General features: G+C 62.6%; 50 protein-coding genes and 2 tRNA genes. 21 read left to right on the top strand and 31 right to left on the bottom strand.

From position 1 onward, the window contains the following. Positions 1-404, bottom strand: a 404-nt coding sequence (locus tag AAC023_RS02165; RefSeq protein WP_339737649.1) for a hypothetical protein, incomplete at its 3' end; no start/stop codon positions are given. Positions 405-576: 172 nt separating this feature from the next. Here AAC023_RS02165 and AAC023_RS02160 point away from each other — a divergent pair. From AAC023_RS02160 to AAC023_RS02150, 3 genes are read left to right on the top strand one after another with little or no spacing between them, the layout of a single operon-like run. Then, complete coding sequence (locus tag AAC023_RS02160; RefSeq protein WP_339737647.1) at positions 577-1,887, top strand: MFS transporter; 1,311 nt, start codon at positions 577-579, stop codon at positions 1,885-1,887. After that, positions 1,871-2,269 (top strand): peptide-methionine (R)-S-oxide reductase MsrB, encoded by a 399-nt coding sequence (msrB, locus tag AAC023_RS02155; protein ID WP_339737645.1) that lies wholly within the window; start codon positions 1,871-1,873, stop codon positions 2,267-2,269. Before AAC023_RS02160 ends, msrB begins: the two co-directional genes overlap by 17 nt. A 47-nt stretch (positions 2,270-2,316) precedes the next feature. After that, positions 2,317-4,599, top strand: coding sequence for a S9 family peptidase (locus tag AAC023_RS02150; protein WP_339737643.1), 2,283 nt, complete (start codon positions 2,317-2,319; stop codon positions 4,597-4,599). Between the two features lie 75 nt (positions 4,600-4,674). Here the strand turns inward: AAC023_RS02150 and AAC023_RS02145 are convergent, their stop codons facing one another. The 9 genes from AAC023_RS02145 to AAC023_RS02105 all read right to left on the bottom strand — a co-directional run bounded on the left by AAC023_RS02145 (position 4,675) and on the right by AAC023_RS02105 (position 12,213). Then, entirely contained in the window at positions 4,675-5,292 is a 618-nt protein-coding gene (locus tag AAC023_RS02145; protein WP_339737641.1) for an energy transducer TonB, read from the bottom strand. A 383-nt stretch (positions 5,293-5,675) separates the two neighbouring features. After that, on the bottom strand, positions 5,676-7,211 hold the full coding sequence (locus AAC023_RS02140) for a tetratricopeptide repeat protein (RefSeq protein WP_339737639.1): 1,536 nt from the start codon (positions 7,209-7,211) through the stop codon (positions 5,676-5,678). Between the two features lie 139 nt (positions 7,212-7,350). Continuing rightward, complete coding sequence (locus AAC023_RS02135; RefSeq protein ID WP_339737637.1) at positions 7,351-7,968, bottom strand: energy transducer TonB; 618 nt, start codon at positions 7,966-7,968, stop codon at positions 7,351-7,353. 12 nt (positions 7,969-7,980) lie between these two features. Then, on the bottom strand, positions 7,981-8,385 hold the full coding sequence (locus tag AAC023_RS02130) for a biopolymer transporter ExbD (RefSeq protein WP_339737635.1): 405 nt from the start codon (positions 8,383-8,385) through the stop codon (positions 7,981-7,983). A 17-nt stretch (positions 8,386-8,402) separates the two neighbouring features. After that, positions 8,403-8,813 (bottom strand): biopolymer transporter ExbD, encoded by a 411-nt coding sequence (locus AAC023_RS02125; protein ID WP_339737633.1) that lies wholly within the window; start codon positions 8,811-8,813, stop codon positions 8,403-8,405. After that, complete coding sequence (locus AAC023_RS02120) at positions 8,810-9,346, bottom strand: MotA/TolQ/ExbB proton channel family protein (protein ID WP_339737631.1); 537 nt, start codon at positions 9,344-9,346, stop codon at positions 8,810-8,812. The genes AAC023_RS02125 and AAC023_RS02120 overlap by 4 nt, the downstream gene beginning before the upstream one ends. A gap of 14 nt (positions 9,347-9,360) precedes the next feature. Further along, complete coding sequence (locus AAC023_RS02115) at positions 9,361-10,749, bottom strand: MotA/TolQ/ExbB proton channel family protein (protein WP_339737629.1); 1,389 nt, start codon at positions 10,747-10,749, stop codon at positions 9,361-9,363. 24 nt (positions 10,750-10,773) lie between these two features. After that, complete coding sequence (locus AAC023_RS02110; protein ID WP_339737627.1) at positions 10,774-11,520, bottom strand: DUF3450 domain-containing protein; 747 nt, start codon at positions 11,518-11,520, stop codon at positions 10,774-10,776. A gap of 618 nt (positions 11,521-12,138) precedes the next feature. Beyond that, a tRNA-Gln gene (locus AAC023_RS02105) sits at positions 12,139-12,213 on the bottom strand. Positions 12,214-12,469: 256 nt separating this feature from the next. Between AAC023_RS02105 and AAC023_RS02100 the strand changes: the two genes are divergently transcribed. After that, a tRNA-Pro gene (locus tag AAC023_RS02100) sits at positions 12,470-12,546 on the top strand. A 189-nt stretch (positions 12,547-12,735) separates the two neighbouring features. Further along, a complete protein-coding gene (gene sppA, locus AAC023_RS02095; protein ID WP_339737625.1) occupies positions 12,736-14,520 on the top strand; it encodes a signal peptide peptidase SppA in 1,785 nt (594 codons plus the stop codon). A gap of 69 nt (positions 14,521-14,589) precedes the next feature. Here sppA and AAC023_RS02090 read toward each other — a convergent pair whose 3' ends face one another. Both AAC023_RS02090 and AAC023_RS02085 read right to left on the bottom strand, forming a co-directional pair. Then, on the bottom strand, positions 14,590-15,843 hold the full coding sequence (locus tag AAC023_RS02090; RefSeq protein WP_339737622.1) for a DUF3667 domain-containing protein: 1,254 nt from the start codon (positions 15,841-15,843) through the stop codon (positions 14,590-14,592). Between the two features lie 70 nt (positions 15,844-15,913). After that, complete coding sequence (locus AAC023_RS02085) at positions 15,914-17,548, bottom strand: peptide ABC transporter substrate-binding protein (protein WP_339737620.1); 1,635 nt, start codon at positions 17,546-17,548, stop codon at positions 15,914-15,916. Positions 17,549-17,679: 131 nt separating this feature from the next. Here AAC023_RS02085 and AAC023_RS02080 point away from each other — a divergent pair, with 131 nt between their 5' ends. Both AAC023_RS02080 and AAC023_RS02075 read left to right on the top strand, forming a co-directional pair. Then, positions 17,680-18,288 carry a hypothetical protein gene (locus tag AAC023_RS02080; protein WP_339737618.1) on the top strand — a complete coding sequence of 203 codons (609 nt, stop codon included), beginning with the start codon at positions 17,680-17,682 and terminating at the stop codon, positions 18,286-18,288. Between the two features lie 20 nt (positions 18,289-18,308). Continuing rightward, entirely contained in the window at positions 18,309-19,010 is a 702-nt protein-coding gene (locus AAC023_RS02075) for a hypothetical protein (protein WP_339737616.1), read from the top strand. A 140-nt stretch (positions 19,011-19,150) separates the two neighbouring features. On the opposite strand, the gene AAC023_RS02070 is transcribed toward AAC023_RS02075, so the two are convergent. Genes AAC023_RS02070 through AAC023_RS02060 form a run of 3 tightly spaced genes read right to left on the bottom strand, consistent with a single transcriptional unit; the run spans position 19,151 to position 21,262 of the window. Next, on the bottom strand, positions 19,151-20,059 hold the full coding sequence (locus tag AAC023_RS02070; protein WP_339737614.1) for an ABC transporter permease subunit: 909 nt from the start codon (positions 20,057-20,059) through the stop codon (positions 19,151-19,153). Beyond that, entirely contained in the window at positions 20,059-20,991 is a 933-nt protein-coding gene (locus tag AAC023_RS02065; RefSeq protein WP_339737612.1) for an ABC transporter permease subunit, read from the bottom strand. The genes AAC023_RS02070 and AAC023_RS02065 overlap by 1 nt, the downstream gene beginning before the upstream one ends. 55 nt (positions 20,992-21,046) lie before the next feature. Next, complete coding sequence (locus AAC023_RS02060; RefSeq protein ID WP_339737610.1) at positions 21,047-21,262, bottom strand: hypothetical protein; 216 nt, start codon at positions 21,260-21,262, stop codon at positions 21,047-21,049. 92 nt (positions 21,263-21,354) lie between these two features. Between AAC023_RS02060 and AAC023_RS02055 the strand changes: the two genes are divergently transcribed. Next, entirely contained in the window at positions 21,355-22,299 is a 945-nt protein-coding gene (locus AAC023_RS02055) for a hypothetical protein (protein WP_339737608.1), read from the top strand. Next, complete coding sequence (locus AAC023_RS02050; RefSeq protein WP_339737606.1) at positions 22,296-23,204, top strand: MBL fold metallo-hydrolase; 909 nt, start codon at positions 22,296-22,298, stop codon at positions 23,202-23,204. The genes AAC023_RS02055 and AAC023_RS02050 overlap by 4 nt, the downstream gene beginning before the upstream one ends. Here AAC023_RS02050 and AAC023_RS02045 read toward each other — a convergent pair. Then, positions 23,195-24,001 (bottom strand): DUF1499 domain-containing protein, encoded by an 807-nt coding sequence (locus AAC023_RS02045; protein WP_339737604.1) that lies wholly within the window; start codon positions 23,999-24,001, stop codon positions 23,195-23,197. The two genes, AAC023_RS02050 and AAC023_RS02045, sit on opposite strands and share 10 nt — an antisense overlap. 25 nt (positions 24,002-24,026) lie before the next feature. Further along, positions 24,027-24,695, bottom strand: coding sequence for a pyridoxamine 5'-phosphate oxidase (gene pdxH / locus AAC023_RS02040; protein ID WP_339737603.1), 669 nt, complete (start codon positions 24,693-24,695; stop codon positions 24,027-24,029). 88 nt (positions 24,696-24,783) lie between these two features. On the opposite strand from pdxH, the gene AAC023_RS02035 reads away from it, so the two are divergent. The 4 genes from AAC023_RS02035 (at position 24,784) to AAC023_RS02020 (ending at position 28,896) form a co-directional block, all read left to right on the top strand. Further along, positions 24,784-25,290, top strand: coding sequence for a hypothetical protein (locus tag AAC023_RS02035; protein ID WP_339737601.1), 507 nt, complete (start codon positions 24,784-24,786; stop codon positions 25,288-25,290). A gap of 47 nt (positions 25,291-25,337) precedes the next feature. Continuing rightward, on the top strand, positions 25,338-26,429 hold the full coding sequence (aroC, locus tag AAC023_RS02030; protein ID WP_339737599.1) for a chorismate synthase: 1,092 nt from the start codon (positions 25,338-25,340) through the stop codon (positions 26,427-26,429). Between the two features lie 108 nt (positions 26,430-26,537). Further along, positions 26,538-27,998 carry a hypothetical protein gene (locus AAC023_RS02025; protein ID WP_339737597.1) on the top strand — a complete coding sequence of 487 codons (1,461 nt, stop codon included), beginning with the start codon at positions 26,538-26,540 and terminating at the stop codon, positions 27,996-27,998. Positions 27,999-28,188: 190 nt separating this feature from the next. Continuing rightward, complete coding sequence (locus AAC023_RS02020; RefSeq protein WP_339737595.1) at positions 28,189-28,896, top strand: hypothetical protein; 708 nt, start codon at positions 28,189-28,191, stop codon at positions 28,894-28,896. A 19-nt stretch (positions 28,897-28,915) separates the two neighbouring features. Here AAC023_RS02020 and AAC023_RS02015 read toward each other — a convergent pair whose 3' ends face one another. From AAC023_RS02015 to AAC023_RS01955, 13 genes are all read right to left on the bottom strand, one after another. Next, positions 28,916-29,653, bottom strand: coding sequence for a TlyA family RNA methyltransferase (locus tag AAC023_RS02015; RefSeq protein WP_339737593.1), 738 nt, complete (start codon positions 29,651-29,653; stop codon positions 28,916-28,918). Beyond that, positions 29,653-30,108: a GNAT family N-acetyltransferase gene (locus AAC023_RS02010; RefSeq protein WP_339737591.1), complete on the bottom strand. Its 456-nt coding sequence runs from the start codon at positions 30,106-30,108 to the stop codon at positions 29,653-29,655. Before AAC023_RS02010 ends, AAC023_RS02015 begins: the two co-directional genes overlap by 1 nt. Before the next feature lie 14 nt (positions 30,109-30,122). Then, positions 30,123-32,048, bottom strand: coding sequence for a 1-deoxy-D-xylulose-5-phosphate synthase (gene dxs / locus AAC023_RS02005; protein WP_339737589.1), 1,926 nt, complete (start codon positions 32,046-32,048; stop codon positions 30,123-30,125). A gap of 15 nt (positions 32,049-32,063) precedes the next feature. Next, positions 32,064-32,951 carry a polyprenyl synthetase family protein gene (locus tag AAC023_RS02000; protein ID WP_339737587.1) on the bottom strand — a complete coding sequence of 296 codons (888 nt, stop codon included), beginning with the start codon at positions 32,949-32,951 and terminating at the stop codon, positions 32,064-32,066. A 107-nt stretch (positions 32,952-33,058) separates the two neighbouring features. Further along, on the bottom strand, positions 33,059-33,403 hold the full coding sequence (locus tag AAC023_RS01995; RefSeq protein WP_339737585.1) for a tRNA-binding protein: 345 nt from the start codon (positions 33,401-33,403) through the stop codon (positions 33,059-33,061). 4 nt (positions 33,404-33,407) lie between these two features. After that, the gene (locus AAC023_RS01990) at positions 33,408-33,656 is read right to left on the bottom strand and encodes an exodeoxyribonuclease VII small subunit (protein WP_339737583.1); all 249 of its coding nucleotides are present in this window, start codon (positions 33,654-33,656) and stop codon (positions 33,408-33,410) included. A 60-nt stretch (positions 33,657-33,716) separates the two neighbouring features. Beyond that, the gene (locus AAC023_RS01985; protein ID WP_339737581.1) at positions 33,717-34,319 is read right to left on the bottom strand and encodes a histidine phosphatase family protein; all 603 of its coding nucleotides are present in this window, start codon (positions 34,317-34,319) and stop codon (positions 33,717-33,719) included. A gap of 65 nt (positions 34,320-34,384) precedes the next feature. Next, the gene (locus AAC023_RS01980) at positions 34,385-35,320 is read right to left on the bottom strand and encodes a histone deacetylase family protein (RefSeq protein ID WP_339737579.1); all 936 of its coding nucleotides are present in this window, start codon (positions 35,318-35,320) and stop codon (positions 34,385-34,387) included. A 71-nt stretch (positions 35,321-35,391) separates the two neighbouring features. Next, entirely contained in the window at positions 35,392-36,264 is an 873-nt protein-coding gene (locus AAC023_RS01975) for an NAD(P)-dependent oxidoreductase (protein WP_339737577.1), read from the bottom strand. Positions 36,265-36,308: 44 nt separating this feature from the next. After that, a complete protein-coding gene (gene lepB / locus AAC023_RS01970) occupies positions 36,309-37,088 on the bottom strand; it encodes a signal peptidase I (RefSeq protein WP_339737575.1) in 780 nt (259 codons plus the stop codon). 1 nt (position 37,089) lies between these two features. Continuing rightward, complete coding sequence (gene lepB, locus AAC023_RS01965; RefSeq protein ID WP_339737573.1) at positions 37,090-37,854, bottom strand: signal peptidase I; 765 nt, start codon at positions 37,852-37,854, stop codon at positions 37,090-37,092. After that, positions 37,851-38,171 carry a YbjQ family protein gene (locus AAC023_RS01960; protein WP_091765926.1) on the bottom strand — a complete coding sequence of 107 codons (321 nt, stop codon included), beginning with the start codon at positions 38,169-38,171 and terminating at the stop codon, positions 37,851-37,853. The genes lepB (AAC023_RS01965) and AAC023_RS01960 overlap by 4 nt, the downstream gene beginning before the upstream one ends. After that, positions 38,168-38,410, bottom strand: a complete 243-nt coding sequence (locus AAC023_RS01955; protein WP_339737570.1) for a hypothetical protein — start codon at positions 38,408-38,410, stop codon at positions 38,168-38,170. Before AAC023_RS01955 ends, AAC023_RS01960 begins: the two co-directional genes overlap by 4 nt. A gap of 220 nt (positions 38,411-38,630) precedes the next feature. On the opposite strand from AAC023_RS01955, the gene AAC023_RS01950 reads away from it, so the two are divergent. From AAC023_RS01950 to AAC023_RS01940, 3 genes are all read left to right on the top strand, one after another. Continuing rightward, on the top strand, positions 38,631-39,014 hold the full coding sequence (locus AAC023_RS01950; protein WP_339737568.1) for a hypothetical protein: 384 nt from the start codon (positions 38,631-38,633) through the stop codon (positions 39,012-39,014). A 209-nt stretch (positions 39,015-39,223) separates the two neighbouring features. Continuing rightward, positions 39,224-39,478, top strand: coding sequence for a GlsB/YeaQ/YmgE family stress response membrane protein (locus tag AAC023_RS01945; RefSeq protein WP_339737566.1), 255 nt, complete (start codon positions 39,224-39,226; stop codon positions 39,476-39,478). A gap of 180 nt (positions 39,479-39,658) precedes the next feature. Next, complete coding sequence (locus AAC023_RS01940; RefSeq protein WP_339737564.1) at positions 39,659-39,784, top strand: entericidin A/B family lipoprotein; 126 nt, start codon at positions 39,659-39,661, stop codon at positions 39,782-39,784. 121 nt (positions 39,785-39,905) lie between these two features. Here AAC023_RS01940 and AAC023_RS01935 read toward each other — a convergent pair whose 3' ends face one another. Further along, positions 39,906-41,666 (bottom strand): acyl-CoA dehydrogenase, encoded by a 1,761-nt coding sequence (locus AAC023_RS01935; protein WP_339737562.1) that lies wholly within the window; start codon positions 41,664-41,666, stop codon positions 39,906-39,908. Positions 41,667-41,797: 131 nt separating this feature from the next. On the opposite strand from AAC023_RS01935, the gene AAC023_RS01930 reads away from it, so the two are divergent. The 5 genes from AAC023_RS01930 to AAC023_RS01910 form a co-directional block, all read left to right on the top strand. Next, positions 41,798-42,409 carry a YceI family protein gene (locus AAC023_RS01930; protein WP_339737560.1) on the top strand — a complete coding sequence of 204 codons (612 nt, stop codon included), beginning with the start codon at positions 41,798-41,800 and terminating at the stop codon, positions 42,407-42,409. Further along, positions 42,406-42,987 carry a cytochrome b gene (locus tag AAC023_RS01925; protein WP_339737558.1) on the top strand — a complete coding sequence of 194 codons (582 nt, stop codon included), beginning with the start codon at positions 42,406-42,408 and terminating at the stop codon, positions 42,985-42,987. Before AAC023_RS01930 ends, AAC023_RS01925 begins: the two co-directional genes overlap by 4 nt. 5 nt (positions 42,988-42,992) lie before the next feature. Next, positions 42,993-43,541 carry a YceI family protein gene (locus AAC023_RS01920; RefSeq protein WP_339737556.1) on the top strand — a complete coding sequence of 183 codons (549 nt, stop codon included), beginning with the start codon at positions 42,993-42,995 and terminating at the stop codon, positions 43,539-43,541. A 38-nt stretch (positions 43,542-43,579) separates the two neighbouring features. Next, positions 43,580-44,530 carry an L-threonylcarbamoyladenylate synthase gene (locus AAC023_RS01915; protein WP_339737554.1) on the top strand — a complete coding sequence of 317 codons (951 nt, stop codon included), beginning with the start codon at positions 43,580-43,582 and terminating at the stop codon, positions 44,528-44,530. A 13-nt stretch (positions 44,531-44,543) separates the two neighbouring features. Next, on the top strand, positions 44,544-45,979 hold a 1,436-nt coding region (locus AAC023_RS01910; protein WP_339737552.1), incomplete at its 3' end, for an FAD-binding oxidoreductase.

Below are 45,979 nucleotides of genomic sequence, written 5' to 3'. Positions count from 1 at the left end.
TCCCGGTCCAGCCAGACCAGCACCAGCGAGAGTGCGAAGAAGGGCAGCGCCATCATGAACAGCATCGGGCTGAACGCATAGCCACCGCCGGGGGCGAAGGCGACCGGGGCGTTGATCCCGAGCCAGGGCGAGAGGTGGAAGACGAGGGCGCCGCCTGTGACCCCGGCGGAGATCAGGGCACCGAGGCCGCGCAGGCGGCCGGTGAAGGTGGCGAGCAGGATGAGGGCGGCGGCGGTGATCTCGCTGACGCCGACGGCGAGGCGGATCACCGGCTCGAATAATTCAATGCCGGATGTCGCGGCGATATAAGCGAAGACCGGGTTGGCGGCGCCGAATTTCTGCACGCCCATGAAGAGCAGGAAGGCGGCGACAAGGATACCAAGAAAAGCGGGTCGATATTTCATGTCATTCGCTCCAGACAGTGCGGAAGAGTCGGGTCTTTTGTCCCGGGAGTGGTTCGAGAAAACTTGCTTCACAGCAGCATGTTGCTAGACAGTCCATGATGCCAGTCACATTCACTTACCAAAACAATGATATAATCGTGATCGCCGTTGCAACCTGATTGAAGCTCTGTCCTTGCCCCTGTTTGAGACCCTCGCCCGCAACCGGAAGCTCCGGCTTCCGCCCTTCGGTGCCTATCTGGCATTGGTGGCCTGCTGGTTCTTCAGCTTCGGGCTGCAGACCACCCTGTTTCCCGGCGTCATCACCTTCACCCTCGGCGAGAGCCCGGAAAGGCTGGGCATCGCCCAGGCGGCCCTGACGGCGCCGATGATGTTGCTTCTGCCGCTGGCCGGCGTGCTGGCCGAACGCCGCGACCGGCGCGGCATCCTGTTCTATTTCTACATTTTCGCCGGATTGAGCGCGCTGGCCCTGGCCGGCCTGCTCTTCACCAACCGGCTCTCCTATTGGGCGATGGTGGGCTTTGCCCTGCTGATCGGTGTCGCCGGTGGCTTCGTCATGCCGGCCCGCGACAGCGCCATCAATCCGGTCGTGCGCATCACCGGCCAGACCCGCCATGGCCGGGTTGATTTGCAGCGCGCCGTCGTCCTGACCTCAACGGTGCAATTCGCCTCGCAGATCGCCGGCATGGGCGTGGGCTATTTCGCCGCCTGGACCGGGCCGGCGGCCCTGTTCGCGCTGCAGGGTTTCGGCCTGGTCATGGGCGGGGTCGCCGCCGCCTTCATCCCGCGCCTGGTGTCCAATCGCGGCCGCTCCACCGCCCACCCGCTGGCCGATCTGGTCGATGGCTGGCGTGCCGTGGTGCATTCGCCGGTGCTGATGCCGATGACGGCGATTATGGTCGCGATCGGTTTTCTCGTCGTCGGCGGCGGTTTCCTGGTGCTCATCCCGCTGCTGATCCGCGAGACCTATGGCGGCGGTTTCCAGGAGATTGCCAGCCTGATGGTCTGTTTCTGGCTCGGCGCCCTGGCGGCCAATATCGCCCTGGTCAAATTCCGCCAGATCGAACGGCCCGGCCGCGCCGTTGTGCTGGCGCAATGCGTTACCGTGCTGGCGCTCGGCGCCTTTGCCCTGCCCATGCCGCTGTGGACGCTGTATCTGCTGGTCTTTTTCTGGGGCCTTGGCGCCGGTGTCGCCATCTCGCTGAGCCGTTCGGTCGTGCAGGAACAGGCGCCGCCGGCCAAGCTGGCGCGGGTGATGTCGGTCTATCAGCTCGGCCTGTTCGGCGGCATGCCGGCCGGCGCTGTCATCATGGGTTTTGTTGTCGGCGCGACGGGTCCGCATATTGCCGCGCTGATCCCGATGGGCGGGCTGGCGCTGGTCTTGCTGGTCATCAGCCTCACAACCCCCATATTATCAGTCAGACGCGCTGGCCATGCCATCGCGGCCATGACTGGCGAGGAAATCGACAATGCCCCGGCTGAATGAAACAGAGATTGCGCGCCTGCGGGACGCGCTCGACGCCACCACCGAGGCGATTGCCTTTGCCGAAGGCACCGAACCCGCCTTCTCCCACCCGCTCAATACCGAAAAGCGCGCCGGGACCTATCATTGCGCCGTCTGCGGCGAAGCGGCCTTCGCCTCGGACCATAAATACGAGTCCGGCTCCGGCTGGCCCTCCTTCTGGCAACCGGCCGCACCGGATGCGATCGAGACCAAGACGGACTACAAGCTGCGCTATCCGCGCACCGAGATTCACTGCGCCAATTGCGGCGCCCATATGGGCCATGTATTTTCCGACGGTCCACCACCGACCGGCCAGCGCTATTGTACCAATGGCGGCGTGCTGGATTTCAAAGCGGATGCGTAGCAGAACCAGTGGCCAACGCTAAACCAACGGGTAATCAGGGGGGAATAATGACATCACTTACAGCAAGCCAACGGGTGATTCGGATCGGTGCGGGGCTCGTCGCCCTGCTCGCCGCAGCCTGCAGCCCGGAGACCACCATGACCGCTGACAATACAGCTGCGACGACGACCTCCGCCCTGATCGACCGCGCCCGCGGGATCGAGGCGCCGATGGCCGAGCAACGTCCTGTCGAGATTGAACAACTCGGCTTCACCCGGATCGATGAATACCAGTGGATCAAGGATGAGAACTGGCAGCAGGTAATGCGCGAGCCCGAAGTGCTCGACGCCGATATCCGCGCCCTGCTCGATGCCGAAAACGCTTATATAGACACTGTGATGGAGCCCACAGCGGGCCTGCAGGAACGGATTTTCCAGGAGATCCGCGGCCGCATCAAGGAAGACGACAGCTCGGTGCCCGAGCGTGACGGCGATTTTGAGTATTTCAGCCGCTACCGCGAAGGCGGCCAATACCCGATCTATTCGCGCCGCCCGGTCGATCCGGTCACCGGGGAAGCCAATGGCGACGAAGAAATCCTGATTGATGGCGATGCCGAAGCGGCCGATTTCGACTATCTCGATTTCGGCGAAGTCGAGCACAGCCCCGACCATCGCTATCTCGCCTATGCCGTTGATATCCGCGGTTCGGAATATTACGAGGTCCGCATCAAGGACATCGCCACAGGCGCGATCATCTCAACCCTGACTGACGAATCCACCGGTGATTTCGTCTGGGCCAATGATAGCGAAACCCTCTACTGGATCTGGCGCGATGATAATGGCCGCTCGGTGCGCGTCTATCGCCAGCCGCGGACAGGCGGCGCCAGCGAACTCGTCTATGAAGAGCCCGATGCCGGTTTCTTCCTGTCGATCGGCCTGTCGGACGGCGAGAATTACGTTGTTATCAATGCCGGCGGTCACACCTCCAACGAGATCCGCCTGATCGACGCCAATGACCCGGCAGCCGAGCCGATGCTGATCGCGCCGCGCGAGGAGAATGTCGAATATTATCTGACAGAAGCGCCCGATCGCTTCTATTTCCGCACCAATCTCGACGGTGCCGTCGACTTCAAGATCATGTCGGCACCGCTTGATAATCCGGGCCGTGAGAACTGGGTCGATGCCATCCCGAGCCGCCCCGGCGTGCTGGTGCTCGATCTGATTGGTTTCCGCGACTGGCAAGTGCGTATGGAGCGCGAGAACGCACTGCCGCGCATTGTCGTGCGCGAATATGCAACGGGAGCCGAACACCAGATCGATTTCGCCGAGGAAGCCTATTCGCTCGGCGTCTCGGCCGGCTATGAATATGCGGTCGATCTGATCCGCTTCTCCTATGAGAGCCCGTCGACGCCGGAAGAGACTTACGATTACAATATGCGCACGCGGACACGTGTCCTGCGCAAGCGCCAGGAAGTGCCGTCGGGGCATGATCCGGCCGATTATGTCGTACGCCGCATCATGGCGCCGGCGTCGGACGGGGCCCAGATCCCGGTCACCATCCTCCACCATGCCGACACGCCCATCGACGGTTCTGCGCCGCTGATGCTGTACGGTTATGGCTCCTACGGCATCACTATACCGGCCGGTTTCCGCGTCACACCGCTCTCGCTGGTCGACCGCGGCATGGTCTATGCGGTCGCCCATATCCGCGGCGGCATGGCGGGCGGCTATCAGTGGTATCTCGACGGCAAGCTGGAGAATAAGGAAAACACCTTCTCCGACTTCGTTGCCGCCGGCGAGGCCCTGGCCAGCCAGGGCTATACTTCACGCGGCAATATCGTCGCTTATGGCGGGTCCGCTGGCGGCCTGCTGGTCGGCGCGGCAATCAATCTCCAGCCGGACCTGTTTGCCGGTGCCATCGCGGCCGTGCCCTTCGTCGATGTCATCAATACGATGTCGGACGCCGAATTGCCGCTGACCCCGCCGGAATGGCCCGAATGGGGCAATCCGATCGAGAGCGCCGAAGACTATCAGACGATGATCGCCTACAGCCCCTATGACCAGGTTCGCGAAATGGCCTATCCGCATGTCCTCGCGACCGGCGGCCTGACCGATCCACGCGTCACCTATTGGGAGCCGACCAAATGGGTCGCGCGCCTGCGCGACCGGCGTACCGATGACGGGCTGACCCTGCTTCGCATGAATATGGGGGCCGGCCATGGCGGCGCTTCGGGCCGGTTTGACAGCCTGCGCGAGACCGCCATGAACTGGGCCTTCGCCCTGATGACGGTCGGCCTGGCCGATGCCGAAGTCGAAGCGATTGCGGCCGAGCCCGCTGCAGCCGCGGAATAGAAAAACCCGCTGCGACCTGGGTCGCAGCGGGCCTTTTCCGGTCGAACGGGGCCATCCGTGACGCCCGGAAAATGCTTATTCGTCGAGACGGAAGACCAGCTGGGTGGTCGCACCACGGTGCATGACTGGCTGCCCCTCCTGTACCTGGGGACTATAGCGCCAGCGGGCGACCGCGTTCACCGCTGCGCTCTCGAACAAAGAGCTGGAACAATCGAGTGGGCGCACATTGGCCGTTGTGCCCTGCGGCGTGATATCGAACAGAACCGTACACTGCCCCTCCAGCATCCGCTCGGCAGCCCGAATGGGATAGCTTGGCTGTACCCGCACAATCGGCACCGGTTCGCGTGAGGTGATCACGATGCTGCCGGGGCCGCTGATCTCGGAACGGGCGATCGCGGGCATGACCGCACCGCCCACAGCATCAACGGCATCCACCGGTCCGGCATTGGCCTCCATCACCGGGGGCGGCGGCGGCGGGGCAACTGGATCGACCAGGATCATCTCATCGATAAAGGTTGGCGGTGTCTCGACCGGCTCGAACCTGATGACGATGGACGGCGCGTCGAGCTCGGGCACCTGATTCACCGGGCCGATATCGATCAATTGCCGCATCAGCAGGAACAGCGCGAGCGTGATAATGGCCGCTACGGGCAAGAGAACCGGTAGTCTCAAAGTCTGGAAACTGGCTGTCATCGGACAGACCTCCCCTTGGACAGCGTGCTGCACGGCCCCGACAGACATTGTCCCTCGACCCGCTCCTGTCCCGGAGGCGGTAACCGCAAACCGGGATGAGCGGGTGCGACGCAGAGCTACAACACAGCCCCGCGCCGCCAGGAAAGCGTGAACGCGTGAGGCGGCGAAACCACGGCAGAAGCAGGGGGGATTGTGACCATTGCTGGGTCATTTCCCGCGAGCGCCAGCCAACCAGGGCCCCGATCAGTGCAGGCGCGCTGTTGGCATGGTGATTGGCTGCGGCGCTCACGCCCGCAGGACTGGCCAAGAAAAACGCCCCGGCCAAAAAGCCGGGGCGTGGTTCATCTTGTCATATCTGCCGGAAACAGATCCGGCGGCCTCTGCTAGCCAGCGTCTTCGGCTGCCTCACCCTCTGCAGCCGCAGCCGCAGCGGCAGCAGCCTGCTGGGCAATCGACTCGCCGAACTGATTGTAGAGATCAGTACAACGGGGCGGGACAGTGATGAAGATGCGGCCATTCTCGTCGATCGTGCCAAGCAGTTGAGCCGTCTCCATGAGATCAGCCACCCCGAACTCGCACTCATCGCGGCGAACCCGCTCACGGATACGGACCCGATCAGCCTCGGCGCGGATCACACTGTTGATATAGGTGATATAGCCACTGGCTGTGGCGCGCGAGTAAGGATAGCGCGTGCCTTCCTGGAAGGCTGCGAGCGCCGACTGCCGGCGATCCAGCTCCAGCCGGACATTGCCCAGCAGGGTCCAGGCGGTACCGGGACGATCGAGGCCACCACGGTTGAGGGCTTCCTCGAACGCGTTCTCGGCTTCCGAGAGCTGGCGCTCCTGGAACAATGCTTCGGCCAGTTTCAGATAGTCATTGCCGTCACCAGACAGCTGGGCCACCTGGCGAAGCACCGGAATGGCACGCTCCCATTCGCGAGCCTGACGCCACATATTGGCGAGCAGGTTCAGATTGCGCTGGCTGCGTTCGACGACGCCGGCATTCATCTCACGCTCGAGAATAATCGCGCCGCGATAGGGATATTCGAAATAGCTGTAATACTGAGCCAGCGCTTCGACCTCACGCCCTTCGGTAAACATGCCATTGATATACATGATCTTGTTGGCTTCGAACGCGTCTTCCTCGCGATCGACCTGGGCCAGAAGAGAGGCGTAGGACCGCCAATTGCTCTTCTCGGCCGGCCAGCGCTGAACCATTTCTTCGACGATCCCCATTTGCTGGGGAACCATGTCGAGTTGCTGATAATAGAACAGCATCAGGCTGTAATCACCGCGCTGACGGTCAGCCGACGGGATCATCGCCCAGAAGCGATTGGCCCAGGCAAGACCTTCACGATAGCGTTCGGCCTGGCCATAGGCCTGGGCGAGCATGCGTGCGAGCGGTGCATTGACGATTTCAGTGCCACCATCGGCGACCGCACGTTCGAGGGAGGCAATCCCCCGCGTGTAATCATCGATCGTGATATAGAGCTGGCCGATATTGATCCGGTAGCTATTGACTTCGCTGGGCAGCATCGCGCCGGTGGCGATGGCCGCTTCCCAGTCCTGGATCGCCTGGGAGACCCGATCGGTGTCGTAATAGGCACGGCCGCGCAATTGCAGCGAAACGGCCCGCTCATATGGATTGATGCTCGAAATCGCCAGGGCCCGGTTCAGGGTCGTGATCGACGCGGCATACTGCTCAGCCTCTTGTTGCGCCAGGGCTTCCTGGACGATCTCCCCGACCGCCGCCGAGAATACCCGGTCCGCAGCATTCTGCTCGGATTGTTCATCCGAACGGCGCTCGCGTCTTTGCGCATCCGCTGTCGCGAAAACACCACCGGTCAACGACACGGCCATCGCGAGCATGGCAAGCTTGCGGGTTACCCCAGTCAGATCGAAACCGCTAAAACGGATCATCGATGGCTCCTTCATACCAGTCCCGCTCCCCTGGACAGGCTTTCACAAACTGTCTGGGTGGCCCCGGTCCGGCGCTCACCCGCTCCCGCAGTCGTCAATGGATGAACGTGGTGGGCCACGCTCATCCATCGCCGTATTCCTATTCCGAAAGGCGGAATTCGAACTGTGTTTCCACGTTCACGCGCGACACTGGCACGCCATCCTGCACTTTCGGGCTGTAACGCCAGCGTTCGACTGCACGTTCTGCAGCGCGTTCGAACAATGAACTGTCGCAGGCGATGATCCGGATATTGGTCGGCGTGCCATTGGCGGTCACGTCGAACCGGACATTACACGTCCCCTCTGTTCCGCGCTCGAGCGCTCGCATCGGGTATTGTGGCTCAATCCGGACCAGTGGCTGGGCATCACGGTCAGAAACCGAAAAGCTGACACTGTCGCTATTCAGCTGCGGCGCCGCGAAATCCGGAATCGCACCCATCACCGTCGCCAGACCTTCAGTCGGCTGTTCAGCCCGCTGACGGTCGATCTGTGGAGGCGGTGGCGGTGGCTCGACCTGCTGCACGTCTTCAATCGTCGTATCCCGACGGCGAGCCGCGATGTCCTGAACCTCGTCATTGATCGAGAAGGACAGCTCGTCGGCATTGGTTTCCGGTGGCGCGCCCTCGGTAAAGATCAGGCGGGTCATCAGCAGGAAGAGTGCGACCGTCACAATGGCGGCAATCGGAACCCCGCCGATGAGGCGAATTATGCTTCCCATAATCAGTCCTCCCTAGTTTTGTAACGTCGAAATCTTGACTTCGACACCCATTTCCGTGAGCAGATCCTGCACGTCGAGAATAATGCCGATATTGGCAGTCTCGTCGCCCTGGATCATGGCCTCGCCCTTGGGATTCTCTTGCAAGAGTTGCTCGATTACCCCACGCAGCTCGGCCATCTCATAGGCACGGCGATTGACCCAGATCTCATTGGTGGACGTAACTGCCACCAGCATGGACGGGGTTTCACGCTCCTCGGTCATGGCATCAGGACGGACCACCGTAATGCCCGGCTCCTTGATGAAGACCGAGGTGACGATGAAGAAGATCAGCAGAATGAAAACAACGTCGAGCATCGGCGTCATGTTCAGTTCGACTTCTTCTCCTCCGGTACTTACGCGGCTAACACGGCGCGCCATATTGAACCTCCCCGGTCCTAACCGTTTTCTTGGTTGCGCTGGAGCGAAACCGGAATGCCATTGGCACCCATCTCGTCCCAGATCTGGACAATGATACCGTGGTCGGCTTCATCCTCGACATCGACCAGAACCGCGCTGCCCGGATCTTCCGAGCGGAAACGATTCACGGCCGACAAGACCCGGTCCACATCCGTCCGGACCTGGTTGACGAAGATATTATTATCCTCATCGACCTGAACCAGGATCGGCGGCGAAGCCGGCGTATTGCTGTCTGGCGGAGTATCCGCCGGTGGCCGCATGTCGATCCCCTCTTCCGAGAGGAAGGTCGCAGTCACGATAAAGAAGATCAGCAGGATAAAGACGATATCCAGCATCGGGGTCATGTTGACCTCGGCCTGGTCGTCCGTGTGCTTGGCCCGACGTCTCATGACTGAACTCCTTCGCCAATTTCGAGCTTGTCAGCCAGGCGCGCAACACGGCGCTTGGCGAGAATCTCGATCTGGGTCGCGAAAATCAGTCCGGACAGGGATGCCACCATCCCTGCCATGGTCGGGATCGTGGCCCGGGAAACACCGGCCGACATGGCCTGTGCGTCCGACGAACCCGAAATCGCCATGACGTCGAAAACCGAGACCATACCGGTCACTGTTCCCAACAATCCGAATAGCGGGGCAACCGCGACGAGGGTTTTCACCAACTCGACATTCTGGTCACAACGCTGCTTAACCTCCGAGATGAGCTGGTCGCGGATCGCATGGGCATACCAAGACTTTCGGTCTGACCGTGCTGACCACTCCCGCATCGCCGCACTCTCTTGTCCGCCAAAGGCGAAGTAGAAGTAGGCGAAGCGCTCGAGGATGAAGGCCCACATTACAAAGGTCGTTATCATGATAACAACCAGAACGGGGCCTCCGCGCTCGAGGAACTCCTGAAGGCCGGTAGTTACGGCCTGGAAATCCATAACGCTTCCTCCGATTAGCCTTGGCCGCGCTCTTCAGCGTGCCGTGCAACCATGCCAGCAGCCTGCTCTTCAAGCACTTGCTGCACGCCGCGAGCGAAGCTCTGCGCGAAGCTGTGAATGAACAACAGCGGAATGGCGGCAATAAGGCCGAGAACCGTGGTCATGAGCGCTTCGGAAATACCGCCGGCCATGATTTTCGGATCGCCCGTACCGAACAATGTGATCTGGGTGAAGGTCTTGATCATCCCGGTCACAGTACCCAGCAGACCCAGCAGCGGCGCAATACCGGCTGCCAGTTTCAGGAAGTTGAGGCCGAATTCGAGCTTTGGCGATTCCTGGAGAATGGCCTCGTCGAGCTTCAATTCCATCGTCTCGACATCTTTGTCCTTGGCAGCTTCATAAGCCATCATGACACGGCCGAGCGGATTGCCCTTGCCGGCTTTTGACTTGCGCTTCTGACCATTGACGGCTGCCTGCGTGCTCAACAGAGCGAACATGCGGAACAGACCGAAGGAGGCCGAGATCGCCAGGAGACCGATGATCACCAGGCCGACCATGCCGGACTGATTGATGCGCTCTTTCAGATCCGGGACGTCCTTGTAGATGTCCAGCAGGGCACCACGCGACGGATCGACAACGCCCATGACGATCTCGTCCGGGTCGGCATTGAAGAGGGTCGACGCAGCGGCAATCAGATTGCCTGGCGGCTGGGTTGGAAGGTCGGACAGGGCCCACGCACCGGTGGTGTCGTTTTCCTTCCAGCGCGCAAAACGCTGATTGTTGTTATAGCTGGTGAAGGCAATGAAAGGTCCGACGCGAGTCACCGGAACCGGCTGGCCATTGCCAATGCCCGTCACCATGGAATCGAAAGTCACGACGCTTTGCTGGCCGATCATTTCGTCAATGGCGCGACGCCAGATGAAATCCAGCTCCGAACGGGTTGGAAGCGTGCGATTGGTCGCCAGGGTTTCAAGCGCTTCGGCACGGCCCGGGAATTGGGCAGACACCAGGGAGGCGTTGATGATGGCGGCAAATTCGCCGGCAGCCTGACGGGCCGCACCGAACAGCTCACCAAACGCACCCTGGCGCTGGCGAAGCTCGGTCGCGAGAACGTCGATTTCAAGCTGGTTGTTTTCGAACTGGGCGGTCAGCGTTGCTGCCTGCCGTTCCAGGGCGGCCATTTCGCCACGAGCCTGGCTCAACAGGGCTTGCTGCTGATTCGTGCTGCTCTGGAATTCACGCAGGCGAGCCTGGTTTTCCTGGCTGGCTTCGCGGGCATCACTGCGCACGCGATTCAGAAGTTCGCTGATTGATCCGGCCGGCTGCGTCTGTCCGACAGCTCCGGCAGTGAGCGCCACACCCATCGAAACGGCGGCGGCGAGTATCTTAAAGGTGGTCTTCATCGCTTAACTCTCCGTTCCAATCCGTTACTGCGCTACCGTCGGCCCTGGAAGAGGCGCGAGGAAGACAGACGGGGTGGTGACTTCTTGAGCGATCCGGATTGCGCGGGTCACATTGGTTTCGTAGCTGCCCGGAAGCGCAACCCAGTCGCTGCCACGCACATTGCGCATGGTCATGCGGCCATCAGGGTATTTGCGGATCATGGCGACACGGCCGATCTGCAACACAGTCACATTGACCGGAATGCCGTCCTCGAGAATTTCTTCATCATAGGAGTTCAGCGAACGGCCATAGGACGCTTCGATTTCATAGGCGTTCAGGATGACGCGATAGCGCTCAGCCGGGGAGATGTCCGGGCTGTCGATCAGCTCATAAAGACGCTCGATCCGGCGAAGCCGGCCATTTTCGCCTTCAAGGCGGAATGGAAGGTCGAGATTCACGAATTGCTCCAGGTTCTGGACCATTTCGCGCATCATCGGCGCCAGGTCGCGCTGGATGTTCTCGACGCGATCGATCTGCTGTTGCAGCGACCCCATCTCAGCTTCCTGCGACCGGATAAACACCTGCTGCTGCTCAACGAACAGCCGCTGCGATTCGATCTGGTCGAGCAGGGCACGGTATTCGAGTTCGATATCCGTGCGCTGGTCATCCAGCTGGTCAATTCGGGATTGCGTCTGCGCACCCTCGGTCGTTCCCTGACGTGCCGTTTGCAGCACGGGCGCGAGTTGCGCAGTGGCAACCCCCCCGACGGCGCTCGCCGCAACCGCCGCCATGAGCGACGCGCGAACCATTTTCTTCAAGTCCACCATTTCTCGCCTCACAATGGTAATCGCAGGGCGCCAATACGGCTCCCCGCCCACATTAATTCGATGCTAAACCGACAAAAGCCTGCCGGATTGGCCCCCTACCCTAAACTCAAGCGGCGCGCTGGCCGCCCTCGGATAACCCGATTAGCGTTCAATTCTGCACGGATGGTTACCGTAGCTGTCTGTTACAGCCCACCCAGAAACCGCGATGGTAATCCCACCGTCTCATCGACACATGCGCGCCTTTGAAATCCGGTTGGACGCTAACACTAGCCAAGCGTTACGATCAATACATCATTATGGCTGGAATGCGACCAATCGCGCTCCTAAAGCAGCATTTTTCCCCTGACGCGCTTAAATATTTGGTGAAGCTCGCCTGCTGAAGGCAGTAAGTCTTTAGCCTGGCACCGGAATGCGGCCCCGAGCGGGGTTTTGCCCTCACAGGCACTTCACAGCTGTGTGATACAGACATGCAGCCAGGAGGTTCGATTCTCGACCGACCTTACGGAATCGTCACGAAAACCGGACCCGGCGCCGCCTGGCCCCGGGATGATTCTCTGGATGATGGACTGAATTGAAGACGGTTGGCTGGGGCGCCAGGATTCGAACCTGGGAATGCCGATACCAAAAACCGGTGCCTTACCACTTGGCGACGCCCCAACCGGATCCGCCAGCTGCGACGGAGCGGGCTAGATACCGAGTCGGGCGGGCGGATGCAACGGCTCTATGCGGTGAGCGGCGGACGGATTTGCAGCTCGTTCCCGGGCAGGGCGATGAAACCAGCGCCCACACCACCGGTTCGGCCCGGCCCACGGCCCATTCTGTATCAGCGTGCACGCCTGTCACAACTGGGCTGGACGCTGCTGTTTCGGCGTTGCAGGGACTGACTGGCTTGGCTATAAACCCTGCCTCGGTTCGGAGTATAGCTCAGCCTGGTAGAGCACCGTCTTCGGGAGGCGGGGGTCGCAAGTTCAAATCTTGCTACTCCGACCATCTGGCCCCACCCCGCCCATGGACATCGTTTTCCATTGCCTCCGGCACCGGCCCGGGGCCCGGCCGGGATGGCTGCGCCGCCAATCCCTCATAGCTGTACCGTGCCATTGCTCTATCAAGGGTCTGGACAGGACCGCTTCTTGCACGGATTGTCCGGTCAAACCTGTACCCGCTTTGGAAGGCCCCGCGATGAAACAGTTCTGGATTACATTCTTTGGTTCGATTTTCGGCGTTGTCGTCGGGTCTGTGCTCGCACTGGTGCTCGCCGCCTTCCTGATCGCTGGCATGCTGGCATCGGCTGTTGCGGGCTCCCGGACCGAAACCACCCTGCCCGGCCAGGGTGCGGTGCTGGAGATCGACTTGCGGGAGGCGCGCCTTGATTCGCCCTCGCGCTCTCCTTTCGCCTTTGCCGAACCGCTCTCCGTGGTCGACATCGTCCAGACGCTGGAGCATGCGGAAACCGATGCCGGAGTGGCTGGAGTCTTTATCCGCGCCAATGAATTTGGCCTGTCTCCCGGCATGGCCGAAGAAATCCGCCATGCCATCGCCGATTTCCGCGACGCCGGCAAATTCGTCATCACCCATGCACAGGGTTTCGAAGGCACGTCTGTGACCGCCTATTTCGCCGTGTCGGGTTCTGATGAAATCTGGCTGCAGGACACCGCCAATTTCACCCCGGCGGGCCTGGCCTCGGAAGTCCTCTTCCTCGGCGGCCTGTTTGAACAGTTCAACGCCGAGGTCCAGTTCGAGCAATTCTTCGAATTCAAGAATGCCGCAAATGTCTATACCGAGACCGGCTTCACCGACGCCCATCGCGAGGCCACTCTCTCCTATATGAATTCCATCTTCGATACAGCGATCACCGAAATTTCCAGTGATCGCAGCATTAGCGCTGACGCCCTGCGCGGCGTGTTCGAGACCGCACCGCATTCCGCCGAGGATGCGGTCGAGCGTGGTCTGGTCGATCGCCTGGGCCATGTTGTCGACGCCCGCGAATCAGCGCTCGCCCGCGCCGGATCCGGCAGCCAGATCCTGGCGATCGAGGCCTATCATTCGATGCTCAACCCCTGGAGCAATAATCCGGCGATCGCCCTGATCGAAGGCCAGGGTGCCATCGTCACCGGCAACGCCGCCCAGAGCCCGTTTGCCAGTGGCGGCGGAATTGGCAGCGACAGCATGTCGGACGCGATTCTCGAAGCCGCCAATGATGCGAATATTCGCGCCATTCTCGTCCGGGTGGATTCGCCCGGCGGGTCGGCCATTGCTTCGGACCAGGTGTGGAATGCCATCGAACGGGCCCAGGAGGCCGGCAAGCCGGTGATTATCTCCATGGCCTCGATGGCGGCATCGGGTGGCTATTATCTCGCCGCGCCGGCCGACTATATTCTCGCTCACGCCACCACGCTGACCGGCTCTATCGGTGTGCTGGGCGGCAAGGTCGCGCTTGAGGGCACATTCGAGATGGTCGGCCTGCAATCGGAGTCGGTCTATGTCGGCGGGGAATACGCCACGGCGTTCTCCGGCCAGCAGGCCTGGACCGAAACCCAGCGTGACGCCTATCGCGCCCAGATGGCCGAGACCTATGAGGACTTCACCCAGCGCGTCGCCGATGGCCGCGACCTGCCGCTCGAACGCGTGCTCGAGATCGCCCGCGGCCGGGTGTGGACCGGTGCCCAGGCCCTCGATCTCGGCCTGGTCGACGAGATTGGCGGCTTCCGCAATGCCGTCGATGCGGCGCGCGAACTGGCCGGCATCGCACCGGAATCCGATGTCCGCCTCGTCCGCTTCCCGCGGGAACAGACACCGCTCGAGGCCTTTTCAGCCCTGTTCGGCATGTCGGCTGAAACGGCGGAAACAGCAGCGCGGGTCAATGCGCTGCTCGAACTGCCCGAAGTACGCTCCGCCCTTGAGGCGCGCGCCCGGCTCGGCTCCGGCCAGGCGCAATTGCGCACGACGGCACAGCAGCCGAACTGACCCGAGGGTTGGATTGAAGACTGATCAGGGGCCTGCAGCACACGCTGCGGGCCCTTTTTCCTGCCGGACTCAGACCGACAGCATCCCGATAATCAACAGGATCAGCATGCCGAAGGAGAGAATGATGCCATAGGAAATATCCATGAATATCGTCCGCAAAAGGGACGAGAAACGGCCATGCCGGTAGACGACGCGATGCAGCCGGTAGAGGTAATAATTCGACCAGACGACAAAGCCCGCCCCGGCCGGTGCCGGTCCGATCACCGAACCCAGTGCCAGCACCAGGATAAAGCCGAAGAAAAGCACGGAATGGAAGTGGAGCGAGACGACCAGATGGTCGTAGAAGAAATAGCCGCGCTTGTAGAAATGGGTGATCGCCAGCAAGAGGGCATAGATCGGCAACAGGCCAAACATCAGCCTTGGCGCCCACACCTGCATCGACGACACCACTGATGCGCCGCCATCATCGATAATGCGGTCGGCCTGGTCGGCCAGACGCTCGCGGGCCTCGACCGGCAATTCGTCAAGGCCGCTAATCTGCACCTCATCCGTCTGGGATGAACCGGCGGCATCGGGTGCACCGGCGCCATTTCCTGCCCCGTCATCGTCGGCATTGGCGACAGGCGCCGGCAACAGGGCTTCCCGGATCGCGCGTTTCAACTCATCGGTCCCGACGGATTCTCGCGCGGCCCGCTCCTCGGGAGTCTCATTCGGGTCGGCGGGCGGGGCCAGCGCCTCCGATCCACGCGCGATCTGCTCCGTGATCGCGGCGCGTTGCGCCTCCGATATACCCTGCTGCTCGAGCTGATCATTGAGCTCGTCCAGCGGAATTTCACCGACCGCCGTATCCATGGCCTCCCGGGCACCGATGGACAGGATCTGGGCATCGGGATTGCTCTCAAAACTGTTGAAGGCAAAAACGATCAGGAAAAAGAGAACACTCGCTGTCAGATACAGCCTGAAGGGCATCACATAGCGGGCGCGGGCGCCGGAGAGATATCGCCGGGTCAGCTTGCCGGGCTGAAACATCAGCGGCGGCAGGGTGCGCCACAAACGCCCCTCGAGCCCGAACAGCCCGTCGAGGACATCGAGCAATAAATCCCAGATCGGCCGGTGATAGGTTTCCGCGGTCTGTCCGCAACTATGGCACACCGGACCAATCAGCTTGGTGCCGCAATTGCTGCACAGGCCGGCGGCATAGGCCGGCTCGAATGCCGAGGGTCGGACGCGCTTCTTGCGCCGTGATGCGTGAATCGCATCACCCAGCTCACCGCCCGCTGAATCGGCAATAATCGCGTCTGAAATACTGTCGCCGCCTGACATGAGAGCCCCCCAACCTTGCTCGAATTCAGCTCAAGCTAGGTCGGGAGGCCCTCATCTGACAAGCGCGCGATTATTCGGTCGCAGTTTCGGAGCGATCGATATCGGCAAAACACAGGTAACGCGTACGGTGGATATCGGTCAGATTGTCGACCCATCCGGTAACGCGTGGATTCACCAGGTTCTTGTTGACGTAATAGACAAGCGGAATGATCGGCATGTCATCGATCAGCATTTGCTCGGCCTGTGCCAGCAAGCCGGCCCGAACGCCCAGATCCTGCTCCCGATTGGCCTGCTCCACGAGTGCGTCATACTCCGGATTATTATAGCGGGAGTAATTCATCGGCACCGAACGGAACTCGCCGAGGAAGAGGAAATTATACGGGTCGTTATAGTCGGCGATCCAGCCACCATCCGCGATCTCGAAGTCAGAGGCGCGCAGATTGTCGTAGTGAATCTGGGTGTCATTGACGATCAATTCCGGCTGGACCCACTCGGCAATCGCCGACCAGTCATTCTGGACGACCGGCGCGACGCGCGGATTATCCGCAGTCGCCCGGTAGGTGTATTCAAAGCGGAATGGATTATCCGGGCCATAGCCGGCCTCGGTCAGCAGTTCGCGGGCCGTGGCGCGCCGCTGTTCCACCGGGATATCGGCCCAGCTGGCTTCCACACCGCTGACATAATTGTCGATGCCCGGAGGGACCAGCGAATAGGCCGGCAATTGTCCGGCGCGCAGGATTTCATTGGCGATGAACTCCCGGTCGATCGCCATGCCCAGCGCATTGCGCACGGACGGATCAGAGAATTGCTCCAGCGTCGTGTTGATGGAGAAATACACTGTGCCCATATAGGGATGGACGCGCACATAGTCGGGGATTTCCCGGCGCAGGAATTCCATCTGCTGACCCGGGAATTCCATATTCAGGTCGAGTTCGCCATTACGCACCCGCCGCCCGGCCGCACTATTGTCGACCGTCGGGTAGTAATAAACCTCGTCAATGCACGAATTGGCATCATCGAAGAAATAGGAATTGCGGCTGAGATGGACGAAGTTATTCGTGCGCCAGTCGATCAGCTTGTAGGGGCCGTTGACCTCGATATTCTCGGGGCGGACCCACTCATCACCGAATTGCTCGACGATGTGCTGGGGCAAGGGGAAGGTCGTGTAGTGGGTCAACAGGCCCGGCAGATAGGGCGCCGGGTTTTCCAGATGGATTTCCAGCGTCCGGTCATCAACCGCTATGACGCCAATCGCCTCCGGTGGAGCCTCACCGCGGCTGACCGCCGCCATACCGACGATTGGATAGAGCAGGGAAACATATTGCGCACCGGTTTCCGGGTTGGCGATCCGGCGCCAGGCATAGACAAAATCGCCCGCCGTTACCGGCTCGCCATCGGACCAGTATGATTCACGCAGGTGGAAGGTCCAGGTCAGGCTGTCGTCGCTGACTTCCCAGCTCTCGGCCATGCCCGGAACCGGGTGCGCATCGGGGTCTTCGGTGAAAAGGCCGACGAACATGTCGCCGATGATATTGTTTTCCCAGGTGCCGCTGGCCTTGTGCGGATCGAGCGACAGGGGCTCGGCATTATTGCCGCGGTGGATGACCACCTCATCGGATGGCGGAGGCCCTTCGCCGCCACAACCGGCCAGAGCCAGAGCTGATGCGGATGCGAGCATGGCGAACAGTAATTTAGTGCGGGTCACGATTTCGGTCTCCCCTCCCAAGGTATCCAAGCGATTCGCTGATGGTCTATCTAGCGCAACATCATCTGCCGGTCGACACTTGCCGACGCGTCGCGCATAGTCATCTCCATCCTTTAGATAAGCGTGTGAACATGAACACTCGATTACTGCTTCTCGCAGCCGCCATTTCCCTGCCATCACCGGCGCTGGCGCAAACGCCGGGCGCGCCGCTCGATGACCTCTTCGCCTGTGAATCGATCGCCGAAAATGCCGCGCGCCTGACCTGCCTTGATGCCGCGGTCGCGGCCCTGCGCAGCGAAGCGGCTGCCGGCAGTATTATTGCGGTCAATCGCGATGATGTCGAAGCGGCCGAAGAGGCCACCTATGGCCTGCGGATTCCCGGTTTCAGCCTGCCTTCCATGCCGCGATTGGGCATGCCGCGTGGCAGTGCCAGCGATCTTGCCGCCGCCGGTGCGACCGATCCCGCCTCGGGCAATCGCGCCGTGTCACGCGATGAGACCGGTCAGATTGACCGGATCGACAATCTGGCGATTGCCAGCATCAGCTTCAATCGTTCGCGGCGCGCCGTCGTCACGCTGGCCAATGGCCAGGTCTGGCAACAGCTGGATTCCGACTCGACCCATATCGCGCGCAGTATTGATGCGAGCGAGGGCGCCAGCATTCGCAGCGCCGCGCTTGATTCCTACATGATGCGCCTCGGCGAGAACGGCCGTTGGTTCCGGGCCCGGCGCACGCAATAACCCACCAGGAGTTGGTTTACATGATGACCTCACGTCTTGCCCTGATCGCCGCGCTGAGCGGCATCGCCGTACTGACGCCCGCCACCGCGCTGGCGGACGATCCGGTTGCCGATATTCTGGCCTGCCGCGCGATTGAGCCGATCGAGGCCCGCCTCGCCTGTTTCGACAGCGCCGCCGCGACCCTTGCCTCGGCCCATTCGAGTGGCGATATCGTCACCGTGATGCGCGAGGATGTCGAAGCCGTCGAGCGTGACAGTTTCGGTTTCTCCATGCCGAGCCTGCCGCGCTTCCGCGTGCCATTGCTGGCCGGACGCGCCGAGGCCAATGTGCGCGATGCCAATACACTGGTTGCCGCTGCCGATGCCGCCAGCTCCAGCGGTGAGACCGCTGCAGCGTCTGCCGCGACGCCGAGCCCGGCGCCCGCAGCCACGAGCGATACGGCGACGGCGGCCGCAACCGATGTCCAGATCCTGGACCGCGGTGCCGACGGCAATGTCGACCGGGTCATGATGACCATCGCCCGCACGCGGACCGTTGGCTATAATACGACGATCTTCTACATGGAAAACGGCCAGGTCTGGCGCCAGAAAGATGATCTCACCGTTCGCCTGCCGCGCAATACCGAGGGTTTGACCGCAGAAATCCGCCGCGGCGCGATGAGCAGTTTCCTGCTTCGGGTCAATGGCCGCGGCCGTGCGATTGCGGTGGAGCGTCAGCGCTAGCGCCGGCACGGCCCGGTTTCATCCCCGGGACCAGACGACAGACAAAAGGGCCACCCGGATCGGGCGGCCCTTTTTTTTTCATGTCCGGTAGTGCCCGAACGCCTCGGGCTGACCGCATTGGTACAGCTGCGCCCCGGCGATCACCGATCCTTGGGATCGATGGCGTCGCGCAAACCATCGCCGATGAAATTGAGACAGAACAGGGTCACCATCATCGTCACCGCCGGCACAATCAGGGTCCAGGGGGCCACTTCCATGTCCTGCGCACCGGCCGAGATCAGCCGGCCGAGCGAGGTCAGTGGCTCCTGCACACCGAGACCGAGAAAGCTCAGAAAGCTCTCGGCCAGGATGACGACCGGAATCATCAGCGTCACATAGACGACGACCGGACCGAGCACATTGGGGATGATGTGGCGCTGGATGATCATCCAGCGCGAGACACCGGCGGCCTCGGCCGCTTCAACAAATTCCATTCGCTTCAGCGCGATCGTCTGACCGCGCACGATGCGCGCCATGGTCAGCCATTCAACGGCGCCGATCGCCACGAAGATCAGGATGATATTGCGCCCGAAAACCACCATCAGAATGATGACGAAGAAGATGAAGGGCAGGGAATACAGGATGTCGACAAAGCGCATCATCGCCTGATCGACACGGCCGCCGATGAAGCCGGCCGTCGCGCCCCAGGTCACGCCGATCACCAGCGAGACAATGGTGGCGACAATGCCGACCATCAGCGAAACGCCAAGGCCGACCAGTGTTCGCGCGACCATGTCACGGCCCTGGGCGTCAGTGCCGAAAAGATGCCAGTTCTCAAACGTCGGCGGCACCCAGACTTCTTCGCGATAAATCGTGTCGTAATCATGCACCCAGACGCCGAACTGGCCGAGAACGGCCAGCACGATCAGCGTGCCAAGAACAATAAGGCTGACGACAGCGGCCTTGTTCCGCATCAGGCGGGCGCGCGCGTCTTCCCACAGCGAGCGGCCGCGGACTGCGGCCGTTTCGATCAGTTCAGCCTTTTCGCCGGGTGTTGCAAGCGTGCTCATTATTCGTACTTCACCTTCGGATTGAGGACCCCATACAGCAGGTCCGCGACCAGATTGAGGACGATGATGAGGCTGGCGTAAATGATCACGACACCCATCACCAATGTGTAGTCACGCTGCAGGGCCGCATCGATGAAATGCTTGCCGATTCCGGGCAGCTGGAACACGACCTCGATCACCAGCGAGCCGGAAATCAGCGCCGCCGACGCCGGCCCGAGATAGCTCACCAGCGGCAGGATGGCCGACCGCAGGGCATGGCGGACAATGACCGCGGAGGGCGAGAGCCCCTTGGCGCGGGCTGTCCGGATGTAATTGGACCGCAGGACCTCAATCATGCTCGCGCGCATCAGCCGGGCTATGATCGCGATCTGCGGCAGGGCCAGCGTCACGACCGGCAGGATCAACCGGTCGGGTGTCATGCCGAGACGCGGATCAAGTCCGCCCGTGGGCAGCCAGCCGAGATACAGACCAAAGAAGAGCGCCAGGATCGGGCCCATCACGAAAGGCGGGATGCTGATACCGACCATGGCAAAGGTCATGATCGCGAAATCGCCGCCGGTATTCTGGCGCAGCGCCGCAACCGAACCCAGGAATGAGCCGGAAATCACCGCCAGGATCATCGAACAAATGCCGATTGTGGCACTGACCGGGAAGCCTTCTGCGACGATTTCGGCAACGTCCTTGTCACGGACTTTCAGCGATGGGCCCAGATCGCCATGGAATAAATTGACCATGTAATCCAGGTATTGCTTCCAGACCGGCTGGTCCATGCCATAACGGGCCATGAGGATTTGCCGCGTCTCATCCGGCATCGGGCGTTCCAGATCGAACGGCCCGCCGGGCGCGGCGTGCATCATGAAAAACGCGACCGCGATGATCACGAGAATCGTAGGGATGGCGATTAGAACTCGCCTAGAAATAAAACCAAACATGCTGAATAGAGCTCAATCCGAGTGTTGCTGCAGTTTCAGGCTGGCAGCCGCGATGTCAATGAAGCCTATGTCGCTGCATCGCAGCATCCTCGACGGACAAGGGCGGAACAGCTGCAGTTCGGGATGCCTGCGGCTCGGTCACCATCAATGCACCAGCGAGCTGGGCAGCCGCAAGTAGCAACAGCATCCATCCGATGCGCACAAGGCGCTTGCCTAGAAACCGGGCGACGTCCAAATTCCCTACCTCGAAATCAAACCAATCCTCGGTCACGCAATTTCCGCGCCGTCCGTGAACGAGCGTGATTTGCGTGTGTTCGCGACGGCACTAGAATGCGTAGCATGAGAACCGGAAGGGCCATAGCTATGCACCGCGCGCTTTGGTGGAGGGATTTCCAGTTCGAGGGAGGCGTGGTCACGGTCAAGAAGACCGGTGCGCGCCTGCGTCTCGGACCGGGATTGATCGGCGAAGTCCTGTCCTGGCTTCCCTTCTATCTTGTCGTCGAAGGCTGGCGCTTGCGCCGACCGTCCCGTTCTGGGCCGAAAATCTGGTTCGCCCCCGACCGGCCGCGGCCCTGGTATCTGATCTGGTCTGTGCTCCACTTCGCCGGTGCGCGAATCGCGAAAACCGCGGGCGAGGCCGACGCCGTTTTCTGCTTCGATGATTCCACCACCTGTTCTGCCCTGGAATGGCCCTCCGGCGCGCGGGCCATCAATCGCCACTGCCAGAGCATCGCCAAGAGCCATGTCGGCACCGTGTTCGAGCGGTGCTTTGGCTACCCGCTGAATGTGGATCCGGCCCGTTTCACCGGCCAGCTGGTCCGCAAGTCGGAAGCCAATGGCGCCCATGACGGCCGCATCGTCGAGGCGCCCTGCGTCGCCGAGCCCGGCTTCGTCTATCAAAAAGTGATCGACAATTCGATCGATGGCGGGCTGGTCGAAGACCTGCGCTGTCCCACGATCGGCGGTCAGATTCCGCTCGTCATCCTCAAGCGCCGGCCGATCGGCAAGCGGTTCGCGAATTCGAATGCAAGCGTCGAAGTCGTCGAGAGCCAGGCCGTGCTGAGCGCGGCGGAACTGGGCAGCCTGGCCGATTTCGCCCGCGCCATGCAGCTTGACTGGGGCGGGCTGGATGTGTTGCGCGACAAGGCTGATGGCCGGCTCTACGTGGTCGACGTCAACAAGACCGATATGGGACCGCCGATTGCCATGGCGATGGATGACAAGATACGGGTCACCAAACGGCTGGCGGCTGCCTTCCTGGACTTTCTGCGCCCGGTGCCCGCCATGGACCCACGAAGACGCTCATGACTCAAATTCCCTTCCAGCAAAAACTCGATGTCGAGTACGGCGTCTGTGAGACACTCTCGCCCATGATCCGGCGCGTCACAGCGCCCAATCCAGGCCCTTTCACCTATACCGGGACCGGCGTCTATATCATCGGGCATGGCGAGGTCGCGGTGATCGATCCGGGTCCGTTCGACCCCGTGCATGAGGCAGCCCTCGACGCGGCGCTGGCCGGCGAGCGTGTCAGCCATGTCCTTGTCACCCATCATCATCTCGACCACTCCCCGCTCGCACATCCGCTGGCGGCGAAGCATGGCGCCAAAGTCTATGGCTTCGGCGCCCAGAACACCCTCCCGGCTGGCGGCGAAGTGCGTCTTGAAGCCGGCGACGATGTTGGTTTTGCGCCCGATATCGAGATTTCCGACGGTCAGGAATTCAACGGGCCGGGCTGGACGGTCGAAGCCCTGCACACGCCCGGCCACACCTCCAATCATGTCTGCTATGCGCTGAAGGAAGAAAACGTCCTGTTCAGCGGCGACCATATCATGGCCTGGTCGACCAGCGTGATCAGCCCGCCCGACGGCCATATGGGCGATTATCTCAGAGAGCTCGCGCGCGTGCGCGACCGCGGCTTCACGCGGCTCTGGCCGACCCACGGACCAGCGGTTGAAAGCCCGGACACATTCGTTCAGGCCTATATCGATCACCGGTTGAAGCGTGAGCAGCAGATTGTCGACACCCTCGCCTCAGGCCCGCAATCTGTCCCGCAAATCGTCGCCATCATCTACACACATGTCGACAAGCGCCTGCATCCCGCGGCGGCGCATTCGATTCTCGCCCATATGATCCACCTGATCGAAACCGGGCATATCGAATGCGAGGGCGAGCCCAGCCTGACGAGCCTCTTCCAGCTGCGCGATCAGGGTTGAGCCGCCTCCAGCGACTCGAGAAAGCCCTGCACCCGATCCGCATTGCGGCCCAGATCATGGACCGGCTGACGCGCCATTGAGCGAATATCGACCAAGCTGCCGCCCGCCGGACCGGGTCTCACCCGGACCACGATATCGTCCCGAAAGCCGAACCAGAAACTCTCGGCCCCCGCCTCCAGCATTCCGGCTTCGGCCGAGGCGGTGCTGACGCGCCAGCCCTGCTCGCGCGCGAGCTCGAGGGCGCGGGCAAAGGCGCTGTCTGCCGCTTCATCCAGATGCAGCGTCCCGATCGCGGGATAGCGCGCTGCCTGCAGCGCGGGCAGGCTCTGCCCGTCCGCCGCGGCCTTGCCCGCATAGGTGAGACTGGCATCGAGATCCGAGCGCCGCGCTGTAAAGGCGGCGGAGAAATGCGGCGGGTCGCTGAAATCGGTCGTCACGTCGAGGACTGCCGGGGCCGCGGCTTTACGCGCCTCGACCTGCAGGCTCAGAGCCAGCCCCGCCAGAGTGATCAGCGACAGGGCGACCGCGCTGACCCAATTGCCATAGCCCTGCCGGGCCAGCACGCGATAGAGGGTGAGCGCGCCCAGCGTCAGCAGCCCGGTCACCAGGCCGGCCAGCAGGAGTCGCAGGCCCCAGACCTCGGTCATTGCGCTCAAGCCGGTCTGCCAGCCCCAGAATTCCCACTTGGTCCCGAATGCCGCCAGCGCAAACCAGACGGGCGTCAGCAGCAGCAATAGCGCGCAAAGCGCGACCGCGATATCGATCGCCATTCGCAGGATTTCGATGAACCGAGTCATGTCTGCCCCTCATTGCTGTCCTTGATCATGGGTATAGCCGATTGGTAGTCCATGGCGAGGCCGGATCGGCGCGTGTAAAGACAAGGCGGTCGTGCAGCCGGAAAGGCCTGTCGCGCCAGAATTCGATCGCTGTCGGCCGCAGGCGAAAGCCGGACCAGTGTGCTGGCCGTGGCACTTCGCCGAGACCAAAACGGGCAGCCTCGCGCGCCACCGCCTTTTCGAGCGCGAAGCGGCTCTCGAGCGGGCGCGACTGTGTCGAGGCCCAGGCGCCAATCCGGCTATCGCGGGCCCGGGAGGCGAAATAGGCATCAGCCTCGGCCGCATCGACCGGCTCCACCGCACCGCGCACCCGCACCTGCCGCCGCAGCGACTTCCAGTGAAAGCACAGGGCGGCGCCGCGATTGCCGGCCAGTTGCTGCCCCTTGGCGCTGCCCAGATTGGTGTAGAAGACAAATCCGCCCTGATCGACATCCTTCAAAAGCACCATCCGGACATCGGGGAAACCGTCCGCATCGACCGTTGCCAGGGACATCGCGTTGGGGTCATTGAGCTCTTTCTTCTTTGCGTCGACCAGCCATTCGGCAAACAGCTCCAGCGGCTCATCGCGATCAAAAATCTCGACCGCATTTGCTTCATTGGTCCGGGCATAGGCCGCGGCATCCGGACTTGGCGGAATCAGCTTCTTGTCGGTCATCGCTCAAACTCCCAGGGCAAGATGCTTTCCTACGCCCGTTGCCAACGGCGTCAACCTTTCAGGAATCTTCTTGCGCTATCGAAGCAGGATGACATCGCGCGTTCTGACACTTGCTGCAGCCTATGCTGCGTTCGGCCTCGAGCCGGGCGCCGGGCTGATCGCAGCCAAACGCAAGTTCCGCGACGAGGTCAAAACCCTGCATCCCGACACCACCGAGCCAGGTCCGGAGGCGCTGTCCAGGCTCGCCGCCATCGTCGAGGCGATCCGGCATCTCGAAAAACACCTGCCCGCCTGTATGGAGATGGAAATCAGCTCCGAGCAGGCCCGGCGTGGTTTGACCCGTTCCCTGCGTTCGGGTGATCGGACGATTATCGTGCGCATCCCGGCCGGTGTGGCCGATGGCAGCTGCCTGCAGGCCGTTGGCGAGCCGGATATCAGCGTGCAGATCCGGATCATCACCCTGGCCACCGGCACAGCGAAAACCCCCGACCCCGCAGATTTCGAACCCCTCGATGATTTCATCGAGGCGTTTTCGCGTCCCTCGGCGAATGCCCGTTTCGCGCGCTGGATTCGCAAGGCACAGTCGGCCGCGTGACGCCGGGCCTTTCGCCGACTATGCTCTGAAAAAAGCTTGGATCGGCTATGTCACACAACACTTTCGGACATTTATTCAGGGTCACCACCTGGGGCGAGAGCCACGGGCCGGCGATCGGTGCCGTCATCGATGGCTGTCCGGCCGGAATTCCGTTGAGCGAAACCGATCTCCAGCCCTGGCTCGACCTGCGCCGGCCGGGTACATCACGGCATGTCACCCCGCGCCAGGAACCCGACCAGGTGCGCATCCTGTCCGGCACATTCAGCGATGACCGCACCGGCGGACCGGTCACGACCGGCACGCCGATCAGCCTGATGATCGAAAACCAGGACGCGCGCTCAAAGGATTATGGCGATATCCGCGACAAATGGCGGCCAGGTCACGCTGATTATACCTATGATATGAAATATGGCGTGCGCGATTACCGCGGCGGCGGCCGGTCCTCGGCCCGCGAGACCGCCTCGCGCGTCGCGGCGGGCGGGGTCGCACGCAAGGTGCTCGGCGACGGGATCTCCATCCGCGCCGCCCTGGTCCAGGTTGGCGCGCGCCAGATCGACCGCACGCGCTGGGATTGGGATGACGTGTCCGGCAATCCGTTTTTCTGCCCCGATGCCGCCACGGCCGAGCTCTGGGCGGCCGATATGGACACCCTGCGCGCCGAGGGTTCATCGACGGGCGCCATCGTCGAAGTCGTCATCTCCGGCCTGCCCGCCGGGTGGGGCGCGCCGGTCTATGCCAAGCTGGACAGCGAAATGGCCGCCGCCATGATGACGATCAATGCGGTCAAGGGCGTCGAGATCGGTGCCGGCTTCGCCTCGGCGGCGATGCGCGGTGAAGAGGCTGCTGACGAAATGCGGATGGGCGAGGATGGCCCGGTTTTCCTGTCCAACCATAATGGCGGCGTGCTCGGCGGCATCTCGACCGGCCAGGACCTGGTGGTCCGCTTCGCCGTCAAGCCAACCTCCTCGATCCGCATCGAACGGCGCACGCTCGACCGCGATTTCGAAGAGACCACAATCGAGACTCGCGGACGTCACGACCCCTGTGTCGGCATCCGCGCCGTTCCGGTCGGTGAAGCCATGGCAGCGATCGTTCTGGCCGACCAGAAATTGCGCCATGCCGGCCAGTCGGCCTTCTGACTCATCAACATGAAGGGCGCGTTCATCCCCGGCTCATCAAGATTTGGTTAACCTCCTCCAGACTGGGGCGAGGATTCCCGGAACGCCGACATGAAGGAGCCTCCGACGATGACAAAATTCAGCCTGCTCACTGCCACGGCAGCCGCGCTGATCTTTCTGCCTGGCCTTGCATTTACCGATGCCGCTGAAGCGCAGAGCCGCCAGGAACGCAATGGGTCTGGCCGATCTGTTTCCTCGGAAGAACAAAACCCGCGACGGACCCGTTCCGAAAACCGCAATCGCGGCAATCAACAGGCCGAGCGCCGCTCGAACGCATCGCGCCCGTCCGCGCAGCCTGCCCGAAACCGCGGCGGCCAGCAGGCCGCGGCGCCAAGCCGGCAGGACAATAGCCGCGGCGAGGCCCGCCCGCCCGCAAGCCGCTCCGACCGCAGTTCACCACGCGGTGACCGGGTCCAGGATCGCCGGTCGGACCGCAATGCTGTGCGCAGCAATCGTGGCGATGGCGCGCCGGGGCGCGGCGGCCCGGTCATGGACCGGACCGATCCTCGCATCCAGCCAGCGCCGGTCCGGGGCAGCAGCAGACGTGACACAGACACCCGCCGCTCCGACTCCCACCCCGGTAGTAATGGTAGCAGCCCACGCACCCGTTCCGGAACAAATCGTCCCGGCGCGCAAGCGGGCCGCGATGGAGCGTATAACCCCCGCGGACCCAGAGCAGGATCCTCCCGCCCCGACACACGTCCGGGTCGCGACAGAGTCGATAATCCACGCGGACCGAGATCCGGGACCACCCGTTCCGGCTCACGCCCGGGTCGCGATGGCGCCTATAACCCGCGGAGTCCGAGAGCCGGCACCAGCCGTCCCGCCCATAATCCGCGCGGCCCAAGAACCGGTTCCAGCCGTCCCGGCTCCCACGATTACCGTCCGGGCCGGGACCGCGTCGGCTATCGCAATGATCGCCGCCGCCAGGAATACGCCCAGCGCCGCCACTCATTCTACCGCTCCGACCACCGCAGCGATATTCGCTGGGTCCGGCATCTGAATGTTGGCTGGAATAATTCGCGCTATTACGGCCATTACGGTCCATCGACCCGGTGGCGGTATAATTCCCGCTATTATGACCATGGCTATAACACCCGCCAGTTCGCCTATTACGACCGGGCCTGCCACTATCAAAGCAATGGCAATGGCACGGCAGTCGGTGCCATTCTGGGCGCAATCATTGGCGGCGCAGCGGCCGATGGCGACAATGTCGGGGCCGGAATTCTGCTCGGCGCCGGTTTCGGTGCCGTGCTCGGCAGCGCGGTCAGCCAGCTCGATGATTGCGACAAGGTCCAGTATCAATATGCGATGAATTACGCCTTCGAGAACGGGCAACCCTATTACTGGGGCAATCCCTATTCCGGCGTGCGCGGCAGTATCGTGATCCGTGACAGCTATGCCTATGGCAATACGGAATGCCGCTGGGGCGATGCCGAGATCTATATGCCGGACGGTACGTTCAGCTATGACCAGGTCCGGATGTGCCGGGATGCCTATGGCGACTGGGAAGTCGCCCGGCAGCAATAATCCGTCACGACGCTGATCAGACAGGGGCCGGACCGCCAAGGACCGGCCCCTTTTTCTGCTTGCGGCCCCGGGGCCTCAGGCACTAGCCTTGCAGGACGGCACAGACCGTTCATCCCCGGCTCATCGGTCCGCCATTACGGTATGGGTGAAAGTCGGGTCAGAAATGGCCCGCCCACGCCAGGAGACTGACATGAAAATGCTGACAACCGCCCTGCTCGCCGCCACAGCCTTCGCTGTCGTGGCGCCGACCACCTCCGCCCAGGCGCAGGCTTACGGCAATTGTGAATCCGATCGCCAGGGCCGACAGGTCGCCGGCGCGATCATTGGCGGTATCCTTGGCGCGGTGATCGGCAATGAACTGGCCGATGACTCCAATAACCGGCCCGAATACCGCCGCGGTGGCCGCGGCCATCACAATCCTTATCGCGGGCGCAATTACCGCGATGACCGTGGCAATGCCGAAGAAGTCGGCACGATTGCCGGTGCCGGTGTCGGCGCCCTGATCGGGGCGGGAATTGCCGGCAGCGGCGATCCGTGTGGCCCCGCTCGTACGAGCCGCGGCTTTGACGATTATGAAGCCTATCCCGGCAAGCCCGGCTATGCTGATAACAGCTATCAGGACCAGGGCTATCGTGGTTATCCCACGCAGGGCTACCGCGATGACGGCACCGATTATGGCTATGTCGAGGGTTATGATTCGCGCTCCACGACGCAATTGATCGGTGGTGCCCAGACCAGTCAGGATGCCCGTATCTACAATACCGGCTCCCAGGACTGGAATTGCGAATGGACCTCGAGCCGGCGCATGGGCGAGTACGGCCAGACCGTCACCGAGCAAGTCTATATGTGCCAGGGCAATGATGGCATCTGGCGCCCCTACGACACCTACATTCAGTAATCACTGATCCGTTTCGCGATCACTCCGGATCGATCATCCGGCGGGCGGCGATCAGGTATTCCTGATTGCCGTCCCCGCCCTTCACCGGGCTCTCCATGACATCGCGGACGCAAAAATCCGCGAGCCCGTCCAGCGCCGATCGGACATCCGCGACCGCCCGGTCGCGCTCCCTTGCGCTTTTCACCAGCCCGCCGCGTCCGATCGCTGCCCTGCCGACTTCAAACTGCGGCTTGATCAGCGCGACCAGATCCGCCCGGTTTGCGGCCAGGGACATCGGATTGGGGATGACTTTCAACAATGAAATAAAGCTGGCATCGCAGACGATCAGCGATGGCGGCTCGGGCAAATCCACCCGCGTCAGGGATCGCGCATCCACCCCCTCCATCGAGATCACCCGGGCATCCTCGCGCAAGCTGGGATGCAGCTGGCCATGTCCGACATCGACGGCATAGACCCGCGCCGCACCGCGCTGCAGCAGGACCTGGGTAAAGCCGCCGGTTGATGACCCGACATCGAGACAGGTACGCCCCGCCGGATCGACACCAAAATGGTCGAGCCCGGCGACAAGCTTGAGCGCTGCCCGCGATACATAGGGATGGGCCGGACTGGCCAGCACGACAGCGCCCTCGGCGATTTTCTGGGACGGTTTGGCGACGATTTGCCCGTCAGCGCTGACCATGCCGGCGGCAATCGCTTCCTGCGCCTTGGCGCGAGTCTCGATCAGGCCATGCTGGACGAGATAAAGATCGGCCCGCATCACAACACGACCCGGTAGCGGCATTTTTGCAGGATGCCATGCTCGTACATCACATGATCCACCGGGATATTGATGGTCTCGACCAGCTGCGCGCCCAGTTTCTCACACACGCGCCGCGAGGCCAGGTTTTCCGGATTGCAGGTGATCCAGACCGCGTCATAGCCCAGATCCCGCATCAAATTGAGCGCCAGACGGCAGGCTGCGGTGACATGGCCGCGGCCCCGAAAGGCCGGATAGATCTCATAGCCGATCTGGCCGAAATGGCGCGTCAGATCCTCGCTATCGCCAAGCCGGATCCGGATTTCGCCAATCGTCTGCCCGGCCACTTCGATCAGATAGCTCAGAATGGGCGCATTCACCGGCGGCTGCGGCTCGAGATGGCCCGCCAGCCGGATCACAACCCCTTCGCCGCTCAGCGCCTCCGGCGGCATCGCCATCCGGTTGATCGCCATCATCGTCCCTTCGCCGCCTATTCGGCCAGCATCGGGGCAATCACGGATTTGGCGGCGTCCTGATTGCGGCCCAGCGCTTCCAGCGCCGTTGCAGCAATGTGACGGGCATTGAGACCGGCCGTGTCATACATCTTGAAGGGCGTATCATGATCCTGGAACACATCGGGCAAGGTCATGGTGCGAATTTTCAAACCGCTATCGAGCACGCCGCGTTCAGCGAGAAGCTGCAGCACGAAAGCACCAAATCCGCCCCGCGCGCCTTCCTCGACCGTCACCAGGACCTCGTGCTCCCGCGCCAGGCGCAGGATGAGATCTTCATCGAGCGGTTTGGCAAAGCGGGCATCGGCCACGGTGGTGGAATAACCCTGGGCACCGAGCGCATCCGCCGCCTTGAGCGCTTCTTCCAGCCGCGTGCCCAGCGACAACAGGGCGATGCTCGTGCCCTCACGGACAATTCGGCCCTTGCCGATCGCAAGCGGTTCGATCACGGCCGGCATCTCCAGGCCAAGACCATTGCCGCGCGGATAGCGGAAGGCAGACGGACCATCATCAATCCCCGCCGAGGTCGCGACCATGCGCGCGAGCTCAATCTCGTCGGCGGCCGCCATCAGCACCATGCCCGGCAGGGCGCCGAGATAACCGACATCGAAGGAACCGGCATGGGTGGCGCCATCGGCCCCAACCAACCCGGCGCGGTCGATCGCGAAGCGCACCGGCAGGCCCTGAATAGCGACGTCATGCACCACCTGGTCATAGCCACGTTGCAGGAAGGTCGAGTAAATGGCCGCGAAGGGCTTCATGCCGTCGGCAGCGAGACCGGCCGCGAAAGTGACCGCATGCTGCTCGGCAATGCCGACATCAAAACAGCGATCAGGAAAGCGTTTGGCAAACAGGTCGAGTCCGGTGCCGCCCGGCATGGCTGCGGTTATCGCGACGATGCGGTCGTCAGCTTCAGCCTCGCGGATCAATTGCTGCGCGAACACCTTGGTATAGGCGGGCGGGCCGCTGGCAGCCTTTTGCTGTTCGCCGGTGACAACGTTGAATTTGGCGACGCCGTGATATTTGTCATCGGCCGCCTCGGCCGGGGCATAGCCCTTGCCCTTCTGGGTCACGACATGGATCAGGACCGGTCCGTCATCGCCGTCGCGGATATTGCGCAGCACCGGCACCAGCTGGTCGAGATCATGGCCGTCGATCGGACCGACATAGCGAAAACCCATTTCCTCGAACAGGGTGCCGCCCATCGCCATGCCGCGCATGTATTCCTCGGCCTTGCGCGCCGGACCTTCAACACCGATCGCCTTGGCGACGCCCTTGCCGATCTTGCGCAATGAACGATAGCTCTTGGAGGAGACCAGGCGAGCAAAATAATGGCTCATTGCGCCGACCGGCGGCGCGATCGACATGTCGTTATCGTTGAGAATGACGATCAGGCGCTTGTCGAGCCCACCGGCATTATTCATCGCCTCATAGGCCATGCCGGCCGACATCGAGCCGTCACCAATCACGGCGATGACATTATTGCTCTGCCCCTTCAGATCGCGTGCGACCGCGAAACCGAGGGCTGCGGAGATCGAGGTCGAGGCGTGGGCAGCGCCAAATGGATCGTATTCGCTTTCGGAGCGCTTGGTGAAGCCTGACAGGCCCCCGCCCTGGCGCAATGTCCGGATCCGGTCGCGGCGGCCGGTGAGTATCTTGTGGGGATAGCATTGGTGCCCGACATCCCAGATCAGGATGTCTTCGGGCGTGTTGAAGACATGGTGCAGGGCGGTCGTCAGTTCGACCACACCCAGCCCGGCGCCCAAATGGCCGCCGGTCACCGAGACCGCACTGATCGTCTCGGCACGCAATTCGTCCGCCACCGCGATGAGCCTTTCGCGATCGAGATTTCTCAGATCGGCGGGCGCGGCGATACGGTCGAGATTGGGCGTGCTAGTCGTCATGCGATTACCGGCCTTTCAGGAGTGGCGATTGATAACATAATCAACCGCTTCTCTAAGAGTGTCTGCCCGCGCGCCAAACGGCTCGAGATGATCCTTGGCCTGCGCTGCCAGATGCTGCGAACGATCCTGCGCGCCCTCAACCCCAAGAATGGTGACAAAGGTGGCTTTTCCTTGACCGGCATCCTTGCCGACCGCTTTTCCCGTGTCGGCTGCGCTTCCCGTCGCGTCGAGCAAATCGTCTGTGATCTGATAGGCCAAGCCGAGATCATGGGCAAATCCCTCAAGCGCCCGTCGGATTTGCGGCTCGACATCGCGCAGGATGTAGGCGGTCTCGGCGGCATAGCTGATCAGGGCACCAGTCTTCATCCGGTGCATGCGCGTGACGATCGAAATATCGAGTTCCTGGCGTTCGCCAAGAATGTCGATCATCTGCCCGCCAACCATGCCATAGGGGCCACAGGCGCGCGACAGACGCTCGACCAGGCGAGCGCGCACACTGCCGCGATTATGGGTGTCGGGATGGGCGAGAATTTCGAAGGCGACCGCCTGCAGCGCATCGCCGGCCAGCACCGCCGTCGCCTCGTCATAGGCGCGGTGCACAGTGGGCCGGCCCCGGCGCAGATCATCATCATCCATACAGGGCAGATCGTCATGGATCAGCGAATAGGCGTGAATGCACTCGAGCGCCGAGGCGACGCGCAATAATCCGCGTTCGTCGGCATTCACCAGCCGTCCGCATTCCATCGCCAGGAAGGGGCGCAGGCGTTTACCCGGTCCGAGTGCCGCATAGCGCATCGCCGAATTGAGCTGGCTCTCCGGGCCTTCGGCGCGGGGCAGGAGGGCATCAAGCGCGACCGTCACCCGGTCGGCGGCCTCATTCAGGCGTTGCTCGAAACTATCCATCACCCTCGCCTGCCCTGTTGCTTCTGGCCCATTGCTGCCGGCCTGGCGGTTCCGGCCTGTCCCGCCCGTTTCATGACTGCCCCGTTCAACCGGCCGGGCAAACCAGCTCAGTGAAGGCGGGATCCGTCCGGTACAGCCTGATCGGGAGTCATCAGCACGATCTCTCCCTTGCCATCAGAAACGCCGAGAGTCAGCACTTCAGAGCGCATCGGGCCGATTTGACGCGGTGGAAAATTCACCACTGCGAGCACTTGCTTGCCGACCAGGCTTGCAGGCGTGTAGTGCGTTGTGATCTGGGCCGAGGATTTCTTCTCGCCAAGCTCGCCGCCAAAATCGATCCAGAGCCGGATTGCCGGCTTGCGCGCCTCGGGAAAATCGGCGGCGCGCACGATCGTTCCGATCCGGATATCGAGCTTGAGAAAATCCTCGATCGTCGCGTTCGAACCTGTCACCGGATCAGTCCAGCCCCGCGGGCTCGAGCGCCGGCTTGCCGTCCTCGCCGCGAACAATCTTCTCGACCTTCAGCTCGGCATCTTTCAGCTTGCCATCGCAATGCGCCCGCAGCGCGGCACCGCGCTCATAGATCGCGATCGAGCGTTCGAGCTCGACTTCGCCGGACTCGAGCTGCTGGACAATCGCTTCCAGCTCGGCCAGCGCCTGCTCAAAGCTCATGGTCTCGATATCGGCATTGGGTGTGTCGGGCATCACGACTCTCCTGCAAGGTCTGCAACATAGGCAGCCGCCTGCCGGGCGGCAATTGCGCAATTAGCGCGGACGGTATTCATAGCGGCGGAAGGACCAGTAATTGTCGCCGCCATCGCGCACACACCGCCAGCCCAGCGCCCGCAGATGCGGCCGCATCATCCGGTTGAACCAGCCATGGGCGCACAGCAGGACAGGCCCTGATTGCGCCGCCTCGACCAGGGTATGTGCAGCGAGGGCAGCGCGTTTTTCCGCATCCTTGCGGCTTTCACGGCCGCGCGAGAAGCCGAGCCACCAGGAGGCGCGGGCAAACACGCCCCAGGTCTTGGCCATGAACCGTCCGGACATGGCCGGCGGTGGCAATTCGGCTTCGATGAAACAGGCATTGATCACCAGTTCGCGGCCCGGCGCGGCGGCACGCGCCGTCTCGATCGCCCGCGGCAGTGTACTGGCGAACACGGTTTGTGCCGCAGCCGCAGCGGCGACCAGATCGGCCGGCGGCACCTGGCCGGCCTGCAGGCCGGCAGGCTGATAGCATCCATCCCACCAGGCCTCATAGCCACGCCAGTCGAGCACGGTTGTGCGATCGGCATCGGGCTTGCCATGCCGGGCAATGGTGATCGGTCCCGGTATTGACGGGGAAGGCAGGATTTCAGATTTGGACATTGACCGGCAGGCGGGGTCCGACACACTCAGCCGGTGCGCCCCGTCGCGACCTGCCTGACCAGATTTCACGCGTCGACCAGAGCCTGCACAAAGGCAGCCGCCGAGCGACCGAGCGCGGGGCAGTCGTATCCGCCCTCCAGCACGGAAACAAGCCGCGAGGACGCAAATTCTGCGGCGAGCCCTGCCAGCGCCGTGGCCGCCCAGGCAAAATCCGCCTCCAGCAGGGCCAGGCCGCCGGCCGGATCGCGCTCATGGGCATCAAATCCGGCGGAGACGAAAATGATTTCCGGCCGGAAGGCGGCCAGCGCCGGGCGGATCCGGGCTCCGAAGACCTCGCGCCAGGCGGCGCCGGCGGTCCCCGCCTTCAGGGGCAGGTTGACGACATTCCCGTTCAACCCCGTCTCCGCGGCCGCGCCGGTTCCGGGATAGAGTGGCGACTGGTGCAGGGAGGCGAAGAAAACGCGCTGATCGATCTCGGCCAGGCATTGCGAGCCATTGCCATGATGCACGTCGATATCGATGATCGCCACACGGGTCAGCGCATGGACCTCGATTGCGTGCAGGGCCGCGATGGCGATGGAGTTGAGCAGGCAAAAGCCCATCGCCCGGTCCGGCTCGGCATGGTGGCCGGGCGGACGGGCCAGACAGAAGGCGGCATCGGCTTCGCCCGCCATGATGCGGTCGACTGCGTCGATCGCGCCGCCGGCAGTCGCCATCGCCGCATCCAGGGATTCGCGGCAGACCTTGGTATCGAGATCGAGCGCGACCCATTCATCCCTCGCCCCAGCCGTAAGGCAGGCGGCGCGAACGCGCTCGATATAATCCGCAGTGTGAAAGCGTTCGATCGCGGTGATGGTGGCAGGTTTTGCCGCATGCCATACAGGCTGCGTCAATCCCGTCAGCGCCTCTCGGACGGCAGTATAGCGGCCCTCATGCTCCGGGTGACCGGGCGGAACGCGATGCATCCGGCTGGCCGGATTGTCGATGACCAGTGTTCTCATAGTGTCAGTCTGTTCTGATATTCAATTTGCCGCAAACCCTGCTAACCAAAACCACCTGGCCCCGCCCGGCCTCAATGCCCGAGCGATACATCCATGATTTTCACGCCCGGTGGTGCCGGGACATCATCCGGCACAAAGAAATCGGGCAGCAACTCAATGCCGGGCACATAGCTGTACTGTTCGAAATCGCGCTCGCCTTCATCATAGAGAAAGCTATCATCGATCAGGAAATTGCCGGTGAAGCTGGCCGCCGGCTTGTTCAGCACCCGGTAGGCCGTCTCGGCGAGAATTTCCGGCTTGCGGCAGGATTTCATCGCTTCATCATTGGCGAGGATATTGGAGATCGCCGCCGTCGCCACAGCGGTGCGTGGCCAGATCGCATTGGCCGCGATGCGGCCCTTGAATTCCTCGCCCCAGCCGAGAATGCACAGGCTCATCTGGTATTTGGCACTGGTATAGGCCACGTGCGGACCGAACCACATCGGTCGCATATCGAGTGGCGGCGACAGGGCGATGATGTGCGGGTTTTCCGCCTTCTCCAGCCAGGGCAGGCATTTTTGCGTCACCATGAATGTGCCGCGGCCATTGACCTGGTGCATCAGGTCATAGCGTTTCATCGGCACGTCGCTGGTGCCGCGCGGGAAAATCGCCGAGGCGTTATTGATCACCGCATCAATACCGCCAAAACGGTCCGCCGCAGCCGCGACAGCGGCCTCGACCTGGGCTTCGTCGCGGATATCGCATCTGACCGCCAGCGCCTTGCCGCCGGCCGCCTCGACGGCTTCAGCCGCTGAATGGATCGTGCCTTCCAGCTTGGCCTGCTCGGTGTCCGACTTGGCGGCGATGACGATATTGGCACCATCGCGGGCACAGCGCTCGGCGATTGCCAGGCCAATGCCGCGGCTGGCGCCGGTGATGAATATCGTCTTGTCCTTGAGGCTCATGGCGCTCTCCCGATCCGGTTTCCGGTGGGCAGGTTAGAGCGGTATTACAGCCAGTGCCAGACCCGTCCGGCCGGGCAATACAGCCCCGGCTCCGGGCGGCAGCGTGCAAAGGTGAAAGGCACCGTCTCGGCACGGCCGATGATATGCGATAATGGCACAAATCCGGGTCCGTCCGCTGCACGGCTATCGGTGGAATTGTCGCGATTATCGCCCATCAGGAAAATGCGGCCGGCGGGAATGATGACCGGCCCGAATTCGTCGAGATGCTGGTGGTCATCGCGCTCATAGATTTCATGGCTGAAGCCCTCCGGCAGGGTTTCGAGATAGTGCGCGACCTCGACGACTTCGGGATAGCCGTGCGCCTGCCGGTAATTGCGCCGGTCGACCAGTTCGCGCTCGACCGCGCCACCATTGATGTAGAGCCGCCCCTCACGCACTTCGATCTCATCGCCGGGCAGGCCGATGACGCGCTTGATCAGCGTCAGGTTCTGGCGCGTATCGCGCAGTACCACGACATCACCGCGCTCGGGCACGGCCCAGCCGACACGGCCGTCCCAGCTGTCGGGCAAACGGTCGCCGAGGCCGAGCGGCAGGGAGTGGCGCGAATAACCATAGGCCCATTTCGACACCAGTATGCGGTCGCCGACCTCAAGCGTCGGCTGCATGCTTTCAGACGGAATATAGAAGAAGGCGAAGGCCACGGAAGTCATCGCGAACCACAGGCCCGCAACGCCGCCGAGAAAATTCACGGCATCGCGCGCCTCGCCCAGACCGCGACGTGCCCAGCGCGGCAGACGCCGGGCCATGGCCTCCAGCCGGCTCATATCACAGACCCTGCCAGACACGCCCGCTCGGGCAGTAGAGACCGTCCTCGCGGCGGCAACGGGCGAAGGTGAACAACACGGTCTCGGCGCGTCCGACCACATTGGCCAGCGGCACCAGACCCGGTCCCGGCGAGGCGCGGCTGTCGCGCGAGGCGTCACGATTATCACCCATCACGAACACGGTTCCAGGCAAGACGGTCACCGGGCCGTAATTATCGAGCAGATGGGTATCATCCTGCTCATAGATGGGATGGCTGCGCCCCAGCGGCAGGGTCTCGGTGTAATGGGTGACCGTCTGGACGCGCTGGGTCGGGTGTTCGCGGAAGCTGCGAATATCCTCGAGCACGCGCGGCGGTGCCTCGCCATTGATGTAGAGGCGGCCATCGCGCACTTCGATGACATCGCCGCCGATACCGATAACGCGTTTGATCAGATTGCGCGGCGGGGATTGCCGCTCATCGCGGAAGACAACGACATCGCCGCGGCGCGGCTCCGACCAGGCCAGGCGTGCATTCCAGTTGTCCGGCAGCATATAGCCGACGCCGAGCGGCAGGGAATGCCGCGAATAGCCATAGGCCCACTTCGACACCAGCACCCGGTCACCGACTTCCAGGGAGGGCTGCATACTTTCCGAGGGAATGTGGAAAGCGGCAAAACCAAAGGTCACCAGTCCCAGCCATACGGCCGCAACTCCGACCAGGAAGCGGCCCGTCTCAATGATTTCATCGGCGGCACGGCCCGCCAGGCGTTTGACCAAAGGACTCATTTCAATTTCACCGCAGTTCCGTAAGCGAGGATTTCAGCCGTCCCTTCCATCACCGTCGAGGTGGCGAGGCGGAAAGTGATGATGGCATCGGCACCGAGTTCTTCGCCATGGCGCACCATGCGATCGAGCGCCTGTTCGCGGGTCTCGGAGAGAAGCTTGGTATATTCCGGCACTTCGCCGCCAACCAGATTGCGCAAGCCGGCGACAAAGTCGCGACCGAAAAAGCGGGCCCGGACCACATTGCCACGCGCCACACCGACGACGCTGTCGATCTCGCGGCCAGGTACCGTGTCGGACATTGTTACAATCAAACTCATTTCATTTCCCCATTGTCCCGGCGATCATCATCGCCATCATTACAGGTCTGCAAATATAACACCGCAATGCCCGCGGCCGGGGCCGCGACAATGGCGACCCAGCCGAGGCTGTAAGGATAGGCCAAGCGCCAGCCGACCGACAGTTCGAGCACCAGCAGGAGGAGATAAATCGCCATCCCGCCGGCCAGCAATGCCAGCCCGCCATGCTCGCGCACCCAGAATATCGCAGACTGAAGCATGGCGTCCTGCATCGTGTTACCGGTCCTGCCAGCCGCATACGCCGAATTCAGGGCGCAACCAAGGCCGCGACACCCCGGGGAGAAAAATTGCCGGGCCGCGTGACATGCTGGCCGCACTTTGAGGTCCCGGCGGCCGCGGCGCCATGGGGACCGTTGCGGGCCCATTCCCCCTTGGCCTGCACGCGCTGAACTGAGAGACTGTTATTGAAGGAGAGTGCCCATGTCACAGACGATTCTCGAGCCCGAAACCGACCGCACCGCCGATCGCGACGAACGCCTGATGGCCGGACTGGGCTATGTCCTGATCCTGCTTGGCAATATTATCGGCGTCACGACGTTGATCGCCGTCATCATTGCCTATGCCCGCAAGGACACCGCGCCCGGCTGGCTCAATACCCATTACGTGTTCCAGATCCGCACCTTCTGGGTCGCGATCTTCGGCATTATCGCCAGCACCGGCCTGATCATGACCCTGATCCTTTCCCCCTTCGGCTTTCTCGGCTTCGGCCTGGTCTGGCTCTGGGTGCTGATCCGCTCCATCGTCGGCCTGATCCGCCTGGTCGATGGCCGCGGCAATGGCGATCCGGAAAGCTATTGGGTATGAGGCGCTGAATAAGCCGATTGCGCGAACCCAGACCGGAAATTGCGAATATGTTCTCGGACCACGTGAATTGCTTTGCGTATCCTAGTGATATCGCCTAGATTGGTTGCTTGAAATGACCAATCGCTGAACGATCTGCAGGCTGGGCGTTTTGTTCGAAACTACCAATCCTTCGGACTGGTTTTCGATGCACCAATTGAAAGTTTGATCTCATGACCCTCACCGGATTGCTTATCTGGCTGTTCATCGGTGCCGTTGCCGGCTGGCTCGCCGGCCTTATCGTCAAGGGCTATGGCTTTGGCCTGCTCGGAAATATCGTGGTCGGCATTGTCGGCGCCTTCGTCGGCGGCTGGCTGTTTGGCCTGCTCGGCATCGCTGCCCTGCACGGCATTGTCGGTGCGATCATCGGTGCGACCATCGGCGCCGTCGCCGTCCTTCTCCTGCTCAGCCTGGTGCGGCGCGCCTGACGCGCGATTCCTGCCTGATCACCAACAGATCAGCTCGCCTCAAAACCAGGATTGAAGCGGCGTGAAGCCTGTCGGCATGCCCGAACTTCACGCACAGCGCTTTACCGTCATCGAGCGGATTACATTCGGTTTTGTGTTATGTTCAAAACGGTGACGATCACGCCACCATTGGAGAATCCCATGCGTATTCTAGCCATGATTATTTTCAGCTGCCTCTTCCTGGCCTCCTGCCAGACCATCAAGGGCGCCGGCCAGGACATCCAGGATGCCGGCGAAGTGCTCGACGACGCGATCCACGACGAATAGGCCTTAGCCACTGCCGCCGGGCCTCACGCCCGGTGGGCACACGGCCCTGCGCCCGGTTACTCCGGGCGCAGGGACCGCCTTGCCCCGGAAAACCAGCGCCTCCCGGGCCCCATCAGCCCCCTCAATCCAGCCCGAACCCGACATCGCTGATCATCTCGACGCCCATCGTGATGTCATCCACCCGCGCATGCGCCAAGGTCAGCACGGCTTCGCAATAGAAGCCGGCCAAAGCGATGCGTTGCGCCGCGAAGACCGGGTCGCCGAGCTTGTCCTTCTGGCGGCGGCGGGCGGCGACGGCGCCGATGCAGAGCATCCAGCCGCCGACAACCTCGCCAGCCAGTGTGAGAAAGGGTGTTGCCCCGGCGAGGACATCGGCCGGATCGGCTTCCGACATCCAGGTCGCGGCTTCACGCAGCGAGTCGAGGCCTTCCTCGAGGCGTTCACCGAGCAGCGGCAGATCAGGATGGCTTGAGGTCGAACAGGCTTCAATCGTCAATTCGATATCGGCATAGAGTTCGGTGAAGGCAGCGCCGCCCTGCATGTTGAGCTTGCGGCCAGCCAAATCCATCGCCTGGATCGCATTCGTGCCTTCATAGATCGGGGTGATGCGGGCATCGCGCAAATGCTGGGCCGCGCCGGTCTCCTCGATATAGCCCATGCCGCCATGGATCTGGATCCCCATCGAGGCGACCTCGACGCCGATATCGGTCGACCAGGCCTTGGCGATCGGGGTCAGTAATTCCTCGCGGCGCTTGGCGGCGGCGCGTTCATCCGCGTCCTCGGCATATTCCGACAGATCAGCCGCCACGGCGCAGGCCATGCAGATGGCGCGCGAGGCGGCGATCTTGGATTTCATCATCGCCAGCGAGCGCTGGATATCGGGATGCTGGATGATCGGGTGCGGGCCCGGGCCCTTGGCGTCGATCGCCTTGCCCTGCTTGCGGTCCTTCGCGAAGGCGAGCGCCTGCTGATAGGCGCGCTCGGCAATGCCGACGCCCTGGACGCCGACATTGAGCCGGGCCGAATTCATCATCGTGAACATGGCTTTCATGCCGGCATTTTCACCGCCGATCAGCCAACCTTTGGCGCCGGCATATTCCATTGTGCAGGTCGGTGAGCCGTGGATGCCCAGCTTGTGCTCCAGCCCGATCGCCTGGACGCTATTGCGGCTGCCATCATCAAGAATTTTCGGCACGATGAAGAGCGACAAACCCTTGGTCCCGGCCGGCGAGTCCGGCGTGCGGGCCAGCACGAGATGCAGGATATTGTCGGCGCAATCATGCTCGCCCCAGGTGATAAAGATCTTCTGGCCGGACACGGCCCAGCTGCCATCGCCATTCGGCTCGGCCTTGGTGCGAAGCGCGCCAACATCGGAGCCGGCCTGGGGCTCGGTCAGATTCATTGTCGCCGACCATTCGCCATTCAGGAGCTTGGGCAGATAGGCTTCGCGCTGCTCGTCCGTGCCATGCACCAGCAGAACCTCGATCGCGCCATAGGTGAGCATCGGCCCCAGGCCGAAAGCCATATTGGCCGATTGCACCATTTCCAGCGTCGCGACACCGAGGGCGCGCGGCAGGCCCATTCCACCAACCTTGGTCGGGAATTGCAGGCCTTGCCAGCCGCCCTCGACGAATTTGGCATAGGCTTGCCTGAAGCCCGTCGGCGTGGTGACGACGCCATTGTCGAGTTTGCAGTGCTCGGCATCGCCGGTTTTGTTGAGCGGGGCGAGCACGTCATTGGCCAGTTTGGCGGCCTCTTCAAGGATGGCGAGGGTGATATCATCGGTGAAGTCCGGGAAAGCGCCGGTGGCCTTCAGGACATCGACAGCGGCGACCTCGATCAGGGTAAAGCGAAGCTCGTCCACGGGTGCGCGATAGGTCATGCGATGTCTCCTGAAATCCGGGCCGCAGGATAGCGTGCGCGGCCAAACATGCGAGCGCGGAAACAGTGTTTTTTCGTCGCAGCGTGAAGATGTGGCTTTCCGGTCGCGCAGCAGGGTTTAGGGTGAGGCCCATGTTCGCCCGTACGCCCCTCGCCGTGATCCTGTTTGCGCTGCTGATCGCGGCGTGCGCGACACCGACCACCGACCCCCGGCGCCTGCCAGCGGGCAGCTGGGTTCTGGATGACGCCCATGCCAGCGTCATCTGGCGCGTACGCCATTTCGGCCTGTCCTGGTATACGGGCCGGTTCGACAGTCTTGCGGCCAGCCTCGATTTCGACCCGGCGAACCCGCAGGCCGCCCGGCTGACCGCGATCATCGACGCCGCCTCCATTTCCACCGGCAATGCCGGTTTCGACCGCGACCTCGCCAATGACTGGCTGCACGCGGATCAACACCCGCAAATCATCTTCACCAGCGAGCGGATCGAGCTGATCGATCCCACGCATGGCCGCGCCTTCGGTCATATTGCGATGAATGGCCGCACAATTGATGCGGTTATGGAGATTGAGTTTTACGGCGGGAGCTACAACATGCTGGCAGGCCGCGACACGATCGGATTCGGCGCCGACATGGTGATCGACCGCACGGATTTCGCAGTCGGCAGCCTGCCAGCCTCAATCGTTGGCACCGAGATACGCATTCATATTGAAGCCGAATTTCTGCGGCAGGGAGCCCCGTCATGACCGAGACCACACGCTATACTACTGTCGCCATCGTTCTCCATTGGGTGATCGGCATCCTGCTGATCGGCATGGTCTTCTATGGCTGGTATATGGAGGATCTGGGCCACGCCCTGCGCGATGGCACCGGCAATGTCAGCCTCGCCGAGGTCCAGTTCGCCTATAATGCCCACAAGACAGCCGGCATGCTGGTCCTGCTGCTCAGCTTTGGCCGCCTCGCCTGGCGCCTGATGCACAAGACGCCAGGCATGCCCGCCGGCATGAAGCCCTGGGAACAGACGGTCGCCACAGCGACACACTGGGCTTTCTATGGCCTGATGATCGGCCTGCCCCTGGTCGGCTGGGTCGCGGCCTCGACCTCCGAGCTGCCCACCATGCTGTTCAATAATCCCGACCTCATCCTGCCGCGCCTGCCGGTCTCGCAGGAGCACGGCTTCCACGAACTTGTCGGCAATATCCACGGCAAGGGTGCCTGGGTCTTGCTGATCCTGGTCGGCCTTCATTTCGCCGCAGCCATCAAGCATCAATTCATCGACAAGGACGGGCTGATGGCCCGCATGCTGCCATTCCTCAAAGGCTGAATATCATGACATTGCGTATCCTCACTGCCTGCCTCGCCCTGTGCCTGTCGCCAAGCCTGGCGGCGGCCCAGGACTGGAGCGTTGATCGCGAAGCCAGCTCGGTCGGTTTCGAAACCACCGCCTTTGGCGGGCCCGTCGCCGGCGAGTTTTCCGACTGGTCGGCGCAGATCACGCTCGACCCGGCCGCGCTGGAAACCGCACAGATCAGCGCCCGGGTGCAAACGGCGACCGGCGCGACCGGCAGCAATGGTGTCGACGAGCCCATGCTGGGCAGTGACGGTTTGGCACCGGAGGCGCATCCTCTGGCCCTGTTCGAATCCGGCGATATCCGCGCCACCGAAGCCGGCTATGACGCCCATGGCGTGCTGACCATTCGCAATGTATCCCGGCCGGTCATCCTGCCCTTCACGCTGGAGATCGCCAATGGCCACGCCATCGCCGATGCCCGCCTGACCATTGCGCGCACCGATTACGGCGTCGGTGCGCCGGGCTGGGGCACCACGGCGGCGAATGTGACGCTGGTGCTGCATATCGAGGCTGATGCGGCGGAATAGGCTTGCCGGGCGGCCCTTGCGGGCGCTAGCACAAATCCATGACCGCACCCGTCCTGCCTGCCGACAGCCCTGACGCCATTGCCCGCGCCGCCGCGATCCTGCGCGAGGGTGGCCTTGTGGGCATGCCGACCGAGACCGTTTACGGCCTCGCGGCCGATGCCAATAATGCCGCAGCGGTCGCCCGGCTCTATGCCGCCAAGGGCCGGCCACGCTTCAATCCGCTGATCGCCCATGTCTCCGGTATTGCGATGGCGAAGACGCTCGTGGCATGGCCCGACCTGGCCGATGAGCTGGCCGCTGCATTCTGGCCGGGGCCGCTGACCCTGGTCCTGCCCAAGCTTGGGGGCGCGCCGATCTGCGACCTCGCCAATGCCGGGCTCGACAGTGTCGCCATTCGCTCGCCGGGCCATGCCGGCGCCCGGGCCCTGCTCTCAGCCTTTGGCGGCCCGCTCGTCGCCCCGAGCGCCAACCCGTCCGGCGGCGTCAGCCCGACCACGGCGCGCCATGTCAGCGAAGGCCTCGGCGACAAGCTCGACCTCATCCTCGATGGCGGCGCCTGTGCGGTGGGTGTGGAATCCACCGTCATCGCCATTCTCGACGGCCGCGCCACCCTGTTGCGCCCGGGCGGACTGGAACGCGACCGCATCGAGGCCATCTCGGGCCCGCTTGCCACAGCCGGTCACGCCGATGCGCCGGCCAGCCCCGGCATGCTGGCGAGCCATTATGCACCGCACGCCGCGATGCGGCTCAATGCGCTCAGCGCCGGGCCCGGCGAAGCCCTGCTCGGTTTTGGCGCGATTGCGGGCGATCTCAATCTCTCAGCCACCGGTGATCTGGCCGAGGCCGCGGCGCGCCTGTTCGCTGCCCTGCGTGAAATGGACGCGCCCGGCCCGTCCTGTATTGCCGTCGCGCCTATTCCCGATGAAGGTCTGGGCGAAGCGATTAATGACCGCTTGCAACGCGCCGCCGCGCCGAGAGACGGTTCATGACAAGGACAGGCCCATGACCGAGACCCAGACCCAGACCATGACCGCTCCGCAAGCCCTCCCCGGCGATGTGATCGAACGTCTCAAGGCCGCGCTCGGTCCCAAGGGCTGGAGCCAGGACGCGAATGAAGTTGGGCCTCACATCACCGACTGGCGCGGCCGTTTCCAGGGCCAGACACCGATCCTGCTCAAGCCGGCCAATACCGCCGAGGTTTCCGCGGCCGTCGGGATATGCCACGAGGCCGGCATCGCCATCACGCCGCAGGGCGGCAATACCAGCCTGTGCGGTGCCTCGACCCCGCAGGGTGAGGTCCTGATCACGCTCAAGCGCATGAATGCCGTGCGCGAAGTCGACCCGGACAATGACTCGATGACGGTCGAGGCTGGCTGCATTCTGGAAAGCCTGCAAAACACCGCCGCCAATGCCGACCGGCTTTTCCCGCTGAGCCTCGGCTCGCAAGGCTCGGCGATGATTGGGGGGTTGATCTCGACCAATGCCGGCGGCGTGCATGTGCTGCGCTATGGCATGACGCGCGAGCTGGTGCTCGGCCTGGAAGCCGTCCTGCCCGACGGCACGATCTGGTCGGGCCTGACCGGCCTGCGCAAGGACAATACCGGCTATGATCTCAAACAACTCCTGATCGGGGCCGAGGGCACGCTGGGCATCATCACCGCAGCAACCCTGAAACTCTTCCCGCGCCCGGCAAAAATGGAACTGGCCTTTTGCGGCCTGAACTCGGTCGAGGACGCGGTCTCCTTCCTGTCCCTGGCCAAGAAAGTCTCTGGCGGTGCCGTCACGGCATTTGAAATCATGCCGCGCCTGGCGCTCGATTTCGTCCTCGCCTTCGTGCCCGGCACGCGCGACCCACTGCAAAGCTCACACCCCTGGTATGTGGTGTGTGAAATGAGTTTCGGCCGCGTCGAGGGCGCCCGCGCCACGCTCGAGGCGGCGCTTGGTGAGGCCTTCGAGGCGGAATTGATCAGCGATGCCGCGATTGCCGAGAATGAAAGCCAGGCCCTGGATTTCTGGCGGCTTCGCGAAAGCATTGCGCTGGCCGAACGTGGCCAGGGCACCGCGATCAAGCACGACATTTCAATCCCGGTCTCGAAAATGGCCGCCTTCATCGAGCTCGCCGGCGAGCGGATCAAGACGATCTTCCCCGACGGCATCGTCGTCGCCTTCGGCCATGTCGGTGATGGCAATGTCCACTACAATATTGTCGGCCTCGACGAAGCGACGCAGCAGGCGATGCTGGCCCGGGGCACTGCCATATCGAGCTGCGTCTATGACACGGTCGATGAATTCGGCGGCTCGATCTCGGCGGAACACGGGATCGGCATCCTCAAACGCGAGGAATTGGCGGCGCGCAAACCGGTCGATGTCGCCGTGATGCGGGCGATCAAACAGGCGCTGGATCCGAAGGGGATCATGAACCCGCGGGTTTTGCTGGG

The sequence above is a fragment of the uncultured Maricaulis sp. genome, assembly GCF_963976135.1.
In the GTDB taxonomy this organism is placed as follows: Bacteria; Pseudomonadota; Alphaproteobacteria; order Caulobacterales; family Maricaulaceae; genus Maricaulis.
This window is presented reverse-complemented; position numbering and strand designations above follow the sequence as displayed.

Bases quoted from the DNA above. Each gene is read 5' to 3' on its own strand.
- AAC023_RS01920 (WP_339737556.1), top strand. From the start codon at position 42,993: ATGACATTGCGTATCCTCACTGCCTGCCTCGCCCTGTGCCTGTCGCCA.
- AAC023_RS01975 (WP_339737577.1), bottom strand. From the start codon at position 36,264: ATGAGCCTCAAGGACAAGACGATATTCATCACCGGCGCCAGCCGCGGC.
- AAC023_RS02045 (WP_339737604.1), bottom strand. From the start codon at position 24,001: ATGACTCGGTTCATCGAAATCCTGCGAATGGCGATCGATATCGCGGTC.
- AAC023_RS02135 (WP_339737637.1), bottom strand. From the start codon at position 7,968: ATGGGAAGCATAATTCGCCTCATCGGCGGGGTTCCGATTGCCGCCATT.
- AAC023_RS01950 (WP_339737568.1), top strand. From the start codon at position 38,631: ATGTCACAGACGATTCTCGAGCCCGAAACCGACCGCACCGCCGATCGC.
- AAC023_RS02050 (WP_339737606.1), top strand. From the start codon at position 22,296: ATGACTCAAATTCCCTTCCAGCAAAAACTCGATGTCGAGTACGGCGTC.
- AAC023_RS02055 (WP_339737608.1), top strand. From the start codon at position 21,355: ATGCACCGCGCGCTTTGGTGGAGGGATTTCCAGTTCGAGGGAGGCGTG.
- AAC023_RS02150 (WP_339737643.1), top strand. From the start codon at position 2,317: ATGACATCACTTACAGCAAGCCAACGGGTGATTCGGATCGGTGCGGGG.
- AAC023_RS01940 (WP_339737564.1), top strand. From the start codon at position 39,659: ATGCGTATTCTAGCCATGATTATTTTCAGCTGCCTCTTCCTGGCCTCC.
- AAC023_RS01990 (WP_339737583.1), bottom strand. From the start codon at position 33,656: ATGCCCGACACACCCAATGCCGATATCGAGACCATGAGCTTTGAGCAG.
- AAC023_RS01915 (WP_339737554.1), top strand. From the start codon at position 43,580: ATGACCGCACCCGTCCTGCCTGCCGACAGCCCTGACGCCATTGCCCGC.
- msrB (WP_339737645.1), top strand. From the start codon at position 1,871: ATGCCCCGGCTGAATGAAACAGAGATTGCGCGCCTGCGGGACGCGCTC.
- AAC023_RS02080 (WP_339737618.1), top strand. From the start codon at position 17,680: ATGAACACTCGATTACTGCTTCTCGCAGCCGCCATTTCCCTGCCATCA.
- AAC023_RS02125 (WP_339737633.1), bottom strand. From the start codon at position 8,813: ATGAGACGTCGGGCCAAGCACACGGACGACCAGGCCGAGGTCAACATG.
- pdxH (WP_339737603.1), bottom strand. From the start codon at position 24,695: ATGACCGACAAGAAGCTGATTCCGCCAAGTCCGGATGCCGCGGCCTAT.
- lepB (WP_339737573.1), bottom strand. From the start codon at position 37,854: ATGAGTCCTTTGGTCAAACGCCTGGCGGGCCGTGCCGCCGATGAAATC.
- AAC023_RS02090 (WP_339737622.1), bottom strand. From the start codon at position 15,843: ATGTCAGGCGGCGACAGTATTTCAGACGCGATTATTGCCGATTCAGCG.
- AAC023_RS02075 (WP_339737616.1), top strand. From the start codon at position 18,309: ATGATGACCTCACGTCTTGCCCTGATCGCCGCGCTGAGCGGCATCGCC.
- AAC023_RS02145 (WP_339737641.1), bottom strand. From the start codon at position 5,292: ATGACAGCCAGTTTCCAGACTTTGAGACTACCGGTTCTCTTGCCCGTA.
- AAC023_RS01985 (WP_339737581.1), bottom strand. From the start codon at position 34,319: ATGTCCAAATCTGAAATCCTGCCTTCCCCGTCAATACCGGGACCGATC.
- aroC (WP_339737599.1), top strand. From the start codon at position 25,338: ATGTCACACAACACTTTCGGACATTTATTCAGGGTCACCACCTGGGGC.
- dxs (WP_339737589.1), bottom strand. From the start codon at position 32,048: ATGACGACTAGCACGCCCAATCTCGACCGTATCGCCGCGCCCGCCGAT.
- AAC023_RS02115 (WP_339737629.1), bottom strand. From the start codon at position 10,749: ATGAAGACCACCTTTAAGATACTCGCCGCCGCCGTTTCGATGGGTGTG.
- AAC023_RS01980 (WP_339737579.1), bottom strand. From the start codon at position 35,320: ATGAGAACACTGGTCATCGACAATCCGGCCAGCCGGATGCATCGCGTT.
- lepB (WP_339737575.1), bottom strand. From the start codon at position 37,088: ATGAGCCGGCTGGAGGCCATGGCCCGGCGTCTGCCGCGCTGGGCACGT.
- AAC023_RS02000 (WP_339737587.1), bottom strand. From the start codon at position 32,951: ATGGATAGTTTCGAGCAACGCCTGAATGAGGCCGCCGACCGGGTGACG.
- AAC023_RS02070 (WP_339737614.1), bottom strand. From the start codon at position 20,059: ATGAGCACGCTTGCAACACCCGGCGAAAAGGCTGAACTGATCGAAACG.
- AAC023_RS01945 (WP_339737566.1), top strand. From the start codon at position 39,224: ATGACCCTCACCGGATTGCTTATCTGGCTGTTCATCGGTGCCGTTGCC.
- AAC023_RS02025 (WP_339737597.1), top strand. From the start codon at position 26,538: ATGACAAAATTCAGCCTGCTCACTGCCACGGCAGCCGCGCTGATCTTT.
- AAC023_RS01925 (WP_339737558.1), top strand. From the start codon at position 42,406: ATGACCGAGACCACACGCTATACTACTGTCGCCATCGTTCTCCATTGG.
- AAC023_RS02130 (WP_339737635.1), bottom strand. From the start codon at position 8,385: ATGGCGCGCCGTGTTAGCCGCGTAAGTACCGGAGGAGAAGAAGTCGAA.
- AAC023_RS01960 (WP_091765926.1), bottom strand. From the start codon at position 38,171: ATGAGTTTGATTGTAACAATGTCCGACACGGTACCTGGCCGCGAGATC.
- AAC023_RS01930 (WP_339737560.1), top strand. From the start codon at position 41,798: ATGTTCGCCCGTACGCCCCTCGCCGTGATCCTGTTTGCGCTGCTGATC.
- AAC023_RS01955 (WP_339737570.1), bottom strand. From the start codon at position 38,410: ATGCTTCAGTCTGCGATATTCTGGGTGCGCGAGCATGGCGGGCTGGCA.
- AAC023_RS02015 (WP_339737593.1), bottom strand. From the start codon at position 29,653: ATGCGGGCCGATCTTTATCTCGTCCAGCATGGCCTGATCGAGACTCGC.
- AAC023_RS02140 (WP_339737639.1), bottom strand. From the start codon at position 7,211: ATGATCCGTTTTAGCGGTTTCGATCTGACTGGGGTAACCCGCAAGCTT.
- AAC023_RS01935 (WP_339737562.1), bottom strand. From the start codon at position 41,666: ATGACCTATCGCGCACCCGTGGACGAGCTTCGCTTTACCCTGATCGAG.
- AAC023_RS02020 (WP_339737595.1), top strand. From the start codon at position 28,189: ATGAAAATGCTGACAACCGCCCTGCTCGCCGCCACAGCCTTCGCTGTC.
- AAC023_RS02065 (WP_339737612.1), bottom strand. From the start codon at position 20,991: ATGTTTGGTTTTATTTCTAGGCGAGTTCTAATCGCCATCCCTACGATT.
- AAC023_RS02035 (WP_339737601.1), top strand. From the start codon at position 24,784: ATGACATCGCGCGTTCTGACACTTGCTGCAGCCTATGCTGCGTTCGGC.
- sppA (WP_339737625.1), top strand. From the start codon at position 12,736: ATGAAACAGTTCTGGATTACATTCTTTGGTTCGATTTTCGGCGTTGTC.
- AAC023_RS02110 (WP_339737627.1), bottom strand. From the start codon at position 11,520: ATGGCGGCGGTTGCGGCGAGCGCCGTCGGGGGGGTTGCCACTGCGCAA.
- AAC023_RS02120 (WP_339737631.1), bottom strand. From the start codon at position 9,346: ATGGATTTCCAGGCCGTAACTACCGGCCTTCAGGAGTTCCTCGAGCGC.
- AAC023_RS02010 (WP_339737591.1), bottom strand. From the start codon at position 30,108: ATGATGGCGATCAACCGGATGGCGATGCCGCCGGAGGCGCTGAGCGGC.